The following is a 41979-nucleotide window of genomic DNA, read 5'->3' on the forward strand; positions in this document are numbered from 1 at the left end:
GGACCGGGGGCCGCGATCGGCGCGCTGGCCGGCGGCGCGGTCGGCGCGGCAACCGGTGCCGCCACCACGCCGGCCCGACCGCGCCCCTATTATTACCCGCCGCAGGGCTACGCGGCGCCCGCCTACGGCCCGTATGGGCAGCCTTCCTATCCGCCGCCCGGCTATCCGCCGCCGCCGCCCCCGCCGCCACCCGCCGGCTATTACGATTACTGACCCGGAAAGGCGGCCATAAAAAACGGGACCTCCCGAGGGAGGTCCCGCCTGTCCGTTCGGTCCGCCGCGCCTTCCGTCAGGCCGTCACGGTCAGGGCCTCGGGCTCGGTCCGGGCGCGCTTGACCAGCAGCTTGTTCAGGGCATGCACATAGGCCCTGACCGCCGAAACCAGCGTATCGCTGTCCGCACCCTGGCCGTCCACCAGCTTGCCGCCCTCTTCCAGACGGACGGTCGTGCGCGCCTGGGCATCGCTGCCCTCCGTCACCGCACCGACCGAATAGAGCTGCAGGCTCGCCTCATGGGGGAAAATCGCGCGCACCGCGTTGAAGGCCGCATCGACCGGCCCCTGCCCGCCGGCCTCGGCGCTGCGGGTCTCGCCATCGATCTCCAGCGTCAGCTCCGCACGCGCCGGGCGGCGGGATCCGGCCTCGATATCCAGCGAAACGAAGCGGATATGGGCATGATCGCGCGCCTCGTCATCCACCAGCGCAGCCAGATCCTCGTCGTAGACGACCTTCTTGCGGTCGGCCAGGTCCTTGAAGCGCGCGAAGGCATCGTTCAGATGCGCCTCGTCCATCTCGCCATACCCCATGGCCTTCAGCTTGTCGCGGAAGGCCGCGCGGCCCGAATGCTTGCCCAGCACCAGCGACGACCGGGTCCAGCCCACGCTCTCGGGGGTCATGATCTCGTAGGTCGCGGCATTCTTCAGCACGCCGTCCTGATGAATGCCGCTTTCATGCGCAAAGGCATTGCGCCCGACAATGGCCTTGTTGGGCTGCACGTCGAACCCGGTGATCGTCGCCAGCATCCGCGACGTCCGCAGCAGGTTCTGGGTCTGGATGCCCGTGCTATAGGGCAGCACATCCTGGCGTGTGCGCAGCGCCATCACGATTTCTTCCAGCGCCGCATTGCCCGCGCGCTCGCCGATACCGTTGATCGTGCACTCGATCTGCCGCGCGCCCGCCGCCAGCGCGGCAATGGTATTGGCCACGGCCAAGCCCAGATCATTATGGTTGTGGGTCGAGAAGATCACACTGTCCGCGCCAGGCACGCGCGCCTTCACGTCGGCGAAGATGCGGGCCATGTCCTCGGGCGTCGCATAGCCGACCGTGTCGGGAATGTTGATCGTGGTCGCCCCGGCCTTGATCGCGGCCTCGACGCACCGGCACAGAAAATCCGGATCGGTGCGCGAGCCGTCTTCGGCCGACCATTCGACATCGTCCGTGAACTGGCGCGCCGCCTTGTTGCCGGCGGTGATCAGTTCCAGCACCGTCTCCGGCTCCATCCGCAGCTTGTATTTCATGTGCAGCGGCGAGGTGGAGATGAAATTGTGAATGCGCCCGCGTTCGGCGGGGCGAATGGCCTCGCCCGCGCTGGCGATGTCGTTCTTGCCGCCGCTGCGGGCCAGGGCACAGATCACCGGGCCGCGAATGGCGGACGCGATCTGGTGGACGCTCTCGAAATCGCCCTTCGACGCGACCGGAAAACCGGCCTCGATCACATCGACGCCCAGCTCGGCCAGGGCTTCCGCCATCCGGAGCTTCTCGGCCAGGTTCATCGAGAAACCGGGGGATTGTTCGCCGTCGCGCAGGGTCGTGTCGAAGATGATGACCCGGTCGTCGTCAATACGGCCGAAGGACGGATGGTGGATTGTCATGAAATACCTCGGACAGGTCCGGAATGTTCGCCTGCAAGCGCCACGTGGGCATTGCCTCCTCGCATACGGGATTGCTCCCGCGATCTCCCCTGGGCGCGCCGGCATCGTGCCGACCCTGAACGCTCAGGGGCAGATAAGTCGAAGGCGAAGGAGAAGGGCTGCGCGGGCATGCGACACCAACAGCGCCTTGGCGCCGGACAGCCCTGCCGTCATGGTGATCGCATTAACCATGGGGCGCACCATACAGCCCACCCCACCGATTGCAACAGAAAAGGCCGCCCGAACGGAACGCGGCCACCGCAGCGCCTACCCGGTCAGCCGCGTCATCCCGGCGCCGGAGGCGAAATAGCGGTCGACCGCCTGCTTCATCGCGCCCGCGACCATCATCCGGTGCCCCGCCTGCCGCAGCGCGGCCTCGTCCATCCGGTTGGACATGAACCCCATCTCGACCAGGACTGACGGAATATCGGCCGATTTCAGCACCACGAACGCCGCATGCCGCGCCGGATGGGTCAGCAGGCCGATCCGCGGCCTGAAGGCATCCACCACGCTGCTGGCCATATGGGCGGCACCGCGCCGCGTCTCCTCGCTCACCAGGCTGGACAGGATGGCCGCGACCTCGGGCGAATTGGCATGGACCTGCGGGCCGCCGAACCGGTCGGCACTGTTCTCGGTCCGGGCCAGCGCCGCGCTCTGCGCGTCGGAGGCCTGCCCCGACAGGGTGTACACGCTGGCCCCGCGCACCGAACGATCGGTCAGCGCGTCGGCATGCATCGAAATGAACAGCGACGCACTATGGGCATGCGCAATCTCCACCCGCCCTTCCAGCGGAATGAAGCGGTCGTCCGCCCGGGTCATCGCAACGCGATAGGCGCCGCTGGCCAGCAATTGCCGGCGCAGTTCGGCGGCAGCGGCCTCGGCGATATGTTTCTCGTACGTGCCGGAAACCCCGATCGCACCGGGGTCCTTCCCGCCATGGCCGGGGTCGAGCATGACCAGCGGCAGCGGCGCCGCCGCCCGCCCCACGACCGCCGGGGCATGCAGGGGGTGGCGGACATGCGCGGCCGTCCGGTGGGCCACGGCACCCGCCTCGCCCGCCCGCGCGACGACCCCCGCGCCCAGCGTGGCCAGCAGGATCGCCCGCCGCCCCCGCCTCCCGGCCGCCGCCCCTTCGGAATGATCAGCATCCATCGAAACCGCCCCTTTGTGGCCATTTCCACGGCGGATCATAACAGGCTCCGCCCCCTTCGTCAGCATTTCAACGACTTGCGCGCAATCATTGAGACCGATCGTCAGGCCGTCATTCCGGGTTGCGACAGCGCTTGCAGCGCGGCCCCAGTTGGGTCATGCTTGCACCGTGATGGGTCCGCGTCGGTTGGCGCCGGAAAACGGCCAGGTCGACAGGACCGGGCCCATCCGGCAGGCCGCCCCCGTGACCCACGGGCCTCGGATGCCGCTCCGTCCCGGCCGCAAGGCCGGCGCAGGATGACAATGCCCTTTATTCCGACGCCGCACCGCGCCCGCGCGGGTGCGCGTCACCGCCTGATGAGGATGGATGAACGCCACGCGATCCGCGTTCGCAGACAGCCCGGCACAGCGCACGTCACATGGGACGCGCGCGGGCATGATCTGCGCGGATATCGCCGCAACGGCTTCCGGATCCGTCGAATTGTCTCCAATTTCTATCTTTGCCCCTCCCCCCCGTCGCAATGGCGCGTCCCCCATGAGGACGCCGGACAGACGGCAGGAGCGGGCATACCGGAGTTCCGTTTTTAATGACCAAGCGCATGCTGATCGACACGACACACGCGGAAGAAACCCGCGTGGTCGTGATGGATGGTAACAGGCTCGAGGATTACGACGTCGAGGCTTCGGCCAAGAAGCAGCTCAAGGGCAATATCTACCTGGCCAAGGTCATCCGGGTAGAACCCAGCCTGCAGGCCGCCTTCGTCGAATATGGCGGCAACCGCCACGGCTTCCTCGCCTTCAGCGAGATCCATCCGGACTATTACCAGATTCCGGTCGCGGATCGCGAAAAGCTGCTGGCCCTTCAGGAAGAAGAGGCCCGCGCCGAAGAGACCCAGGCCGAAGACGAGCCCGATGCACCGGCCGCCACCGCCGACGCCCCGGCCGAAGACGCGCCCGACGGCGAGGCCGAACCCCTGCCCGAGACCGTCGGCGGCGAGACCGATACCGGCGACGAGAGCATGGTGCAGCGCCGCATCGCCCGCTTCCTGCGCAACTACAAGATCCAGGAAGTGATCCGGCGCCGCCAGGTGCTGCTGGTCCAGGTGGTCAAGGAAGAGCGCGGCAACAAGGGCGCGGCGCTGACCACCTATATCTCGCTGGCCGGCCGCTATTGCGTGCTGATGCCCAATTCGCTGCGCGGCGGCGGCGTGTCGCGCAAGATCACCTCGGTCGCCGACCGCCGGCGCCTGAAGGACGTGATCGCGGAACTGCAGATCCCGCGCGGCATGGCGATGATCGTGCGCACGGCCGGCGCCCAGCGCCCCCGGCCCGAGATCATGCGCGACTGCGAATATCTGCTGCGCCTGTGGGACGATATCCGCGACCTGACGATGAATTCGGTGGCACCCGCGCTGATCTACGAGGAAGCCAGCCTGATCAAGCGCGCGATCCGCGACATCTATACCCGCGACGTCAGCGAGATCCTGGTGGATGGCGAGCCCGGCTGGAAATCGGCGCGCGACTTCATGCGCATGCTGATGCCGCAGAGCGCCCCGAAGGTGAAATGCTGGCGCGACGGCGCCCAGCCGCTGTTCTCGCATTTCAATGTCGAGGGCCTGCTGGATTCGATGCTGTCCCCGACGGTGCAACTGCGCTCGGGCGGCTATCTGGTCATCAACCAGGCCGAGGCCTTGGTGGCGATCGACGTCAATTCGGGCCGCTCGACGCGCGAGCGCAATATCGAGGAAACCGCGCTGCGCACCAATCTGGAAGCAGCCGAGGAAGTGGCCCGCCAGCTGCGCCTGCGCGACCTGGCCGGCCTGATCGTCATCGATTTCATCGACATGGAAAGCCGCAAGCACAATGCGATGGTCGAGCGGCGGCTGAAGGACGCGCTGCGGACCGACCGCGCGCGCATCCAGGTCGGCTCGATCTCGCATTTCGGCCTGCTGGAGATGTCGCGCCAGCGCCTGCGCCCGTCGATCACGGAATCGAGCTTCACCCCCTGCCCGCACTGCCAGGGCACGGGCATCATCCGCGGCACCGAAAGCGCGGCCCTGCATGTGCTCCGCGCGGTCGAGGAAGAAGGCGCCCGCCGCCGCGCGGCCGAGATCACGGTCCATGTCGCCGCCGAGATCGCGCTGTATATCCTCAACAACAAGCGCGCCTGGCTCGACGAGATCGAGACGCGGCACAAGATGCGCGTGGTGTTCTCGCCCGACGCCTCGCTGCTGCCGCCCCAGCTGCGCATCGAACGCGTGCGCCCGCAGACCGAACGGTTCGAACCGGTGGCCCAGACCGCCCTGTCGGAACCGGTCGAGGCCCATGCCGAAATCGAGGCCGAAGCACCCGCTCCCGTGGTGCGCGAGATCCCGATCCAGGCCGAAGCCCCGACCCCCGTCGAGGACGCTCCCCGTACGGCCGAAGGCTCCGACGACGGTACCGACCATCGCCGGCGCCGCCGGCGTCGTCGGCGGCGGCGCAATGGCGAGCGGACCGCCGATGGCGCGCCGCAGTCGGCCCAGGTCGAAGCCGGCGACGAGGATGAAGAGCCCGGGGAAGACACCGCCGAGCCCGTCGTCGCGACAACCGGGCCCACCGCCGAAGCGCCCGCCCCCCGCGAGCGCGAGGACGAGGGCCGCGACCGCCCGCGCCGCCGGCGCGACCGGCGCGAGCCCCGGCCGGTGGAGGCCCCGTATCGCGGCCCGACGCCCGCCAACCCGTTCGGCAACGGCATCATCGACATCTTCGATGTGATCGAGCAGTCGACCGAAGCCGGTGTGGCGGCGGCATCCGCGCCCCGGCGCCCGGCGCCCGCCGCCGCACCGGCCGAAATCGTCGATATCGCCGAAACGCTGGCGGTGTCGGAGCCCGAAGCCGTGCCGGTGGCCGTAATCGTGGAAACGGTGGAGGACGCAGCGCCCGATAGCGCGCCTGCAACCGAACCGGCCGAGGACGCGCCGAAGCCGCGCCGCCGCCGCAGCCCCCGGACCCGCAAGGGCGCGGACGCCGAACCGGCAGCGGCCGAACCCGCCGCGGTCGAGGCGGCAAAGGTCGAGGCAACGGAAGCGCCCGTCGCGGCCACTACCCCCGCACAGCCGGCCGAGCCGGCGGCGGAAGCGCCCGCGACACCGCTCCGGACGCGCCGCCGGCGCACGACCAAGGCCGCACCGGTCGCGGACGTGGCCGAAGACGCAGCGGTCGAGGCACCCGAACCGGTCGCCGAAGCCGTGACGGAAGCGCCGGAGAAGAAGAAGCCCGGACGCAAGCCCGCAACGCGCGCGACGACCACGACCAGGGCCCGCAAGACCACGAAGACCGCCAAGGTCGAACCGGTCGAGGCAGCCCCGGCCGAGCCGACCGACGACGCGCCGGCCGATGCTGCCCCCGCCAAACCCAAGCGGGCCCGCAAGGCCCCCGCACGGGCGAAAACGGCGAAGGCCGCCGCTGCCGACGCGGCGCCCGAGGCCGAGACGGCGGACAGCAAGCCCGCCGCCCCGGCCGCCAAACCGGTGGCGGTGCAGCCCATCGTCATCGACGATGCCACCCCGCCGCGCCGCACCGGCTGGTGGCGTCGCTGAATCGTCGCGGCAGCCAGGGCCCCGCGTTCCCGGACACGGGGCCCTGGACGGTCGCCTCGATGAAGGCGCGCGCGGAAACCCGCTAGCGGGCCCGCGCTCAAACGACACAGGCCCGCCCCCTTCCGGGGGCGGGCCTGTCCACATTCAGAAGACTGCCTGCAAAGCCCCCCGGCGCCTGACGGCGCCGAGGCGGCCCGGCCGGTTTCAACCGGTGGCGAGCGAGGCGCGGCGCAGCGGCATCGTCATGCAATGGATGCTCCCCCCGCCCTGCGAGAACTGGTTCAGCTCGGGGTCGATCACGGTCAGCCCCTCGGCCCGCAGCATCTCGTTGATCCGGGTCGAATGGCGCGGGCTGACCACCCGGTCGCGCCCCAGCGCCAGCACGTTGCACCCCATGTCCCGCATCGCTTCCTTGTAGCTGACCGGCAGCAGCCGGATGCCCTGCGCGCGGAACCAGTCGAGATCCTCGTCATCCAGCACGTCGACGGCCGCAATCGCCAGGTTTTCCGTCACCATCGTGAAAATGACGTCCAGATGCAGGAAATGTTCCGGAAAGCGGATCATCCGCGTCGTCCATCCGGCCTGCTCGAACCATCCCAGGAACTCGCGCGCCCCGGCCTCGTCGGTGCGGCCGCCCGTCACGCCCACGGCAACCAGGCCCGGGCGGATGATATGGATATCGCCCCCTTCGATATGGCCCTGGGTGGCGCTCTTCCAGATATCGTCCGGCTGGAAGAAGGTGCGGATCTCGCGCTCTTCCGCCTGGCGCTCGGGGCGCATCAGGCGCGTCACCACGGTGCCCCAGGGCGTCGTCTGCGAACTGTCGCGGGTATAGACCTGATAGGGCATGCCCGCATGCGGTTGCAGGAAATGGCAGGCCGCTCCCGCCCCCTCAAGGGCCGAGACCAGTTCGCGGAACTGCGCCGCCAGCGCACCCCGGTCGATCCGCACCCCCTTCGCCATGGTCTGGATCGCGATGTCGTTGCTGGGTATCCAGCTGTAATTGTCGGGCGGGCACAAAAGAACATCCGACAATTCGCCGGTTTCGCTGTCGATAAACCACCGGTTCGACGTCATGTACCCATACTCCTTGCGCTCGATTATAATACGAGTCCGATCCTTTTCTCCACCAACCTAGGCCGGGCATGCCAGGCGCTCGATTTGAATCTCGTGGAGTTCCCTTTGGGTTTTGATAAATCAAAAACCAACCGGAATGGTGTATAGGGTCCCGATCCGGCTGGCGCCAGCCGGAACATTCCGCCTATGATTCCAGTGGCCGTTCCGCGTCATGCCTCCACACGAAGGATGGACCCGCTTGCCGAGCACCTGCCCGTCTACCCTCGCTTTTTCCCGATACCGGTCCCCGACAGCCTCCGATCGCCTCATCCGCCGCCCCGGTCCATGGCGCCGCATGCTCCCGGCGGCCCTGCTCGCCCTGGCCGTCATCCTGCCGGCCGCACGGGCACTGGCCGACGACCTTCCCGGCTTCGTGCATGACGGGCAGCTGACGCTGTGCACCAACCCCACCCTGCCGCCGATGACGTTCGTCAACGGGTCCGACACCAACGCCCTGGCCGGCATGGATATCGACCTCGCCCGGCGCCTGGCGGACTACTGGCATGTCGCGTTCGTCCCCCAGACCATGGATTTCGAGGGGCTGTTCCCCAGCCTCTCCGCCCAGCGCTGCGGCATGGTCATCAGCGGCGTCCTCAAACAGGCCGGCCGGCTGCGCAATTATGACGCCGTGGCCTATCTGGATTCCAGCGTGGTCGCGGTCGCCCGCGTCGGCACCCCGAAAATCCGCGAAATGGCCGACCTGTCCGGCCAGACCGTGGCGGTACAGTCCGGCACCAGCTACGCCGCCCAGATCGAACGGGAGAACGATCGCCTGCGCGCCGCCGGACGGCCACCGATCATCCTGCAGCAATACCCGACCGAAGATCAGGTGGTGCAGCAGGTCCTCATCGGGCGCGTCCACGCCTTCATCAGCCAGGATGTCGAGCTCTACTACCGGCAGAAGCAGCTGGGCGGAAAGGTCACGATCATCCTGGCGCCGGATTATCCGGATTTCCACCAGTTCGCCGTCTATATCCGCAAGGATGCGCGCGACACCGCCCTGTTGCAGAAGGCGATCGACGACCTGACCCAACGGGGCGAAATCGCCGGCATGGCACGGAAATGGGGCATCTCGGGCGACCATCAGAGCGTCTTCACCGACCGCAACACGCCGTCGCGCTTCGACTTCGCCACCTTCTTCGGCGCCCTGTTCTCGACCGCCTTCCTCAAGGGCGCCGCGCTGACGCTGGTCATCGCCCTCCTGTCGCACCTCACGGCCATCGTCCTCTCGATCCCGATGGCCATGAAGCTGAACGGCCGGGATTCGATCGTCAGGCGGCTGCTCAGTCTCTATGTCGCCGTGTTCCGGGGGGCGCCGACGCTGCTTCAGCTGCTGTTCATCTGGAACGCCCTGCCCCAGTTCTTCCCCATCTTCCGCGAACACTGGTTCACCCCGTTCCTGGCAACGTGGCTCTCCCTGTCGATCAACGAATCCGCCTATCAGGTGGAAATCAACCGGGCCGCCCTGCGCGCCGTCGATCCGGGCCAGGTCCTGGCCGCCGACGCTCTGGGCATGACCACGGCACAGACCTATCGCCACGTCATCTTTCCGCAGGCGCTGCGCATCGCCCTGCCGCCCACCATCAACGAATTCATCAGCCTGCTGAAAACGACCTCCCTCGCCTCGGTCATCTCGCTGCAGGAACTCCTGGCCGTCACCCAGATCCAGGTGGCGCGCACATTCCAGTTCACCGAATATTATGCGGCGGCCCTGGTCTATTACCTGGCGATGGTCTTCTTCTTCCTGTTCCTGCAGAAGCGGATCGAGCGCCGCTTCGTCTGGGCCGACCGCAACAAGGCATCCGCCGATGCAACCTAGCACCTCCCCCGATCCGACCGCGCGCATCTCCATCCGCGGGCTGAGCAAGTTCTACAAGGATTACCTGGCACTCGACCGGGTCGATCTCGACATCCGCAAGGGCGAGAAGATCGTCGTGCTCGGCCCGTCCGGGTCGGGAAAATCGACCTTCATCCGCTGCCTCAACCGTATCGAGCCGCATGACAGCGGCGTCCTGATGATCGACGGCCGGATCATCGACGACCGCACCGACCTCACGGCGCTGCGCGGCTCGGTGGGCATGGTGTTCCAGAACTACAACCTGTTTCCCCATCTCAGCGTCCTCGACAATTGCACGCTGGCGCCGCGCCTGGTGCGCGGCATCGCGAAATCCGATGCCGAGGCCACGGCCCGCCGCTACCTGTCGCAGGTCAATATCGCCGAACAGGCCGAAAAATTCCCGATCCAGCTTTCGGGCGGCCAGCAGCAGCGCGTCGCGATCGCCCGCGCCCTGTGCATGAATCCCGAAATCATCCTGTTCGACGAACCCACGGCCGCCCTCGACCCGGAATCCATCTCCGGAATCGTCGGCATCATGCGCGATCTGGCCGATCAGGGCATCACGACCGTCTGCGTCACCCACGAAATGGGTTTCGCCCGCCATATCGCCGACCGCATCGTCTTCATGGACCGCGGCGCGGTGCTGGAAATCGCCCCGCCCGAGGAATTCTTCACCGCCCCCCGCACCGAAAGGGCACGCACCTTCCTCGCGCAGATGATCCGCCACTGACCGGCAACGCAGGAAGCCTGCAAAGTAAACTTTGGAACCTTCTCAACGAACCCGCCGCACTTTTCGTTCTTGGATAGGAACAAGATCACCCCAGGACGGAAAAGCCCCATGACAGCACAACCCGGTTCCCCCTGTCGTACCGCCATCGCACAGAGGAACCGGCATGTCCTGTTCTCGGCGCTGCTTCTCGCCGGCGTCAGCAGCATCGCCGCGCACGCCGCCCCCGCCACGTCCCAGCCGGCGGCGCCCGCCCATCCGGCGCATGCCGCCGCCCGCCATGCGCGCGCGCCGCAGCGCCCGACGCTGGAGGCCATCACCGTCACCAGCGCGCGCACGGCGCGGTTCCATACCATGGCCAACACGGTCAACACGCTCAGCGGCAAGGAACTCCAGTCGCTGCACATCGTCAGCCCCAAGGAGATCGCGGCCTTCATCCCGGGCGTGACCGCCGTCAACGCCACCTCGGGCAGCACGCCGATCTTCTCGATCCGCGGCATCGGGCTGGACGATTATATCGGCACCAACATGGGCGGGATCGGCATCTATATCGACGGCGTCTTCGCCCCCTATCCGGTGCTGTACAACGGCCAGATGTTCGACGTGCAGACCGTCAGCGTCGAAAAGGGCCCGCAGGGCTTCGAATATGGCCGCAGCACGACCGGCGGCAGCATGAACATCGAATCCGTCAAGCCGACCGGCCATTTCGGCGGATACCTGAACTGGGGCTACAGCAGCTACGGCACCAACACCGCGCGCGGCGCCATCAACACGCCGATCACCGACCGCATCTTCAACCGCTTCGCCTTCAGCTACATCAAGGGCGACGGCTGGCAGCACGATATCCATACCGGCCGCCTCTACGGCGCGCAGGATATCCTGTCGCTGCGCAACCTCACCCAGTTCGTCATCGACGACCAGTCGTCCCTGATGCTGAACATCCATTACACGCGCGACAAGGGCACCCCGGTCTCGCCGCAGGACGTGGACGGCGACGCGGTGAACGGCCTGCCCGACCGCACGATCGGCGTCGGCGAAAATGCCAAGTACAACGCGGTCAATGTCGGCAACAACCGCGCCTCGCGCAATGAAAATGGCGGCGGCGTCGGCATCAACTATACCCGCAACTTCGATTTCGGCACCTTCACCTCGGCCACCGGCATCGATTTCTACCGTCGCGACGATTACGACAATTACGATGGCGAATCGGTCAATGTGGGCGACTATCGCTGGAACGACACCACCATCGCCCAGTCACACGACATGCATCTCAACATGACGCTGGCCAAGCGCCTCAACCTGACGGTCGGCGTCTACGAATCGTGGGACAAGATCAACGGCGCCTATACCAGCTACCGTGACTTCATCCTCGATTCGCCCAATGCCAGCCTGACGGACCATTTCGTCCAGCAGAACCTGTCGACCGGCCTTTACATCAACACCGTCACGCACATCGTCAAAGGGCTGGATTTCATCGCCGCCGGCCGCCTGTCCTATGACGAGCGCGGCTTCGACGGCGGCACGCTGGACAATACCGGCGCCGTCACCGGCACGGCGGGCTCGCACCTGTCCTATGTCAACCAGAACCATGAATATGAGCGCCTGACCGGCCGCGTCGGCCTGCGCTACACCATCCTGCCCGGCACGATGGTCTACGGCACGATTTCCAACGGCTACAAGGCCGGCGCCTATTTCGCGGCCCCGGTCACGGCTCCCCAGGCGCTGGACTATGTCCACCCCGAAAACCTGATCGCCTATGAAATCGGCGCCAAGACCAGCCTGTTCCATAACAAGGTGCAGATCGAAGGCTCGCTGTTCGACTACGAATACCATAACCGCCAGACCCTGTTCGTGGCCGAGATGCCGCGCGACATCACCTCGCTCAGCCTCGGCCTCATCCCCCGGGCACGGACGCGCGGCGGCGAACTGTCCAGCACCCTGCACGACCTGCTGCCCAACCTGGACCTGCGCGGGGCCTTCGCCTATCTCGACGCGCAGACCGTCAGCTCGGTCAGTTCCATCGGCGGCCTGCCGCTGCTCGGCAATGTGGATTCCCACTCCGCCCTGCCCTTCGCGCCGCGCTTCTCGTGGAACGCCGTCGCCCGCTACGGCATCGACGTAACCCCGCGCTACCGCGTGACCCTGCAAGCCAGCTATACGTGGAAGGACAACATGCTGGTGGCGCTGGGCGACCCGAACGGCAAGACGAACAAGATCAGCTCGATGGGCCTGCGGATGGAAGTCGGGCCGAAGACCGGCAAATGGACGGCCGCCGTCTATGTCGACAACATGCTCAACCAGCACGGCAACACCTATTCCTTCACCGGCAGCGACAACAGCCGCGTGCAGTATCTCCAGACGCCGCGCTGGGTCGGCTGCGACCTGCGCTACAATTTCTAGGCCCGGGGACCAAGGCGGCCGCCATGCGCCTCGAACTGTTCAAGACCCTGTGGGGCGATACCCGCCCCTGGCCGTCCGTCATCGCGGACATGCGCGCCGCCGCCTTCGACGGGATCGAGGCGCGCATCCCCGACAGCGCGCAGGACGCGGCCGACAAGGGCCGCCTCCTGCGCCAGGAGGGCGTGCCCTACATCGCCATCGCCCTGACCGGCGGGGGCGTCATCCCCCGCCAGGCCGCCGGCGTGGACGACCACCTTGCCGATCTCCGCCACGCGCTGGACCGCGCGTCCGCCATGCAGCCCCGCTTCGTCAACGTGCTGGGCGGCAACGATCGCTGGAGCACCGCCCAGCAGGCGGATTTCATCAACCGGGCGGACGGGATCGGGCGCGAGGCAGGGCTGCAATGCGTGTTCGAAACGCACCGCTCGCGCATCCTCTCCTCCCCCTGGATCGCGCTGGACGTGCTGGACCAGTGCCCGGATGCGCTGTTCACGCTCGATGTCAGCCACTGGGTCGTCACCTGCGAGCGGCTGCTGGACGATCCGCTGGACGATTTCAGCGCCTTCATCGCCCGCGTCCATCACCTCCAGGCCCGGGTCGGCTACGACCAGGGCCCGCAGGTCCCCCATCCCGGCGCGCCGGAATACGCGGCGGCCCTAGCCTTCCACCAGCATGTCTGGGCGCAGGTCTGGGCCGCGCAGGCCCGGCGCGGCTACGCCGTCACGACGCTGACACCGGAATGCGGCCCGGACGGCTACCTGCACACACTGCCCTTCACCAACGCGCCGGTGGCCGATCTGTGGGCCCTCAACCGATGGATCGCGGACACCGAACGCCGGCATTTCGACGCATTCCGGCAATCTCACGACAACGCGGCCACAGGAGATCTCTGACATGACGACAGACACGACCACCCGGCGCGAGACCTTCACCACGATCCCCGTCGTCGACATTTCCGGCCTGTATTCCGCCGATCCGGCCGACAGGCTGGCCGTCGCGGACCGGCTGGGCGACGCCGCCCGCAATGTGGGCTTCCTCTATATCTCCGGGCACCGCGTGCCGCAGGACCTGATCGACGGCGTGCGCGCGGCGGCCAGGGATTTCTTCGCCCTGCCGCTGGACCGCAAGATGGAGTATTATATCGGCACGTCCGCAACCCATAAGGGCTTCGTGCCGGAGGGCGAGGAGGTCTACAACAAGGACCGCCCGGACCATAAGGAAGCCTTCGACATCGGGTACGAGGTTCCGGCCGACAACCCGCTGGTCCTGTCCGGCACGCCGCTGCTGGGCCCCAACAACTGGCCCGGCCTGCCGCTGTTCCGCGAACGGGCCCAGGCCTATTACCGCGCCGTGTTCGCGCTCGGGCGCCTGCTGTTCCAGGGTTTCGCACTGGCGCTGGGCCTGCCGGAGAACGCGTTCGACGACATGGCGCAGTTCCCGCCGTCCAAGCTGCGGATGATCCACTACCCCCATGACGGCGCGGCGCAGGACGCACCGGGCATCGGCGCCCATACCGATTACGAATGCTTCACCATCCTGCTGGCCGACCAGCCGGGGCTGGAAGTCATGAACGGCAACGGGGAGTGGATCGATGCCCCGCCCATCCCCGGCGCCTTCGTAGTCAATATCGGCGACATGCTGGAGGTCATGACCGCCGGCACCTTCGTCGCCACCGCGCACCGCGTGCGCAGCGTGCAGGAAGAGCGCTATTCCTTCCCCTTGTTCTATGCCTGCGACTACCATACCCAGATCCGCCCCCTGCCGGCCTTCGACAGGGGCGGCGAGACGTACGAAGCCATCAAGATCGGCGATCACATGTGGTCGCAGGCCCTGCAAACCTACCAGTACCTGGTCCGCAAGGTCGAACGGGGCGAACTGGCGCTGCCGGCCGGCGCGCGCGGCACCGCCACATTCGGGCATTTCAAACGGAAGACTGAGCACGCATGAACCCGCACGCATCCATCGCCCCGCACGCCGAACAGGACGAACAGTCGCTGCGCGAGGACCTGGCCGCCGCCTACCGGCTGCTCGCGCTGTTCGACATGACGGACCTCGTCTACACCCACCTCTCGGTGCGCCTGCCCGGGCCCGGCCATACGTTCCTGGTCAACCCCTACGGGTGGCTGTTCGAGGAAATCACGGCCAGCTCGCTGGTCGTGGTGGATGCCGAAGGCCTGCCGAAGCAGCCGACCAGCTGGCCGGTCAACCCGGCCGGCTTCGTCATCCATTCCGCCGTCCATCGCAGCCGCCCCGACGCCGCCTGCGTCATGCACACCCACACGCTGGCGGGCATGACGGTGGCCGCGCAGCAGCATGGAATCCTGCCCCTCAACCAGATCAATGTCGAATTCCACGGCCGCGTCGGCTTCCACGCCTACGAAGGCATCGCGGCGGACGACAATCTCAGCGAGCGCGAGCGACTGGTCCGCGACCTCGGCGACAATATCGGCCTGATCCTGCAAAATCACGGCCTGCTGACGGTCGGCGTCTCGGTCGCCCAGGCCTTCTACCGCACCTATTATCTGGAACAGGCCTGCCGCATCCAGGTCGCCGCGCAATCGACCGGCGCCCCCCTGCACCTGCCGTCGGAGGATAAATTGCTGCGGACCCGCGCCCAGTTCGAAAACGACCCCGACGAAGGCCGCCTGGTCTGGCGCGCCCTGCGCCGCAAGCTGGATCGCGAACAGCCCGACTATATCCGCTAGGCGCCGCCCCCCACGACGCCCCATCATTCGGCATGGGAGGGTCCGCAACAGGCCCTCCTCTTTTCGTGAATTCCCTTATATAATCCGTGGCCTGCCTCCCTGCGCCGGCCCGATGAAAAACAGCCCCTTCCCCCCGCTTCCCCGCACGCCACGCTTTCCCAGGGCGCTGGCCCACAGCCTGATGCCGTCGGTCGTCACGCACTGGCTGGGCGCGCGCGCCATCGCCATCGCGCCGGAACAGATCGCGATCCGCGAGGGCCTGCGGGCCGGCGTCGCCGTCAGCACCATCATGCTGGTCGCCTGGCACATCGCCATGCCCCTCATGGCATGGTCCGCCTTCGCCGCCTTCTGGACCTGCCTGGCCGATCCCGGGGGCCTTCTCCGTCCCAGGATCAGGGCCCTGACATCCTTCGGCGTGGCCGGTGCGGCCATCACCGGCACCATATCCGCGCTGGCGGGCTACAGCACCGCCGCCGCCTTCGCCGGCCTGGGCCTCTGCGCCTTCCTGTGCGGGCTCGCCCGGGCGCGGGGCCCGGTCGCCACTCAGGTCAGCGTCCTCGCCGCCATCGTGGCCGTCGTCGCCGTCTGCTACCCCCAGACCCTCGCGGGGGCGGTCACGCTCGCCGGCCTGTTCTCCCTCGGCGTCCTGTGGGCCATGCTGATCTGCCTGCTGGCCTGGCCCGTCGACCCCAGCACCCCGCAGAAACAGGCCTGCGCCGCCCTGTTTCGCGAACAGGCCGCCATGGCCTTCCGCCTGCTCGGCCTCCCCCATCTCCAGACGGCCAGCCTTCCCACCCAGCAGAAGGAACTCAGCGCCTGGCGCCGCGACATCCGCCGCCGCATCGAACAGGCCCGTTCCGCGGTGGAAAAACTCTCCGGCAACACACCTGTCAGCCCGGCCTACGCCACCCTCCTTCCGGCCGTCGAAGCCGCCGACCGCATCTTCGTCACCCTCATCGCCTTCGAACACGCGGCATTCTCCGCCCCGCTCCCGCCCGAGACCGCCCGCGTCATCCGCATCACCTCGGCCGCCCTCCGCCGCATCGCGCGGGACATCCCGGCCGGCCGCCACGCCCCGGATAGTCTCGGCCCCCATATCCGCGCGCTCGGCCGCCTCGGCGCCCACCCCAACGCCCTGTCGGCCCGCGCCGCCGCGTGGAATGCCGCCGCCCTGACCGACCTGCAAGCCGCATGGCAGGCCAGGGACCAGCCCCGGCGCGACGCCACGCCATCCGCCCCCGCCACGCCGTGGCAGCATCCCGGCCCGATCTTCGTCCGGCACGCCGCCCGCCTGTCCGTGGCAGTAATGGCCGCCTTCGGCATCACGCTCGCCTTTCACCTGCCCTATGCCTACTGGGCGATGATGGCGGTCGTCGTCGTCACCCAGCCGGGCCGCAGCACCACCCTCTCCCGCACCATCGAGCGCGTCGCCGGCAGCGTCGCGGGCGGCATCCTCGCCGCCATCGCGGGCACGCTGTGCCCGAAATGGCTGGTCCTGCTCCTCATCTTCCCGCTATCGGCCACCACCATCGCGCTGCGCAGCGTCAATTACACGCTGTGCGTCACCTTCATGACCCAGCTTTTCGTCCTGGTCACCGACCTCGTGGGCTCCGACACCGGCTGGCTGCTCGGCTTCGCCCGCGCCGAAAACAACATCATCGGCAGCCTTGTCGGCATGGCCGCCTGCCTCCTGCTGTGGCCGGAGAAATCCACGGCCTCGCTGCCTACCCTGGTCAGCAGGGCCTTCCTGGCCAATCTCCGCTACGCCGCACGCGTCGCCACCGGCGACAACGACCGCGAGGCCACCGAACGCGCCCGCCGCCAGGCCGGCACCACCTCCAACAAGGCCGAAATCCTCTGCCAGCAGACCAGCCTGGAAGGCCTCCGCCGGTCGGAAAACCTCAAGATCTGCACCGAAATCCTCTTCCACCTGCGCCGGCAGGCAGGCATCGCCAGCACAAGCTGGCTCGAACAGGCCACCGACCATCCCCCCATCCGTGCGGAACAGGCCTATCCGGAGGCCCTCCGCCATTTTTCCACGCTGCTGGCCGATCCGGCCTCCGAAACGACGTCACAGGCGCATCTGCGCGAAATGCTCCTGTTCCTCCGGCAACAGCACTGAAGGCGCGCAGCCTCCCTTTTCTCCCCCCCACGGGCCATTCCTGAATTCGGTTCACAGGCGTTGTGACGGCCGGGCCCATAGCCCTGCCCGCCGCCGCCCTGTACGTGCAGCAAACCGGGGCCGCCCACGCGCAGCCCCCCTCCGACGCAACAGGGAGAAGCTTGCATTGGTCGAAATCACCAGCCAGATGAACGTCGCCGTCAGTGCCGACACCGCCTGGGCCCTGCTCGGCGGCTTCGACAGCCTGCCGCTATGGATACCGATGATCCGGACCAGCGTGCTGGAAGACGGCGGACGCATCCGGCGCCTGACGCTTGCCGACGGCACGACCATCACCGAACGCCTGATCCGCTTCGACGACCGGGCACGGATGTATTCCTACGCCTACCTCAGCGGACCGGACCCGGTCGAAGACTATGTCGGCCAGGTCGCCGTCACCGAACAGGGCCCCGACCGCTGCCTCATCGGCTGGGGCAGCCGGTTCGTGCCCGTGGGGCTGAGTGAAGCGGACGCGACCGCGCGGTACCACGCCGCCTATACGGCAGCCCTCACGCACGCCAGGGACCTTCTGGAAGGCGCGGCCTGACCGTCCCTCATCCGTTCCGGAAATCACCGACAGGACAAGCAATCATGAAGAACATCCTCCTCGTGAACGGCGGAAAGGCCTTCGCCCATTCGCACGGGCGCCTGAACGATACGCTCCACGACGTGGCGGTCGAAACCCTGTCGCATGCCGGCTTCGCCATCCGCCAGACCAAAATCGATGCCGGCTACGACATCCAGCAGGAACTCCGGAATTTCCTGTGGGCCGATCTGGTCATTTACCAGATGCCCGGCTGGTGGATGGGCGCCCCGTGGATCGTCAAGAAATACATGGATGAAGTCTTCACCGCCGGGCACGGCACGCTCTACGCCAACGACGGCCGCAGCCGGGCCCACCCGGAACGCAAATACGGCTCGGGCGGCCTGCTGCACGGCAAGCATTACATGCTGTCCCTGACCTGGAACGCGCCGGAAGAAGCCTTCCTCGACCCCGCGCAGTTCTTCGACGGCAAGGGCGTCGATGCCGTCTATTTTCCGTTCCACAAGGCCAATCAGTTCCTCGCCATGGCCCCCCTGCCGACCTTCCTCGCGTCGGACGTCATGAAGGCCCCGGCCATCGACACGACCACGCACCGCTATCGCCAACATCTCGCGCAAGCCCTGGCGTTCGGCGCAGGGTAAGCATGCGCGCAACGGCCGCTCGATTTCACACGGGGTCGTTGCGCATGAAGCCCTGCAAGCGCGGAATCATGAAATCGAGAAACAGCCGAATGCGCTGCGGCATGCGCTGTCCGCCCGGATAGAGGGCATGAACCTCTTCCTCGTCACCAAGGCCGGCCTGGTCCAGCACTTCGACCAGCCGGCCATGGCGGATATCCTCGCGCACATGATAGTCGCCCAGACGGGCCAGCCCCATTCCCGCCAGCGCCAGCCGCCGCACGGTCTCGCCGTTATTGGCCAGCAGGTTTCCCCCCACCATCCGATCGACGATCCGTCCCCCATCCTTCAGCGGCCAGATCGGGGCCGCGCGCCGAAAATTGAAACCAAGGCAGTTATGCCGGTCCAGATCCGCGATCGTGACCGGCGTGCCGTGGCGTTCCAGATAGGCCGGCGCCGCGACGATCTTCCGGCGCGCAACCCCGATCCTGCGCGCAATCAGGCTGCTGTCCGCCAGCGGCCCCACCCGAAACGCGATATCGGCACGATCGAGGTACAGATCGACAATCTCATCCGACAACGACAGATCGACCACCATGTTCGGGTACATCTCCCAGAACGCGGGCAATAACGGCTCGATCCCCAGCACGCCGAAGGCCACCGACGCGTTGACGCGCACCGTGCCCCCGGCCCCCTTCCCCCCCTGTCCGACCGCGCGCTCGATATCGTCCAGTTCCGCCAGCAGGGCACCGCTACGCTCATGGAAGAGACGCCCCTCGTCGGTCAGCGACAGCCGCCGCGTCGACCGCTCGATCAGCCGCACGCCCAGCCGCTCTTCCATGCGCGCAATCAGCTTGCTGACCGTCGAGGGCGTCATCAGAAGCTGCCGCGCCGCCTCGGAAAAACTGCCCGCCTCCACAACCCGGACAAAGACCAGCATCTCTCCCGCACGATTATCCATCATCGCTCCGGCCGGCAAAGCGCCGGCGGCGATAATGGTGCGGCATCATCCTCCACCAACGCCCGCAGCGCCGCGATACGCGCATCCCACACGATCGATATCCGTTCGAGATGTTTGCGTATGATCGCGATCTTCTGCGTCCGCAACTGCCATTGCCGCATGCGGCCGACCCGCGCGCTTTCCACCAGCCCGGCCTCTTCCAGCACCCGCAGATGCCCGTTGATCCCCTGCCGGCTGATCGCCCCCACCCCCTCCGTCAACCGAATGGTCGGCAGCGGCCCATTTTCGCTCAGGCGCGCGACAATCGACAGACGGATCGGATCGCCCAGCGCCGCGAAAACCGGCACCACCGATTGCAGATCCCCCGAACAGCTCCCGCCTTTCGTCACGACGCGCCTCAATCTTCGCGCAGGGCAAGATATGTCCCGATCAACCTGGCCTGATGCGCCCATCCGCCCTCATTCGCCCTGAACGCCTGGGGCCGCCGGGCAAGCGGAAGCCGGTCGAACCCCGTTTCCGTGATGGTAAGCCGGATGCCGCCTTCCACCTCCGCCAGTGCGAACGTCACCAGCGTCATCGGCTCGGCAGCATGATCCTGCGCGGGATCGACAGCAAAAGGATGCCAGCGGAACGAGAACAGTCGCATGGGTTCGATCCGCTCGATCCGCACGCGCCAGGCCGCACCGCGATGCGGCTCCTGCAAGCGGGCGACCTCCGGATCGACCTGGGTGGGAACCACCCGCCCGATTGCTTCCTGGCCTGCGACGAACGGGCCATCGATCTCCACCCCGAACCACTGGCCGAAACGGCCGGACTCACTGATCGCCCGCCACACCCGCTCCAGCGTCGCCTTCAGGATGACCGTCTTTTCGATCCTGTCCGTCTCCATGCGCAACCTCCCAGTTGCGCGCAGCCTATCGGCCAGACCCACAAGGCGCAACCATGGTGTTGCCCTTCCCCGTCAGCACAGGCTGCCGAACTGCTCCCGGAAATCCGTCTCCAGCGCGACGGTCCATACCTGCGCCACGAAATCCGACAAAGGGAGTTCGCTCAACCGCACCAGGCCGATCGAACCGGGCGAAAAACCGGCAAGCCGCCGCATCTGCAACCGTCCGGCCGGCGGCACCCGCAACGGAAAGGAAGACAGCGGCAGGATGGTCGCCATCGCACCCCGCATGATTTCCGCATGGATCAACTCCAGCGACGCCGTCTCCAGGCGAATGATCGGCTCCACCCCGGCAGTCTGGAATCCGATATCCACCAGTTGCCGGCAGCGCATGCCCGGGCTGAGCAGCGCCAGCGGAAATTTCGCCGCATCCTCCCAGCTTATTTCCCGCTCGTCGGGAAAGGCATAGGCCGCGGTACCGGCCAGCACCTGCTCTTCCGCATAAAGGGCCCTGACCATGAAAGCCTGCGCCTGCGGGCACTGGTCGTAATACATGATCCCGATATCGAGCTGCTTGCTGGCAAGCCTCTCGATGATGTCCGCATTCGGCAGAACGGAAACTTCGCTGGAAAAATCGCCGATCTTCTCCTTGATCGCTTCCAGGAGCACCGGCACGACATGGACGGCGGTCGGGATGACGCCGATCTTGACCGACCCCACCAGCTCCTGCCGCGACAACGAAACCTCGCTGCGCATCTCCGACACGCTGCGCAGGATATCATGCGCCCATTTCAGCACCCGCGTGCCCTCGGTCGTCAGGCCGAAGACCTTCTTCTTGCGATCGATAATAACGATCCCAAGCTCTTCCTCCAGCTGCCGGATGGCACGCGAAAGCGCGGGCTGCGAGACATTGCACGCCGCAGCGGCTTTCGAGAAGCTGCGAAGCCTGTCGATTTCCCGAAGATAGGAAAGCTGCCTCAGAAACATCTACCGCCTTCTCATTTCGAAACCAGAATTTCTTCCACCAGCCGCTCCCGGCCACAGAACAGAACCTGCTCGTCGCGCCGCGCAATGGCGACCAGCGTCTGGTTCATCGTCTCCGCCAGCCGACAGGCCCGATAGGTCGGGGCCGAGATCGCAACCACGACCGCGATCCCGCTCCGCAGCGTCTTCAGGGCCATTTCAAACGAATAGCGGCTGGTCAGAAGGCAAAACCCCTCTCCCGCCTCATCCCCCCGCGCCCGTGCCCCGATCAGCTTGTCCAGCGCGTTATGCCGCCCCACATCCTCCCGGATCATCACGATCCGGCCCTCGCGGTCGGCCCAGCCGGCCGCATGCACCATCCGCGTCGCCGCGTTCAGCTTCTGCCATGCGCCCAGTTCGTTCAATGCGCGATGTACCGCCCGGATCGGGATCATGGGGCCCGCGCCCAGCACCGGCGCCCCCACGGCATCGCAGGCCGGCACGTCGTCGCTGCCACAGATCCCGCAGCTCGAATGCCCGGTCCGGGTACGCGGACTGCGCCGGATCAACGCTGCCAGCGCATCCCCGGTGATCGCGATATCCATGCTCAGCCCGTCATCTTCCTCCCTCACGGCAACCGAGCGGATCTGCGCGGCAGCCTCGACGATCTGTTCCGTCAGGCAATAGCCGAAGGCAAAATCCTCCAGATCCGCCGGCGTCATCATCATGACACCATAGGGAAAGATCCCGTTGAAGGTCAGCCTGACCGGCACCTCATCGGCCACGTTCAGCGCGAACACCCTGTCGGGCCGCCCCAGCGACGTGACAGGCAATTGGTGAAACAGAGAGGACATCTCGAAAACCCTACCCGGCCACACTCATCGCACGTCGTGACAGGCGACCCAGCCGGTCTCACCGGCTTCGTAATGTTCCTGCTTCCATATCGGTACCCGCCGCTTGATCTCGTCTATGATGAAGCGGCAGGCGCCGAACGCGGCATCACGATGCGGTGCGGCGACGCCGATCCACACTGCGGTTTCCCCGACGGCAAGATACCCGATCCGATGCATCGCCGTTGCCGCGCAGATCGCAAACCGCGCCGTGGCCTCCTCCAGGATGGCCTGCCCTTCCGTCAGCGCCAGCGGCCGAAAAGCCTTGTAGTCGATGCCCGACACCGCACGGCCGTCATTCGTCTGCCGCACCCATCCTTCAAAACTGCAAAACCCGCCTGCCTGCGGCAGCAGCAATTCCCGCTGCAACACCCCGATCGCCACGGGCGCGTCCGCCATCAAAAACCGGCTCATCCGCCGCTGACCGGCGGAATGAACACGACATGGTCGCCGTCCCGCAAAGGCTGGTCCCACGGGCAAAACGCAGCGTTGACCGCCACACGCATGCAGGCAGGCGACAGGGAAAAGCCATGGATCGCACACAGTTCATCGTAAAGTGCCGCGGCCGTATCCGCCTCCGTCTCGCGCCTTTCAGCCGCACACCCCGCCGCATCGTGCAACTGCGCGAAATATTCCAGTTCTATACGTCGCATAGGCTCCCCTGCCGAACCGCGCGCGGTCCGGTCAGCCTCCGATATAATGCATTTCGATTTTTTCCGCCGACCGCGCACGGCCCTCCACGGCCGAGCAGCCGCGCGGCATGGCGCGTTCCTCGCTGTAGCGATCCTGACGGCCGCGCCATATGCCCGACAGCGCCTCGCGCAGCTTCGTATCGTCCCCGCCATCCCGCAGGATCGCGCGCAGATCCGTCCCCTCAGTCGCAAAGAGGCACGTATAGAGCCTCCCGTCGGAGGACAGGCGCGCCCGCGAACAATCCCCGCAGAACGGCGCACTGACCGAGGACACGAATCCGATCTCGCCTCCCGCATCGACATAGCGATAGCGCCGCGCCACCTCGCCGCGATAGTTCGGCGACAGGGCGATCAGCGGCCAGCGCGCGTCGATCCGCGCCAGCACCTCGCGCGACGGCACCACATCGCCGCGTTCCCAGCCATTGCGGGTTCCCACATCCATATATTCGATGAACCGCACCACGATCCCCGTGTCGCGAAAGCGCCCCGCCAGCTCCAGGATACCGTCATCGTTCACGCCCCGCTGGATGACGGCATTGATCTTCACCCCACCCGGAAATCCGATCTCCCGCGCAGCCGCGATCCCTTCGAGCACGGTCTCCAGTTCGGCACGCCCCCCGCTCATCCGGGCAAACACGGCCGCATCGAGACTATCGAGGCTCACCGTCGCCCGATGCAGCCCCGCCGCATGCAGGGCCGCGACCGACCGCGCCAGCAGCACGCCGTTGGTGGTCAACGCGACATCCTCGATCCCCGGCACCCGCACCAGCCGCGCCACCAGGTCGGGCAGGCCGGGGCGCAGAAGCGGCTCGCCCCCCGTCAGGCGCAGCTTGGTCACGCCCAATGCCGCCGCCGCCCGCGCAACCCGCACGATCTCGTCGAAATCCAGCCGCTCGCGAGGCGCCAGAAAGCGGAATCCCTCATGATAGGTCGCTTCCGGCATGCAGTACGGGCACCGGAAGTTGCACCGATCCATCACCGAGATCCGCAGATCCCGCATCGGGCGCCCGCGCCGGTCCACCACCGGCCCATCCCTGTCCATCAGAAGATTTTCACCCCACGAGAATGGCTGGCACGTTACCCGGCAATCCTGATCGGCGCTGCCGAGGCAACACTCTCCACAACCTTGACAGGAATGGACTTCGCAGCCGGCGTTCCGCTGATCTCGTCGAAATAATCTAGCGGCAGCAGTGGGTTGAGCTCCGGATAATAGCCCGCAATGGCACCCCGCGACATCGGATAGTCGATCACGGTCAACCCGTCGACATAGCGCCGCAGCCCGTCATCGCTATAGGTCTCCAACCCGATCACCGCTCCATTTTCCAACCCGCGATCCTTCATGTCCTCCTTGTTCATGAAGATCACGAGGCGATTGTTATAGACCCCGCGATAGCGGTCGCTATTGCTGTAGATGGTGGTGTTGTACTGATCATGCGACCGGATGGTCGCCAGACGCAGCATCGCGGGGTCGCCGATCGTGGCATTCACCTCCAGCCCCGGCAGCACCAGGAAATTCGCCTTGCCGTTCGGCGTCTTCCACACCAGCCGACGCGGCGGGATATCGAGGTGAAATCCCCGCGGATTCTTGATCTTCTCCGAAAAATCCGAATAGATCTCCGGATATACCTCCGCGATCTTGTCGCGGATCGGCGTGTAATCGACCATATAGCGCGCCCACGGCGTCTTCGAATGCGGCAGCGCGGCGATCGCCATCCGGCAGACAATCTCCGTCTCCGGCCGCACATGCTCGGTCACGGGCTCGAACACACCACGCGAGGCCGTCACGTTCGCCATCGCATCCTCGATGGTCACGAACTGCTCGCCCGCCTCGGTGCGGATAATCTCCGAACGCGCCACCACCGGCAGGATCAGCGCGTCCTTGCCGTGCACCAGATGCCCACGATTGAGCTTCGTCGCAATCCCGACCGTCAGGTCGAGCTTCTGCATCGCGGCATAGGACCGGTCGGTATCCGGAACAGCCCGGATGAAATTCCCGCCCATGCCGATAAACACCTTGGCGGTTCCCGCTTCCATGGCCTCCAGCGCCTCAAGCACATGGTGGCCATGCTCGCGCGGCGGCTCGAAGCCGAAGGCATCGCGGACACGATCCAGATATTGCTGCGTCGGCTTCTCGTCGATACCGACCGTGCGATCGCCCTGCACGTTGGAATGGCCACGGATCGGCGCGATCCCCGCACCTGGCCTGCCGAAATTGCCGCGCAGCAGCAGCAGGTTCGCCACCTGCTGCAACAGGCGCGACCCTTCCTGATGCTGCGTCAGGCCCATGCCGTAGCAGATGATCGTCGCCTTCGACCGCTTGTAGATCTCCGCGATCCGCCGGATCTGCTCCTCCGGCACGCCCGAGATCCGGGTGATGTCCGCCCACGAACAGCCCATCACATCATCCCGCAACGCCGCCAGGCCGGCCGTATGGCGCTCGATGAAATCCGTGTCGAGCACATGCTCACCCTGCTCCTCAGCCTCGAAGAGCGCCCGCATCATCCCCTTGAAGATGGCCAGATCGCCGCCGATCCGCACATGCACGAATTCGCTGGAAATCGGGGTAGAGCCGAACGTCGCCATCTGGAGCATGTCCTGCGGCTCGGTAAAGCGGATCAGCGCACGTTCCGGCATCGGGTTGATCAGCACGATCGGCACGCCGCGCTTCCGCGCCTCCACCAGGTTCGTCATCATGCGCGGCGAATTGGTGCCCGTATTCTGCCCGATGACAAAGATCGCCTCGGCATGCTCGAAATCCGACATGACGATCGTGCCCTTGCCGATCCCGATCGAGGCCGGCAACCCCCGGCTGGTCGGCTCATGGCACATGTTCGAACAGTCGGGGAAATTATTGGTGCCGAATTCGCGCACGAAGATCGAATAGAGAAAAGCCGTTTCGTTGGCCGTACGCCCCGACGTATAGAATTCCGCCTGATGCGGGCTGTCGAGCGCCTGCAAATGCCGGCCGATCATCGCAAACGCGTCATCCCAGGCAACCGGCACATATTTGTCGGTCGCGGCATCATACCGCATCGGCTCCGTCAGGCGCCCCTGCATCTCCAGCCAGTAATCGCTCTTCTGCATCAGTTCGGTGACGGTATGCCGGTCGAAGAATTCGCGCGTCACCCGCGCCTTCGTCGCCTCATGCGCCAGAGCCTTGGCCCCGTTCTCGCAGAATTCCAGCGTCTTGCGATGATCGGGGTCCGGAAACGCGCAGCTCGGGCATTTGAAGCCGCCCGGCTGGTTCATGGCCAGCAACCCGCGCGAACCCTTGACGAGCACGCTCTGCTCCATCAGCACTTTCGCGGTCGCCCCCGCCGCCCCCCAACCGCCGGCCGGATGATGATAGGGCTTGAACTCGGACGGCTTTTCTTTGCTCATGGTATCAACCTCCTGTGGCCGCAGCCGGGCATCCCTCGTCCGTCACAGGACGCCGAATTCTTTCATGGCCGGCACGAAATTTTCGTTCTCATGTTGCGAGCGCGCAAGTTTTATCAGCGCAAAACGCTGCAACGGGGTCAATCTTGCCCATTGCGCCGGCGTCGGCGGCGCCACGCCGTCCGCCTCGGCCTGTATCCGCACGGCCTCGGGCATCCGATCGGCCTCCCGCCAGTCGTCGAAGCCATTGACAGCAAGATGGCGCGGCGGCTCATCGCTGCGCACCGCGATCAGATGCAGGACCAGGGCCCGATAGGCCTCCTGATCCGCGACCGTCTCGCACGGCAGGTCGGCAAGCTGCCCCCGCTCTTCGCGCGAAAACCGGCTCCATTGCCGCAGGCTCAGCTTTATGCCGGCGATATCGAGCTTCTGCCGCGCAATCATCGGGATGCAGCGCAGCGAACCCGCGAAATCACTCTCAAAGTCAAAAATCATCGAACCCGGTCCAGAATCCCTGCAATCCGTCAAAAAGACACGAAAGCGCCGCCCGTCATTTGGGAATAATCAGGTGAAGCAGCATCGCCACCACGAAAAGCGCCGCGGTGCCGAGCGCCCAGATGCCCACGAACCACCCGATCCGAACGCCAAGGCGCTTGGGCGCATCATCCCCGTTTCCCTTGACGATCTCAGTGATAGCCATCGGCTTCCGTCACTTTCCCGCGGAACACGCGGTAGGAGTAAATCGTGTAGGTCAGGATGATCGGCAGCAGGATGGCAGTGCCGACAAGCTGGAAGAACTGGCTCGACGGCGGCGACGACACATCCCACAGCGTCAGGCTGGGCGGCACGGCATAGGGCCACACCGTAATCCCGAGGCCCGACAGGCACAGGAAGAACCAGCCGAGCGCACACAGGAACGGCCCCTTCGAATGGCCGCGACGCAGCCCCGCGGCCAGCAGCACACCCAGCACGACGACCAGCACGGGCACCGGCGCGACGAAGAGGATGTTCGGCCAGTCGGTCCAGCGCCGGAGATAGGGCGCATGCAGCAGCGGCGTCCAAAGGCTGACCGCCACGATCCCCACGAACAGCCCGACCGCCAGCCACGCGGCCCATTTGCGGCAGGACGCCTCCAGCACATCGGTCGTCCGCCACACAAGCCAGGTCGCGCCAAGCAGGGCATATCCGCACATGACCGCCAGCCCGCACAGCACGCTGAACGGCGTCAGCCAGTCCAGTGCCCCGCCGGTGAACGCCCCGTCAGTCACCGCAATGCCCTGGATCACGCCACCCAGGATCGCCCCCTGGCTGAAGGCGGCGATGCCCGATCCGGCCATGAACCCCACTTCCCACAATCCCTCACGCGCGGTTCCCCGCGTCATGATGCGGAATTCGAACGACACGCCGCGAAAGATCAGGGCCAGCAGCATCAGCACGATCGGCAGGTAGAGGGCCGGCAGCAGCGTGGCATACGCCCCTGGAAAAACACCGTAGAGCACGGCACCCCCCAGAACCATCCACGTCTCGTTCCCGTCCCAGACCGGCGCGATGGTATTGATCATCACATCCCGCCGCCCCTGATTGCGCTCCAGCGCAAACAGCATGCCGATGCCCAGGTCGAACCCGTCGAGAATGACATAGATCGTGATCGCGGCCACCAGGATGACGGCCCACACGATCGGGAGCCAATGCGCGAAATCCATCATGGCTCAGGCTCCTTCACCGGGAATGGGGCCGGCGATCCCCGGATGCGTATGCGTCGCCAGCACGTCGGCGGCATGGCTGGGGCTGGCCCCATGCTCGCCCTCTTCCGGCGCGCGCCCCAGCAGGCGGAGCAGAATGCCCAGCCCCGATCCGAACACGATCACATAGACCACGACAAAGGCCGTCATCGTCACCGCCATGCTGGACAGCACGATCGGCGAAACACTCTCCGACGTCCGCAGCAGGCCATAGACGGTCCATGGCTGCCGGCCGACTTCGGTCGTCACCCAGCCGCACAGCAGCGCGACGAACCCGGCGGGCGCCATGCACACCGCCACCCGATGAAAAACCGGGCTGGTAAACAGGGCACTGGTCCGGCGCAGCCACAGCGACCAGAACCCCACCAGCGCCATCAGCATGGCCAGCGCGACCATGATGCGGAACGAGAAGAAGATGACCGGCGACGGCGGCCGCTGGTCGCGGGGGAAATCCTTCATCCCCGGCACCTTGCCGTCGAGACTGTGCGTCAGGATCAGCGATCCGAGCAGCGGCACCCTCACGGCATAATCGGTCCGCTCCGTCTTCATGTTCGGAATGCCGAACAGAAGCTCCGACGCCCGCCCCTCGGTCTCCCAGTCGCCTTCCATCGCGGCGATCTTCACCGGCTGGTATTTCAGCGTGTTCAGCCCATGCGCATCGCCGGCCAGAATCTGCAGCGGCGCCACGATCGCGGCCATCCACATGGCCATGGAGAACATCACCCGCACCGGCTCGCTCGCGATCACCCCCTCCCGCCGCGCCTTCAGCATATGCCACGCCCCGGTGGCCCCGACGACGAAGGCAACCGAGAGAAACGCCGCCAGCCCCATATGGACCAGCCGGAACGGAAAGGACGGATTGAAGATGATGGCCAGCCAGTCATCGGGCATGAAGCGCCCGGTCGCCGGATCGATCGTATAGCCGCGCGGCGTCTGCATCCACGAATTCGAGGCCAGGATCCAGGTCATCGAAATCAGCGTCCCGACCGAAACGCAGCAGGTGGCGGCAAAATGCAACCCACGCCCCACCTTGTTCATGCCGAACAGCATGACCCCCAGGAACCCCGCCTCCAGGAAGAAGGCGGTCATCACCTCGTAGGACAGCAGCACACCCGTAATCGGCCCGGCTTTCCGGGAGAAGACCGCCCAGTTGGTCCCGAATTCGTAGGACATGACCAGCCCGGAGACGACCCCCATGCTGAAGACGATCGAAAACGCCTTGATCCAGTAGCGATAGAGATCGAGGAAGACCTGCCGCCCGGTCTTCAGCCACAACCCTTCCAGAACGGCCAGATACGCCGCCAGTCCGATGGAAAAGGCCGGGAAGATGATATGAACGCCCACGGTAAAGGCGAACTGGAAGCGCGCAAGCAGCAGCGCAAGATCAGGAGCGGTCTGCATCAATACCTTCCTAGAAGCGGAGCATCGGCGTCAGCGCCAGAAAACAGGTCCCCCAGCCAGGCCACGATGCTCCGGCATCCCTGCTAGATCACCCAATCGCAGGGCGTCCAAGACCTTTTGCTTATGGGATTATGCGTACTGGTTATAAGAATGAGCAATTCGTGATCAGTCTGGTTATTTTACTCATCCCGATATCTTGTCATCAACGGTCATCTGCCTATGCTGACCGTCCGTGATCGTTATACGAGCCCGTCCGCAGGGAGTTTCAATCCGTTGGCCACACCGCAACCCGTTGGTACGAAGCTGACCCAGGCAGCCATTTTCCTTGTCGCGACATTAAGCGAGCATGTTTCGATCAACGCGCAGGTCCGCGACCTTCTGGGAGATCTCTCCTCTCTGGTCCGCGGCGTCGGATTCAGAATCCCCGACGGAAGATTAAGCTGCATCACGGGCATCGGTTCGAACGCCTGGGATCAACTCTTCGGCACCCCCCGCCCCCGCGACCTCCACCCGTTCCAGGAAATCCAGGGCGTGCACCACGCCCCCGCCACGCCGGGCGACCTGCTCTTCCACATCCGCGCGACGCGGATGGACCTCTGTTTCGAACTCGCGGCCGCCATCGTCTCCCGGCTGGAAGGCGCCGCGACGATCGTCGATGAAGTCCACGGATTCAAATATTTCGACGAGCGCGACCTCCTCGGCTTCGTTGACGGCACCGAAAACCCGTCCGGACAGGTCGCGATCGACGCGGCCATCGTGGGCGACGAAGACCCCGCCTTTGCCGGCGGCAGCTACGTCATCGTCCAGAAATACCTGCATGACCTCAAGAAATGGGACGCCATCCCGACCGAAGTGCAGGAACATATCATCGGCCGCCGGAAAGTATCGGATATCGAACTCGCCGACGCGGCCAAGCCCAGCTATGCCCATAACGTCCTCACCAATATCGAGGAAAACGGGCAGCAACTCCAGATCGTGCGCGACAACATGCCCTTCGGCGAAGTGGGCAAGGGCGAATTCGGCACCTATTTCATCGGCTATGCGCGCTCTCCCGCCCGCACCGAGCAGATGCTGCGGAACATGTTCATCGGCAAGCCGCCTGGCAATTACGACCGGCTCCTCGATGTCAGCACCGCCGTCACCGGCGCCCTGTTCTTCATTCCCACCGGCGAATTCCTCGATAATGCGCCGGACATCGACGCCCCGGCGCCCGCTTCCCCCCAACCGGACGGCCCGGCCGCCCCTGACTCCTCCACCGATCGGCAAGGCACCGGCCCGCGCGACGGCTCGCTCGGCATCGGCTCCCTGAAGGAAGGAAACCCGACATGAACAATCTCCACAAGCATCTCGCCCCCATCTCCAGCGCGGCCTGGGCACAGATCGAGGAAGAGGCGTCACGCACCATCCGCCGCCACCTCGCCGGCCGCCGCGTCGTCGATACGTCGGAACCCAAGGGGACGGCCTTCGCGGGCGTGGGCACCGGGCGCGGCACGCTGATCGACGCCCCCGGCAACGGCATCCGCGCCCTGCGGCGCGAGGTCCTGCCGCTGGTCGAACTGCGCGTGCCCTTCACCCTGCTGCGCACGGAAATCGATGCCGTCGAGCGCGGCTCGCTGGATTCCGACTGGCAGCCGGTCAAGGACGCGGCCAGGCAGATCGCCTTCGCCGAAGACCGCGCGATCTTCGACGGCTATGCGGCGGCCGGCATCCCCGGCATCCGCAACGGCACGTCGAATGTCCATCTCAAGCTCCCCGCCCAGGCCAAGGACTACTCCCACACCATCGCCGAAGCGCTCAGCACATTGCGCCTGGCCGGCGTGAACGGCCCCTATTCGGTGGTCCTCGGCGCCCAGGCTTTCGCCAATGTCAGCGGCGGCGACGATGACGGCTACCCCGTCCTCAAGCATATCGAGAGCATGATCGACGGAAAGATCATCTGGGCACCGGCCATCGAGGGCGCATTCGTCGTCTCGATGCGCGGCGGCGACCTGGCGCTTGAAATCGGGCAGGATTTTTCCATCGGCTACCTGTCCCACTCCGCCGACGCGGTCGAACTCTATCTGCAGGAAAGCTTCGTCTTCCGCGTCCTGACCAGCGAGGCCACCGTCGCCATCGAGCAACCCGCCCAGCCCGCCGCCTGATCCTCCGGCCCGCGCCCCAACGGGCGCGGGCAACGGATGCGGGCATGGGACGTTTTACCCCGACAGAAGCCAGCCGCACTCCGCCGGACCGGACAGACCCCGCCACAGGCCCTCACGAGGATAATCGCAATGGAAAACCCCCTGGAATCCTCCCCCGAGAGAGACGCCCGCATTCTCGCCAAGGCCAAGGAAATGTGGATTGCCGACGGCAAGCCCGCCTCCGGCCCCGAAGCCTACAAGGAAGCCGCGTCCGACCTGATCGGGATGGAACTCAATGCCGATGCCGGGCAGATCCCCGTCGACTCCCCCGTCCCCCTCGACGCCAACGGCCAGCCCATCGAAGAGGCATTCCTGGAAGAGAATCTGGGCAATCCCGGCGGCTACATGAACGAACTGGACAACAAGCGGGAAACCCCCTTCGCCACCCGGCAGGACGAGGAAAAGGCCCTGAAAGACCAGACCTGACCGGCGGGCTCCGGGCCGGTCGCTCATGAAGGAGGCTCCCGAATGATCGCGATCTACCTCGACGACAGAACCGACCCCACCGCCCCCCGCGAAAACGGATGGTACCTCATGGACGGCACCACCATCCTCCTGGCCGGCCCCTTCTCAAGCCGGGAACAGGCCGTTCTGTCGATAGACGAGCAGGAGCCCGACCCGGACGCCGGTGGCCCTTCGCCTTTCTGAACGGGTGGCCCCGCGATCCACAGGGGCAAGCGTCTTCGTTCTTTTTTGAAAAAAAGAACCAAAAAACTTTGATTCGTTCAGGAGTTTTGTGCTGGGGACACACGACGTCCCTGAACGGATCAAAAAGTCTTTTTGCTTCTTTTTCTTCAGAAAAAGAAGAAACCTTCCGCTAATGAAAATTCCTCGCTTTCACAAGCACCCTTTCAGCCTCACACCCGCTGTCGGCCACCCCCGTCCCCCGGTTTCCAACATCGGCCAGCAGACCGGAAAGATCCGTAATCTCCCGTGCCACCAGATGCACGACATCCCCTTCCTTCTGCACATTGCCCATGACGGCCAGCATCTCCCCCGACATGACCCGCCTGCGATATGTCTCGAACAGATCGCGCCATATGATGACGTTCAGCGCCCGGGTCTCATCCTCCAGCGTCAGAAACACCACCCCTTCGGCCGAACCGGGGCGCTGGCGCACCAATACCAGCCCGGCCGCCGTCAGGCGCCGACCATCCCTGGCCTCGGCGGCCTGCCGGCACGACACGATGCCCATCCGGCGCAGATCCTCCCGCAGAAAGGCAACCGGGTGGTCGCGCAGGCTCAGGCCCAGCCTGTTATAATCCCGCGCCACCTCGGCCCCCTCGCGCATGGGCTGCAGCAGCACCGCGGGCTCGTCGGCCTCCCGCGCGACCAGGGCCGCGGCAAACAGCGGCAGCGGCTCGTCCCGCAGCGCCCTGATCGCCCACAGCGCCTCCCGCCGCGCCAGGCCAAGGCCGGGCCGGAACGCATCCGCCTCGGCCAGATGCGTCAGCGCCGCCACCTTCACCCCGGCCCTGCGCCACAGATCGTCGACGGAGGCAAAAGGCCGCTCCCCCCGCGCCGCGACGATGCCGGCCCCATCCTCATTGGCAAGCCCCTTGACCAGATTCATGCCCAGCCGGACGGCAAGACGCCCATCCGGCGCAGCCGGTCCTTCCAGCGTGCTGTCCCAGCGCGAGGCATTGACGCAGACCGGCCGCACCACGACGCCATGCTCCCTGGCATCCCGCACCAGCTGGGCCGGGGCATAGAACCCCATCGGCTGGGAATTGAGCAGCGCCGCCAGGAACACATCGGGATGTTTGTATTTCATCCATGATGAGGAATAGGCAAGGATCGCGAAACTGGCCGCATGGCTCTCGGGGAAACCGTAGGACCCGAACCCTTCCAGCTGCTGGTAGATCCGCTGCGCAAACGCCTCGGGATAGTTCTTCCGCTTCATCCCCTCGATCAGCCGGGTCTGGAACTGCGACATGTTGCCGGTATGCTTGAAGGTCGCCATGGCCCGCCGCAACTGGTCCGCCTCCGACGCCGAAAAATCGGCACAGACCATCGCCACCTGCATCGCCTGTTCCTGAAACAGCGGGATACCCAGCGTCTTTTTCAGAACATTCTCCAGCTCCGGCGTCGGATATTCCTCCTCTTCCAGCTTCTCCCGACGACGAAGATAGGGATGCACCATGTCGCCCTGGATCGGCCCCGGACGGACGATGGCAACCTCGATCACCAGATCGTAGAATTTACGCGGCTTCAGGCGCGGCAGCATGGACATCTGGGCGCGGGATTCGATCTGGAACACCCCGATCGTATCCGCCTTGCAGATCATGTCATACGTGCCCGGATCCTCGGCCGGGATGGTGGCAAGCGTGAAATGCTCCCCCTTATGCTCGGCCAGAAGGTCGAGCCCCTTCTTCATGCAGGTCAGCATGCCCAGGGCAAGGCAATCGACCTTCATGAATTTCAGGACATCGATATCGTCCTTGTCCCATTCGATGATCTGCCGGTCGTCCATCGCCGCCGGCTCGACCGGCACCAGCTCGTCCAGCCGGTCATGGGTCAGCACGAAGCCCCCCGGATGCTGCGACAGGTGGCGCGGCACGCCGATCAGCTCGCACGCCAGGTCCAGCGTCAGCCGGATGCGCCGGTCGGCAAGGTCGATGCCGCTATCCCTGAACTGCCCGGGGTCCGCATTCTGCGACCAGCCCCAGATCAGCCCGGACAATGTGCGGATCAGGTCCTCGGGCAGGCCCATGACCCTGCCCACATCGCGCAATGCCCCCTTGGCGCGATAGCGGATCACCACCGCCGTCAGGGCCGCCCGATCGCGGCCATAATGGCCGTAGACCCACTGGATCACCTCCTCGCGTCGCGCATGCTCGAAATCGACGTCGATATCCGGCGGCTCGCGCCGCGCTTCGGAGACGAACCGCTCGAACAGCAGCGCATTGCGCGCCGGGTCGATGGCGGTGATGCCCAGCACGTAGCAGACCGCACTATTGGCCGCCGACCCCCGCCCCTGGCACAGAATATCCCGGGAACGCGCATGGCGGACGATGCTGTTCACGGTCAGGAAATAGGGCGCGTACTGCATCCGCCCGATCAGGACCAGTTCATGGGCCAGGGTTTTCCCGACCGCATCGGGAATCCCCTCGGGATAGAATTTTCCAGCCCCCTCCCAGGTCAGCGCCTCCAGCGCCTGCTGCGGGGTCTGGCCCGGCACCGACACCTCGTCGGGATATTGATAGGCAAGATCGTCGAGGTTGAAGACACAGCGTTCCACGATCTCGACCGTGCGGCCCACCGCCTCCGGATAGCGTCCGAACAGGCGCGCCATCTCCCCGGGCGGCTTGAGGTAGCGATCGGCATGGCGCTCGCGCGCAAAACCGGCATCGTCGATGGTGGTATTATGCCGGATGCAGGTCACGACATCCTGCAAGATGCGCCGGTCATGGGCATGAAACAGCACGTCGTTGGTCGCCACCGTCGGCACCCGCGCCTGTTGCGCCAGCCCCGCCAGTTCATGCAGCCGCATCTGGTCGTTGGGCCGCCGCCGCAGCGTCAGCGCCAGATAGGCCCGGTCCCCAAACGCCGCCTTCAGCATGCGCAGATGCAACGCGCAGCCCTCATCGGCCATATCGGGCAGCAGAACGGCGAGCAGCCCCGCCCCCCATGCCACCAGATCCTCCCACAGCAGATGGCACCTGCCCTTCCCCGCCCGCGCCTTGCCGATGCTCAGCAGGCGGCACAGCCGGCCATAGCCGGCCCGATCGACCGGATAGACCAGCACGGGCGGAAAATCGGCCAGGTCGAGCCGACAGCCCACCACCAGCCGGACCCCGGCCTCCTTCGCCGCCACATGGGCCTGCACCATGCCCGCCAGCGTATTCCGGTCGCACAGCCCCAGCGCCCCGATGCCCAGCGCCCGTGCCTGCCGGAACAGCTCGGCCGGCGAGGACACCCCGCGCAGGAACGAAAAATAGCTCGTCACCTGCAATTCGGCATAGCGGGTCATCCGAAGATCCCATGCAGGAACCAGCCCTGCGACCCGGTCTCGCCATGTTCCCCGTCGCCGGCCCGATAGATCCAGAACCGCGCGCCCGATATATCCTCCACCCGGAAATAGTCGCGGGCGGTGGTCCACTCGGCATCCTCCTTCCACCATTCGCCGAACACCCGCTCCGGCCCATCGGCGCATCGCACCTTCCGCCGCACACCGCGCCAGATAAAAAACACCGGCGGCTGGTCCGGCAGTTCGGCCATGGCCTGCACGGGCTCCGGTCGGGGCAGCAGGCGCATCGGGCGCGGCCAGCGATCCGGCCATTCCTTCGTCTCATCCGGCGCCAGGGCCGGCACCCGGCAGCAGGCCCGTTCGGGCATATCGCTTTCCACCGGCGCCAGGCGATAGAGCGCCTGCGTGCCGACCCGATTGGCCAGGATGTCGACCAGGTCCGAAATATCGGGCTCCTCCGCCTCGCCCAGCAACGACACGGCCTGGCGCATGCCCATCGGCTCGGTCCACGAGGCCGTCAGCACCATCCGCTCGATCCCGAAACCGGGGTCGATGGTCTCGATCTTCTCGCACAGCAGCCGGTTCACCCGCCCGGCATCCCGCACCGGCCGGCCGGTCGCGACCCGCACCGCCTCGGCCCGGCTGTCCACACGGTGCAGCAGCAGGTCGAAACACCGGCCGCCCTGCCCGCGCTCCTCCAGCATCCGGCAGAGCGGCGGCACCAGCGTGCCGATCATGCGCGCAATCGTCTCGGCGGCCCCGATCGGTTCGGCGAAATTCCGTCCGACCTCCACCGGCTCCACGGGGCGGAGCGGCACAATGGCCTCGCCCACCCGCCCGAATGCCTGGTCAAGCCTGCGCGCAACCTCGGGCCCGAAACGCAGGGCCAGCGGCGCGCGCGGCATGCCGGCCAGCGGGCTGATGCGCGACACGCCCAGCGCCTGCAACCCATCGACGATGTCATCGGGCAGGCGCAGGGCCGCGACGGGCAGCTCCGCCATCGCGGCAACCGCGCCGCCGGGTGGCACGACCAGCATCCGCGCCCGGCCATGGCGCGCCAGCGCATGGGCGGCCCCCAGCGTATCGGCAACGGCCGCGCGGGCGGCAATCCCGGTGTCCCGCAGCCGCTGCACCATCGCCGCCAGCATGGCCTGCTCGCCGCCATGCAGATGATCGGCCCCGGTCGTATCCAGCACGATGCCATCCGGCGGATCGGGGGCGACGATGGGGGCGATGCGCTGCTGAAACCACAGGGCCAGCTTCTCCAGCCCCTCGCGGTCGCCCTGCGGGTCGGCATCCATGACGGTCAGGCCGGGGTGGAGCGCCTGCGCCTTGGCCACCGGCGTACCGGGCCGCAGCCCCACCCGGCGGGCGGCAGGATCGACCGACAGCACAACCCGCCGCCGCCCCGCGCGGCCGACCAGCGCCAGTGGCGCGTCAGGCGCGGGCGCGCCGGCGCCCAGCCTCTTCCGCACCCGGTCCGTCGGCCAGAACGGCAGGTAGAGCGAGACGATTCTCGACAAGCCTGCCGCAGGCAAGTCTCCCCTGGCCATCGCACGCCTCCACATCAAAAACGGCTTCATCCCCCGCCCGTGCCCGGATCAGCTCCAGCCGCCAGCGCGGCCGCCCCACCCCGGGCACCGGCAGCATCACCGACGGCAGCACCGACACCCGCCAGCGCGTGACGCTGGCCGTGGGCTGGCCGAAATCGGCCGCCCCGGCCGGGCGCCGCCACCGCCGGATCGCAATGCCCAGCGCGCCCGAACGCTCGGCCGCCAGTTGCAGCCGGCGCGAGGCCGTCATCGACAGCCGCGCCACTTCGGCCACCACCGCCCCCAGCCCGCCATGCCGCAGCCCCTCCTCGAAACAGGCCAGCACATCCACATCCGACCGGGCCTCCACATAAATGACCCGCCGCCCCGACAGCCCCGCCTGCATCAGGGCCGGCGCAAACACATCCCGACGGGTGACGATCCACAACACCCGCCCCCGCGTGCGGGCCGCGATCCCGGCCGCAAACTGCCCGGCCGCCGCGGCATGCAGGGCATCGCCGCCACCGCCCGCCACCTCGTGCAGGGCCCCCAGCGCCAGCCCGCCGCCCGGCAACCGGCCGTCGATCTCCGCCAGGCCGAACGGCAGCACCGCCCGCCGGCGCCCGGCACGCCCCTCCAGCCGGCTGATCTGCTCCCGCAGCACCTCCAGCGCAGGACGGGGTTCGGGTTCGGGCATGCGGCAAGACAATCCATCCATGGCGTCCCGCCCGGGCTTCCCAACCGGTGGGCAGGCGATTATGTTCTCTATTTGTTCCAAGGCAGGACGGGCGTCAACGATTTTCCGGCCGGCCCGCGACAATTGATCCGCGCCACGCCATGGCGAAAACTGTAGACACGCATCGGGGCAGCAACCCGATGTTCGGGAGGGTACGGGAGCAATCGTGGGCGACGGATATCTCGACAGGCTGAACGACGCGCAACGGGCCGCCGTGACGCACGGCGTCGCACAGGGCGCGGCCCCTCCGGCCGCCCCGCTTCTGGTCATCGCCGGGGCCGGATCGGGCAAGACCAGCACGCTGGCCCACCGCGTCGCACACCTCATCGTCAACGGCGCCGATCCCCGCCGCATCCTGCTGATGACCTTCTCCCGCCGGGCCAGTGCCGAGATGGGCCGCCGGGTGGAAAATATCTGCGCCCGGGTGCTGGGCGACAGGGCCGGCGCGATGGCCGACGCGATGGCCTGGGCCGGCACGTTCCACGGCATCGGCGCCCGGATCATCCGCGACCATGCCGAACAGATCGGCATGGACCCGGCCTTTTCGATCCACGACCGCGAGGATTCCGCCGACCTGATGAACCTGGTCCGGCACGAACTGGGCTTTTCCAAAACCGAAAGCCGCTTCCCCACCAAGGGCACCTGCCTGGCGATCTATTCCCGCGTCATCAACGCGGAACAGCCGCTGGGCGATGTGCTGCTGAAACACTACCCCTGGTGCGCGCGATGGCAGGAGCAGCTCAAGACCCTGTTCGGCGCCTATGTCGCGGCCAAGCAGGCCCAGAACGTGCTGGATTACGACGACCTGCTGCTGGTCTGGGCGCAGATGATGGGCGATCCGGTCCTGGCCGCCGAAATCGGCGGTACATGGGACCATGTACTGGTCGACGAATATCAGGACACCAACCGCCTGCAAGCCACGATCCTGCTGGGCATGAAGCCCGACGGCGCCGGCATGACCGTCGTCGGCGACGATGCCCAGAGCATCTATGCCTTCCGGGCCGCGACAGTGCGCAACATCCTCGATTTTCCCGCCGCCTTCACACCCCCCGCCACCGTCCTGACGCTGGACCGCAACTACCGGTCCAGCCGGCCCATCCTCGCCGCCGCCAACGCGGTGATCGAACAGGCCTCCGAACGCTTCACCAAGAACCTGTGGACCGACCGGCAATCCGACGCCCTGCCCCGCCTGGTCTGCGTCAGGGACGATGCCGACCAGGCCCGCTACATCGTCGAACGCGTGCTGGAGGAACGGGAACAGGGCACGGTGCTGAAGCAGCAGGCGGTGCTGTTCCGGGCCTCGCACCATAGCGGGTCGCTGGAAGTCGAGCTGACCCGGCGCAACATCCCGTTCGTGAAATTCGGCGGCCTGAAATTTCTCGACAGCGCGCATGTCAAGGACGTGCTGGCCATGCTGCGCTTCGCGGAAAACCCGCGCGACCGGGTGGCCGGGTTCCGGGTGATGCAATTGCTGCCCGCCGTGGGCCCCAGTTCGGCCCGCAGGGTGCTGGACGCCATGCAGGACGCCCCGGACCCGATCACGGCCCTGATGCAGGCCAAAGCCCCGGCCCGCGCGGGCGAAGGCTGGGCCGGGTTCGTGGAGACGATGCAGGGCCTGCGCAACCGCTCCGCCGGCTGGCCCTCCGAAATCGGCCTGATCCGCCATTGGTACGAACCGCATCTGGAACGGCTGCACGAGGACGCGACCACCCGCCTGGCCGACCTGCTGCAACTGGAGCAGATCGCCGGCGGCTATCCCTCCCGCGAACGCTTCCTGACCGACCTGACGCTGGACCCGCCGGACGCAACCTCCGACCAGGCTGGCGTCCCGCTGCTGGACGAAGATTACCTCATCCTCTCCACCATCCACTCCGCCAAGGGGCAAGAATGGAAGAGCGTCTTCGTCCTCAACACCGTCGACGGCTGCATCCCCTCCGACCTCGGCACCGGCGAGACCGAGGAAATCGACGAGGAACGGCGCCTGCTCTACGTCGCCATGACGCGGGCGAAGGATTCCCTGGACCTGATCGTGCCGCAGCGTTTCCACGTCCACGGGCAGCACGGCATGGGCGACCGCCATGTGTATGCCGCGCGCACCCGCTTCATCGACCGGGACATGCTGCCGTTATTCGAAACCCGCGCCTGGCCGCTCGTGACGCCGGAGGAGGCAACGCGCCAGGACGCGGCCAGACAGGTCCGCATCGACATGGCCGCGCGGCTGCGCGGCATGTGGGGATAACACCGCCGTCGAACAGACTTTTATTTGCCCACCATCACATCCGATGCCTTGATGACGGCATAGGCTTCGTCACCCACCGCCAGGGCCAGATCGTCGATCGCCTCGTTGGTGATGGCCGAGGTAATCACCACACCCCCGCCGACATCGATCGTCACATGTCCGGTGGTCTGGCCCTTGGTCACAGCCGTAACCGTGCCCTTGATCTGGTTGCGCGCGCTCAGTTTCATGCCGTCTCTCCCAGGATGTGCTTCCCCTGCGTAGCCGAACGCTCCCCAAAGAGGAAATCACACCTGCCCCCGCTCCCAAAAGGCGCGCAACACACGGTCGGGCCGGCAGACGGTCGAAAATCGGCGCCCGCCCCGCAGCGGACCATACGGGGCACGCATCGTCACGCGTCGCCGGCGGCGCCATAGCCGTGCGGATGGGCCAGACGCCAGCGATAGGCCGTCTCCACGATCTCGTCGAGCGCCGTGAAGCGCGGCGTCCACCCGGTTTCCCGCCGCAGCCGGTCCGCCCCCGCCACCAGCCGGGCCGGGTCCCCCGGGCGCCGGGGGGCCAGATGCCACGGCACCACCCGCCCCGTCACCCGCTCGACGCTGCGAATCACCTCCATGTTCGAATGACCGACCCCGGTGCCGACATTATAGACCACGCTGCGCTCATGAATGGCCTCCAGCGCCGCCAGATGGGCATCGGCCAGGTCCGTGACATGGATATAGTCGCGGATGCAGGTCCCGTCCGGCGTCGGGTAATCGTCGCCGAACAGGTGCAGCGCATCCCGGCGCCCCAGCGCCGCATCGATCACCAGCGGAATCAGATGCGTCTCCGGGCGATGATCCTCCCCGATCCGCCCATCCGGATCGGCCCCGGCGGCATTGAAATAACGCAGGCACGCACTGCGCAATCCATGAATCCGGTCGGCCCACAGCAGCGCCCGCTCGACCATATGCTTGCTTTCGCCGTAAGGCGATCCGGGAATGATCGGCGTCTCCTCGGTAATCAGCGCATCCTCGGTCTGCCCGAACAGCGCGGCGGTCGAGGAAAAGACGAAGCGCTTCACCCCATGGCGCACACAGGCATCGATCAGGATAAAGCCCAACCCCGCATTGGCCTCCATGTAGCGCAGCGGATGCTGCATGCTTTCGCCGACCAGCGACAGCGCCGCGAAATGCAGCACGCCATCCCACGGCCCCCGGGCCAGGATGGAATCGACCATGGCCCGGTCCGCCAGGTCGCCTTCGACAAACGCCACGCCATCGGGGACCGACTCCCGGTGCCCGGTGCGCAGATTGTCGAATACGACCACCTCGTGCCCCGCATCCCGCAAGGCCGCGACGACATGGCTGCCCACATAACCCGCACCGCCGGTAACCAGAAAACGGGATCGATCGTTCATGTCCACTGCCTCGCCTGTTTCGCCGTCCGCGCTCCGCGCGTGATCCTGATGAGCCCACCCCGACGTCCGGCCCCGAACAGGGCCGGACAGCGCGGCCGTCAGGCCCGGTTGTAAGTATCCTCGAAGCGGACGATATCATCCTCGCCCAGATAGGATCCGGTCTGGATCTCGATCAGCACCAGCGGGATGCGGCCCGGATTTTCCATCCGGTGGGTGCATTCCTGCGGCAGGTAGATGCTCTCGTTCTCATGGACGGTGATCTGCTCG

The 41979-nt window shown here is 66.3% G+C and carries 36 protein-coding genes and 2 pseudogenes; 16 read left to right on the forward strand and 22 right to left on the reverse strand.

The window, feature by feature from the left end; all coding sequences use genetic code 11:
- Positions 1-213 (forward strand): annotated as a pseudogene (locus HLH27_RS16140) (hypothetical protein); the annotation flags it as partial.
- Positions 214-289: 76 nt separating this feature from the next.
- Here the strand turns inward: HLH27_RS16140 and HLH27_RS16145 are convergent.
- Positions 290-1870, reverse strand: coding sequence for a 2-isopropylmalate synthase (locus tag HLH27_RS16145; protein WP_182951072.1), 1581 nt, complete (start codon positions 1868-1870; stop codon positions 290-292).
- Positions 1871-2176: 306 nt separating this feature from the next.
- Positions 2177-3061 carry an N-acetylmuramoyl-L-alanine amidase family protein gene (locus tag HLH27_RS16150; RefSeq protein WP_182951073.1) on the reverse strand — a complete coding sequence of 295 codons (885 nt, stop codon included), beginning with the start codon at positions 3059-3061 and terminating at the stop codon, positions 2177-2179.
- A 584-nt stretch (positions 3062-3645) separates the two neighbouring features.
- Between HLH27_RS16150 and HLH27_RS16155 the strand changes: the two genes are divergently transcribed.
- A complete protein-coding gene (locus tag HLH27_RS16155) occupies positions 3646-6639 on the forward strand; it encodes an Rne/Rng family ribonuclease (RefSeq protein WP_182951074.1) in 2994 nt (997 codons plus the stop codon).
- 204 nt (positions 6640-6843) lie between these two features.
- Here HLH27_RS16155 and HLH27_RS16160 read toward each other — a convergent pair whose 3' ends face one another.
- On the reverse strand, positions 6844-7716 hold the full coding sequence (locus HLH27_RS16160) for a dimethylarginine dimethylaminohydrolase family protein (protein ID WP_182951075.1): 873 nt from the start codon (positions 7714-7716) through the stop codon (positions 6844-6846).
- Positions 7717-8050: 334 nt separating this feature from the next.
- Between HLH27_RS16160 and HLH27_RS16165 the strand changes: the two genes are divergently transcribed.
- The 9 genes from HLH27_RS16165 (at position 8051) to HLH27_RS16205 (ending at position 18770) form a co-directional block, all read left to right on the forward strand.
- A complete protein-coding gene (locus HLH27_RS16165; protein ID WP_182951076.1) occupies positions 8051-9574 on the forward strand; it encodes an ABC transporter substrate-binding protein/permease in 1524 nt (507 codons plus the stop codon).
- Positions 9564-10322: an amino acid ABC transporter ATP-binding protein gene (locus HLH27_RS16170; RefSeq protein WP_182951077.1), complete on the forward strand. Its 759-nt coding sequence runs from the start codon at positions 9564-9566 to the stop codon at positions 10320-10322. Before HLH27_RS16165 ends, HLH27_RS16170 begins: the two co-directional genes overlap by 11 nt.
- Before the next feature lie 108 nt (positions 10323-10430).
- Complete coding sequence (locus HLH27_RS16175; protein ID WP_182951078.1) at positions 10431-12719, forward strand: TonB-dependent receptor; 2289 nt, start codon at positions 10431-10433, stop codon at positions 12717-12719.
- Between the two features lie 23 nt (positions 12720-12742).
- The gene (locus HLH27_RS16180) at positions 12743-13612 is read left to right on the forward strand and encodes a sugar phosphate isomerase/epimerase family protein (protein WP_182951079.1); all 870 of its coding nucleotides are present in this window, start codon (positions 12743-12745) and stop codon (positions 13610-13612) included.
- A gap of 1 nt (position 13613) precedes the next feature.
- A complete protein-coding gene (locus HLH27_RS16185; RefSeq protein WP_182951080.1) occupies positions 13614-14666 on the forward strand; it encodes an isopenicillin N synthase family dioxygenase in 1053 nt (350 codons plus the stop codon).
- A complete protein-coding gene (locus HLH27_RS16190) occupies positions 14663-15424 on the forward strand; it encodes a class II aldolase/adducin family protein (protein WP_182951081.1) in 762 nt (253 codons plus the stop codon). The genes HLH27_RS16185 and HLH27_RS16190 overlap by 4 nt, the downstream gene beginning before the upstream one ends.
- Before the next feature lie 112 nt (positions 15425-15536).
- Positions 15537-17546 carry an FUSC family protein gene (locus HLH27_RS16195; protein ID WP_182951082.1) on the forward strand — a complete coding sequence of 670 codons (2010 nt, stop codon included), beginning with the start codon at positions 15537-15539 and terminating at the stop codon, positions 17544-17546.
- Between the two features lie 166 nt (positions 17547-17712).
- A complete protein-coding gene (locus tag HLH27_RS16200; RefSeq protein ID WP_182951083.1) occupies positions 17713-18132 on the forward strand; it encodes an SRPBCC family protein in 420 nt (139 codons plus the stop codon).
- A gap of 44 nt (positions 18133-18176) precedes the next feature.
- On the forward strand, positions 18177-18770 hold the full coding sequence (locus HLH27_RS16205) for an NAD(P)H-dependent oxidoreductase (RefSeq protein ID WP_182951084.1): 594 nt from the start codon (positions 18177-18179) through the stop codon (positions 18768-18770).
- Between the two features lie 25 nt (positions 18771-18795).
- Here HLH27_RS16205 and HLH27_RS16210 read toward each other — a convergent pair whose 3' ends face one another.
- The 13 genes from HLH27_RS16210 to HLH27_RS16270 all read right to left on the reverse strand — a co-directional run bounded on the left by HLH27_RS16210 (position 18796) and on the right by HLH27_RS16270 (position 29659).
- Positions 18796-19707 (reverse strand): LysR family transcriptional regulator, encoded by a 912-nt coding sequence (locus tag HLH27_RS16210; RefSeq protein WP_182951106.1) that lies wholly within the window; start codon positions 19705-19707, stop codon positions 18796-18798.
- Complete coding sequence (locus HLH27_RS16215) at positions 19707-20096, reverse strand: ArsR/SmtB family transcription factor (protein ID WP_220790459.1); 390 nt, start codon at positions 20094-20096, stop codon at positions 19707-19709. Before HLH27_RS16215 ends, HLH27_RS16210 begins: the two co-directional genes overlap by 1 nt.
- 8 nt (positions 20097-20104) lie before the next feature.
- On the reverse strand, positions 20105-20596 hold the full coding sequence (locus HLH27_RS16220) for an SRPBCC family protein (protein WP_182951086.1): 492 nt from the start codon (positions 20594-20596) through the stop codon (positions 20105-20107).
- Between the two features lie 72 nt (positions 20597-20668).
- Entirely contained in the window at positions 20669-21580 is a 912-nt protein-coding gene (locus HLH27_RS16225; RefSeq protein ID WP_182951087.1) for a LysR family transcriptional regulator, read from the reverse strand.
- An 11-nt stretch (positions 21581-21591) separates the two neighbouring features.
- Positions 21592-22410 carry a formate dehydrogenase accessory sulfurtransferase FdhD gene (gene fdhD / locus HLH27_RS16230; protein WP_182951088.1) on the reverse strand — a complete coding sequence of 273 codons (819 nt, stop codon included), beginning with the start codon at positions 22408-22410 and terminating at the stop codon, positions 21592-21594.
- Between the two features lie 24 nt (positions 22411-22434).
- A complete protein-coding gene (locus HLH27_RS16235) occupies positions 22435-22860 on the reverse strand; it encodes a molybdenum cofactor biosynthesis protein MoaE (RefSeq protein WP_182951089.1) in 426 nt (141 codons plus the stop codon).
- Positions 22857-23099 carry a MoaD/ThiS family protein gene (locus HLH27_RS16240; RefSeq protein ID WP_182951090.1) on the reverse strand — a complete coding sequence of 81 codons (243 nt, stop codon included), beginning with the start codon at positions 23097-23099 and terminating at the stop codon, positions 22857-22859. Before HLH27_RS16240 ends, HLH27_RS16235 begins: the two co-directional genes overlap by 4 nt.
- Before the next feature lie 31 nt (positions 23100-23130).
- Positions 23131-24180 carry a GTP 3',8-cyclase MoaA gene (gene moaA / locus HLH27_RS16245; protein ID WP_182951091.1) on the reverse strand — a complete coding sequence of 350 codons (1050 nt, stop codon included), beginning with the start codon at positions 24178-24180 and terminating at the stop codon, positions 23131-23133.
- 35 nt (positions 24181-24215) lie between these two features.
- Positions 24216-26519, reverse strand: coding sequence for an FdhF/YdeP family oxidoreductase (locus tag HLH27_RS16250; RefSeq protein WP_182951092.1), 2304 nt, complete (start codon positions 26517-26519; stop codon positions 24216-24218).
- A gap of 42 nt (positions 26520-26561) precedes the next feature.
- Positions 26562-27011: a nitrate reductase associated protein gene (locus HLH27_RS16255; protein ID WP_182951107.1), complete on the reverse strand. Its 450-nt coding sequence runs from the start codon at positions 27009-27011 to the stop codon at positions 26562-26564.
- A 55-nt stretch (positions 27012-27066) separates the two neighbouring features.
- Positions 27067-27216 (reverse strand): DUF2474 domain-containing protein, encoded by a 150-nt coding sequence (locus HLH27_RS16260; protein WP_182951093.1) that lies wholly within the window; start codon positions 27214-27216, stop codon positions 27067-27069.
- Complete coding sequence (gene cydB / locus HLH27_RS16265) at positions 27203-28222, reverse strand: cytochrome d ubiquinol oxidase subunit II (protein WP_182951094.1); 1020 nt, start codon at positions 28220-28222, stop codon at positions 27203-27205. The genes HLH27_RS16260 and cydB overlap by 14 nt, the downstream gene beginning before the upstream one ends.
- Before the next feature lie 3 nt (positions 28223-28225).
- Entirely contained in the window at positions 28226-29659 is a 1434-nt protein-coding gene (locus HLH27_RS16270; protein ID WP_182951095.1) for a cytochrome ubiquinol oxidase subunit I, read from the reverse strand.
- Between the two features lie 273 nt (positions 29660-29932).
- Between HLH27_RS16270 and HLH27_RS16275 the strand changes: the two genes are divergently transcribed.
- The 4 genes from HLH27_RS16275 (at position 29933) to HLH27_RS16290 (ending at position 32487) form a co-directional block, all read left to right on the forward strand.
- Entirely contained in the window at positions 29933-30988 is a 1056-nt protein-coding gene (locus HLH27_RS16275) for a Dyp-type peroxidase (protein WP_182951096.1), read from the forward strand.
- Positions 30985-31800 carry a family 1 encapsulin nanocompartment shell protein gene (locus tag HLH27_RS16280; RefSeq protein ID WP_182951097.1) on the forward strand — a complete coding sequence of 272 codons (816 nt, stop codon included), beginning with the start codon at positions 30985-30987 and terminating at the stop codon, positions 31798-31800. The genes HLH27_RS16275 and HLH27_RS16280 overlap by 4 nt, the downstream gene beginning before the upstream one ends.
- A gap of 129 nt (positions 31801-31929) precedes the next feature.
- Positions 31930-32265 (forward strand): hypothetical protein, encoded by a 336-nt coding sequence (locus HLH27_RS16285; protein ID WP_182951098.1) that lies wholly within the window; start codon positions 31930-31932, stop codon positions 32263-32265.
- A gap of 42 nt (positions 32266-32307) precedes the next feature.
- Positions 32308-32487, forward strand: a complete 180-nt coding sequence (locus tag HLH27_RS16290; RefSeq protein ID WP_182951099.1) for a hypothetical protein — start codon at positions 32308-32310, stop codon at positions 32485-32487.
- 169 nt (positions 32488-32656) lie between these two features.
- Here HLH27_RS16290 and HLH27_RS16295 read toward each other — a convergent pair whose 3' ends face one another.
- The 3 genes from HLH27_RS16295 to HLH27_RS16305 are packed head-to-tail and all read right to left on the reverse strand — an operon-like array spanning position 32657 to position 38038.
- The gene (locus tag HLH27_RS16295) at positions 32657-35812 is read right to left on the reverse strand and encodes an error-prone DNA polymerase (protein ID WP_182951100.1); all 3156 of its coding nucleotides are present in this window, start codon (positions 35810-35812) and stop codon (positions 32657-32659) included.
- Positions 35809-37323: a Y-family DNA polymerase gene (locus HLH27_RS16300; protein WP_456305496.1), complete on the reverse strand. Its 1515-nt coding sequence runs from the start codon at positions 37321-37323 to the stop codon at positions 35809-35811. Before HLH27_RS16300 ends, HLH27_RS16295 begins: the two co-directional genes overlap by 4 nt.
- Positions 37247-38038, reverse strand: a complete 792-nt coding sequence (locus tag HLH27_RS16305) for an ImuA family protein (RefSeq protein WP_182951102.1) — start codon at positions 38036-38038, stop codon at positions 37247-37249. The genes HLH27_RS16300 and HLH27_RS16305 overlap by 77 nt, the downstream gene beginning before the upstream one ends.
- Before the next feature lie 205 nt (positions 38039-38243).
- Between HLH27_RS16305 and HLH27_RS16310 the strand changes: the two genes are divergently transcribed.
- The gene (locus tag HLH27_RS16310; protein ID WP_182951103.1) at positions 38244-40316 is read left to right on the forward strand and encodes a UvrD-helicase domain-containing protein; all 2073 of its coding nucleotides are present in this window, start codon (positions 38244-38246) and stop codon (positions 40314-40316) included.
- 20 nt (positions 40317-40336) lie between these two features.
- On the opposite strand, the gene HLH27_RS16315 is transcribed toward HLH27_RS16310, so the two are convergent.
- The 3 genes and pseudogenes from HLH27_RS16315 to cpsB all read right to left on the reverse strand — a co-directional run.
- Positions 40337-40543 (reverse strand): TOBE domain-containing protein, encoded by a 207-nt coding sequence (locus HLH27_RS16315; RefSeq protein WP_182951104.1) that lies wholly within the window; start codon positions 40541-40543, stop codon positions 40337-40339.
- A 161-nt stretch (positions 40544-40704) separates the two neighbouring features.
- A complete protein-coding gene (galE, locus tag HLH27_RS16320; protein WP_182951105.1) occupies positions 40705-41712 on the reverse strand; it encodes a UDP-glucose 4-epimerase GalE in 1008 nt (335 codons plus the stop codon).
- A gap of 98 nt (positions 41713-41810) precedes the next feature.
- A pseudogene (gene cpsB / locus HLH27_RS16325) lies at positions 41811-41979 on the reverse strand (mannose-1-phosphate guanylyltransferase/mannose-6-phosphate isomerase); the annotation flags it as partial.

It is taken from the genome of Gluconacetobacter takamatsuzukensis (assembly GCF_014174275.1).
GTDB classification, from domain to species: domain Bacteria; phylum Pseudomonadota; class Alphaproteobacteria; order Acetobacterales; family Acetobacteraceae; genus Gluconacetobacter; species Gluconacetobacter takamatsuzukensis.

Excerpts from the sequence above, each read along its gene's own strand:
- HLH27_RS16145 (WP_182951072.1), bottom strand. The coding sequence starts at position 1,870 with ATGACAATCCACCATCCGTCCTTCGGCCGTATTGACGACGACCGGGTC.
- HLH27_RS16150 (WP_182951073.1), bottom strand. The coding sequence starts at position 3,061 with ATGGATGCTGATCATTCCGAAGGGGCGGCGGCCGGGAGGCGGGGGCGG.
- HLH27_RS16155 (WP_182951074.1), top strand. The coding sequence starts at position 3,646 with ATGACCAAGCGCATGCTGATCGACACGACACACGCGGAAGAAACCCGC.
- HLH27_RS16160 (WP_182951075.1), bottom strand. The coding sequence starts at position 7,716 with ATGACGTCGAACCGGTGGTTTATCGACAGCGAAACCGGCGAATTGTCG.
- HLH27_RS16165 (WP_182951076.1), top strand. The coding sequence starts at position 8,051 with ATGCTCCCGGCGGCCCTGCTCGCCCTGGCCGTCATCCTGCCGGCCGCA.
- HLH27_RS16170 (WP_182951077.1), top strand. The coding sequence starts at position 9,564 with ATGCAACCTAGCACCTCCCCCGATCCGACCGCGCGCATCTCCATCCGC.
- HLH27_RS16175 (WP_182951078.1), top strand. The coding sequence starts at position 10,431 with ATGACAGCACAACCCGGTTCCCCCTGTCGTACCGCCATCGCACAGAGG.
- HLH27_RS16180 (WP_182951079.1), top strand. The coding sequence starts at position 12,743 with ATGCGCCTCGAACTGTTCAAGACCCTGTGGGGCGATACCCGCCCCTGG.
- HLH27_RS16185 (WP_182951080.1), top strand. The coding sequence starts at position 13,614 with ATGACGACAGACACGACCACCCGGCGCGAGACCTTCACCACGATCCCC.
- HLH27_RS16190 (WP_182951081.1), top strand. The coding sequence starts at position 14,663 with ATGAACCCGCACGCATCCATCGCCCCGCACGCCGAACAGGACGAACAG.
- HLH27_RS16195 (WP_182951082.1), top strand. The coding sequence starts at position 15,537 with ATGAAAAACAGCCCCTTCCCCCCGCTTCCCCGCACGCCACGCTTTCCC.
- HLH27_RS16205 (WP_182951084.1), top strand. The coding sequence starts at position 18,177 with ATGAAGAACATCCTCCTCGTGAACGGCGGAAAGGCCTTCGCCCATTCG.
- HLH27_RS16210 (WP_182951106.1), bottom strand. The coding sequence starts at position 19,707 with ATGGATAATCGTGCGGGAGAGATGCTGGTCTTTGTCCGGGTTGTGGAG.
- HLH27_RS16220 (WP_182951086.1), bottom strand. The coding sequence starts at position 20,596 with ATGGAGACGGACAGGATCGAAAAGACGGTCATCCTGAAGGCGACGCTG.
- HLH27_RS16225 (WP_182951087.1), bottom strand. The coding sequence starts at position 21,580 with ATGTTTCTGAGGCAGCTTTCCTATCTTCGGGAAATCGACAGGCTTCGC.
- fdhD (WP_182951088.1), bottom strand. The coding sequence starts at position 22,410 with ATGTCCTCTCTGTTTCACCAATTGCCTGTCACGTCGCTGGGGCGGCCC.
- HLH27_RS16235 (WP_182951089.1), bottom strand. The coding sequence starts at position 22,860 with ATGAGCCGGTTTTTGATGGCGGACGCGCCCGTGGCGATCGGGGTGTTG.
- HLH27_RS16240 (WP_182951090.1), bottom strand. The coding sequence starts at position 23,099 with ATGCGACGTATAGAACTGGAATATTTCGCGCAGTTGCACGATGCGGCG.
- moaA (WP_182951091.1), bottom strand. The coding sequence starts at position 24,180 with ATGGACAGGGATGGGCCGGTGGTGGACCGGCGCGGGCGCCCGATGCGG.
- HLH27_RS16250 (WP_182951092.1), bottom strand. The coding sequence starts at position 26,519 with ATGAGCAAAGAAAAGCCGTCCGAGTTCAAGCCCTATCATCATCCGGCC.
- HLH27_RS16255 (WP_182951107.1), bottom strand. The coding sequence starts at position 27,011 with ATGATTTTTGACTTTGAGAGTGATTTCGCGGGTTCGCTGCGCTGCATC.
- HLH27_RS16260 (WP_182951093.1), bottom strand. The coding sequence starts at position 27,216 with ATGGCTATCACTGAGATCGTCAAGGGAAACGGGGATGATGCGCCCAAG.
- cydB (WP_182951094.1), bottom strand. The coding sequence starts at position 28,222 with ATGATGGATTTCGCGCATTGGCTCCCGATCGTGTGGGCCGTCATCCTG.
- HLH27_RS16270 (WP_182951095.1), bottom strand. The coding sequence starts at position 29,659 with ATGCAGACCGCTCCTGATCTTGCGCTGCTGCTTGCGCGCTTCCAGTTC.
- HLH27_RS16280 (WP_182951097.1), top strand. The coding sequence starts at position 30,985 with ATGAACAATCTCCACAAGCATCTCGCCCCCATCTCCAGCGCGGCCTGG.
- HLH27_RS16285 (WP_182951098.1), top strand. The coding sequence starts at position 31,930 with ATGGAAAACCCCCTGGAATCCTCCCCCGAGAGAGACGCCCGCATTCTC.
- HLH27_RS16290 (WP_182951099.1), top strand. The coding sequence starts at position 32,308 with ATGATCGCGATCTACCTCGACGACAGAACCGACCCCACCGCCCCCCGC.
- HLH27_RS16295 (WP_182951100.1), bottom strand. The coding sequence starts at position 35,812 with ATGACCCGCTATGCCGAATTGCAGGTGACGAGCTATTTTTCGTTCCTG.
- HLH27_RS16305 (WP_182951102.1), bottom strand. The coding sequence starts at position 38,038 with ATGCCCGAACCCGAACCCCGTCCTGCGCTGGAGGTGCTGCGGGAGCAG.
- HLH27_RS16315 (WP_182951104.1), bottom strand. The coding sequence starts at position 40,543 with ATGAAACTGAGCGCGCGCAACCAGATCAAGGGCACGGTTACGGCTGTG.
- galE (WP_182951105.1), bottom strand. The coding sequence starts at position 41,712 with ATGAACGATCGATCCCGTTTTCTGGTTACCGGCGGTGCGGGTTATGTG.